The organism is Acinetobacter brisouii (assembly GCF_008993995.1).
In the GTDB taxonomy this organism is placed as follows: Bacteria; Pseudomonadota; Gammaproteobacteria; order Pseudomonadales; family Moraxellaceae; genus Acinetobacter; species Acinetobacter brisouii_A.
The window spans coordinates 1-57,671 of the sequence record NZ_BKNN01000003.1 but is presented as its reverse complement, the minus strand read 5'-3'; the positions used below and the strand labels follow the sequence as shown (position 1 = coordinate 57,671).

The window sequence follows — 57,671 nt, the reverse complement described above, 5'->3', positions numbered from 1 at the left end:
CCGAGATCGATTAAGATCCACTCAGCATCACGTTCGCCTTCGATACCGATTGGGCGAAAGCCTGCTTTACGCGCTTCTTCTGCGACGTTATCTGCAAGGGCTTTTACGTGGCGAGTTGATGTGCCGCTAGCAATCACGATCGCATCTGCGACGTTGCTGATGCTGCTGACATCAAGTTCAATAATATCTTTGGCTTTTACATCTTGAAGGGCATTACGGATGGCATTCAAGCAAGCGCTCACATCTTGAGTTTGTGTATCTACCACTGCGTGGTTGTGAGAATTAGAAGCGCCGGGCGATGGTTCTAAATTCATAAGAGGTATGTTTGTCCTGACAATTACTCACTGTGAACTATAGCCTTTTTGCGCCAAAAATTCAAATTTTGCTACGAAATGATCAGGATATATTTGCAAAAAATTGTGTTTTCCACGCAAAACTCTGTTCTGAGTGATTGCTTGGTTTATATTCAGCAGCGATGTAACCCTGATAGTGGCTGTGTTTGAGCCAATAGAAAATTTTATTGAATGCAATTTCACCTGTATTTGGTTCGTGGCGGTTCGGGCAATCTGCAAATTGAATATGTCCAATTTGAGCAATATTCTCTTGCAAGCCTTCAAGGACATCTTCACCCATCATTGCCATGTGGTAGCAGTCATATTGCATTTTCAGTGCAGGGTTATTCACCACGTCCATCATGTCTTGAGCTTGGGCAATATTTTGAATCAGAAAGCGTGGCATATCTGTACCATTGACCATCTCAAAGACAGGTTGAATGTGATAATCCGTCAAGATATGAGCAGCAAGTTTTAGATTTTTCGATAGAATTTCTAAACAGGGTAATAAGTCGGCATCAAGCGGCTGTTTACCTGCCAAAAGGTTCACACTCGGAACATTCAGCAATCTTGCATAGCGAACTGCATGCTGCACAGCATGGTAAAATTCGCGTTCACGCCCGGGAATGCCCGCCAAGCCGTTGCCACCTTGCATGAGGTCACCGACAGGTGCATTAATTAGACAGAGTGAAAGTTGATGCTGTTCAAGTTGTTGTCGAATTTGGTCTATACTGAGTTCATAAGGAAACTGAATTTCTACATGTTCAAAGCCGTGTTTTCGAGCCAGTGCAAAACGCTCAATCAGTGGGACTTCAGTGAAAATCATGGACAAGTTGACGGCAAGTTTATTCATGTTTTATTCCTCCGCCGTAGCAGGTTGCTTGACCTGCTCAATTATTGTGGATAAATCCTGTTCAGCATAACCGTGTTGCTGATGGTTTTTCAGTTGTTGTAATGCACGCACTGCAACAGGAATATCCAGTTGATATTGCTGTGCTAAAAACACGGCATTTTGTAGGTCTTTACTGAGGGTTTGTACTTTCCATTGTACAGGTTGATACTGGGCAGTTGCCATGCGTGGCGCTAAAATTTGAAAGGGTTTGGAGTCGGCAAAACCATTGGCTAAAGCAGGCGCGAGAAGTCGAGTATCCACGCCCGCTTGTTCTGCCAGTGCAACAGCCTCGGCAATCAGTGTGCTATTTGCTGCGACAATCAGTTGGTTACAGATTTTGGTGGCCTGACCTGTTCCGACATCGCCCATGCGTGTGACCCGTTGTGAAAGTGCAGCATAAAGTGGTTGTAGTTGCGTAATGACTTCTGCGTCGCCACCTGCAAAAATCACCAAGCTGCCTTGTTCTGCGCCTGCTGTTCCGCCTGAAACAGGTGAGTCAATCCAAATGATCTGCTGTTCGGCTGCAAGTTGTGCCAGTTCAAGGGTTTTATTGACTGATAGGCTAGAGAAATCCACCATGATTTGACCCGCTTGCAAATACGGTTGAATCTGTTCAAAGACATGTTCAACCGCAGTATCATCGGCAAGGCAAACCAAAATCACAGGATAATCTGCAATGTGCTGCACGTTAAGTTGGCTTGCACCTTGTTCGATTAAAGGTAGGCAGGCGGCAGGACTTCGATTCCAAACAGCAACCTCAAAATCTGCTGCCAATAAGCGGCTTGCCATGCGGCTACCCATTAAGCCCATTCCCAGAAATGCGATTTTTTGTGGACATCCAGTCATTGTTTATTCTCTATATTGAATCTTGAAATTGCCGTTTTAGATAAGTGGTTTCGGGTGCTTTATCTTTGAGTCGTGCAAGTCGACTATTTTTACCAAGAATTAGCTTGAGTTGCCAAATCTTTTCACTGCGTAAAGCCGTTTTTAGTGGTTGATGCAGCATGCTGTTGAGTACAGATTTGGCTGCCATGACAGCATCGGGTGAGCGCGTGGCAATTTCTTCTGCTAAAGCTTGTGCGCGTTGCAATGGTGATTCATCAAGATGACTGACTAAGCCAATTTGTTTGGCGTAGGGCGCATCAAAAATTCGAGCGCTAAAGGTCAGCTCTTTGGCGAGGTCAATGCTGACTAAGCCTTTCAGGGACTGGGTGAGTCCCATGTCTGGCACTAAGCCCCAACGGCTTTCCATAATTGAAAACTGGGTATTTGGATGGCTAATGCGGATATCTGCGGCCAAAGCCAGTTGCATGCCTGCACCAAAGCAATAGCCTTCCAGTGCGGCAATCACAGGAACGGGAAGTTGTTGCCAGACCAAAAATGCTTTTTGAAATAAACTTTGCTGAGGTTTAATCAGTTCCCATAAAGCAAATGCCCGTTGTTTGGGAGAGTTTAAATCACTCAGGTCAATGCCTGCACTAAATACCTGTGCTTCACCTGTCAAAATTACCGCACGAACATGGCGATCACGACCTAAGCGCTGTGCTGTCTGGTAAAGTTCTTTGAGTAAGGCAAAGCTCATGGCATTGCGTTTATCTGGGCGGTTGAGATAGACGGTGACGATATTATTGTTGTTTTCAATGCGTAGTAAAGACATGTTGAGCTTCATCCTGAGGTCAATATCTACCGAGTGTAACAGAGCTAGTCACTCGGCAGATTGACAGCTCAGTCACTTATGTAAAATGCTTTGTGCGGCATGCTCAGTTTGGCTAATCACCAAGGTGAGTTCATCGAAGTGTTTAAGCACATCTTGAATGAAAGCATCATCTGCAATGCGGCGCTCTTTACGCAAGATAGAGACAAATTGCTCAAATTCACCCGAAACTTTCTGAAGTTTAGGCACACCTACATAACGCGTCGCACCATAGAGTCGATGCAGCACATGTTCGAGTTGAGGGAAATCTTCCAACTCAATCAATTGTTGCATTTCATTTAGCTCAGTCTTAAAGCTATCCACCAACATTTGCAACAGATCAAGTGCCAAATCTTCTTTGTTGGCTGCAAGTTGCAAACTTTGTTGCCAGTCTAATATTTCAGGATCAAGGTTCTCAATCGCTGAATTTTGTGCAGGCTTGTTAGTATTTTCAGTAAATTGCTGTTTAGTGTACAGCGTTAAAATCTGGATAAGCTGTTCAATCTGAATCGGTTTTGAAACATAATCATCCATGCCCACCGCAAGCAGTTTTTGCTTTTCATCTGCAAGTGCATGCGCGGTCAAAGCAATAATCGGGAAGCGTACATTTTCAAGTGTGGATTCTAAAGAGCGAATCGCACGCGTGGTATCGATCCCTGACATCACAGGCATTTGAATATCCATAAAGATTAGATCAAATGGCTTTTGCTTTTTGTCTAAACGTTGCTGAATCAGGTTGAGTGCATCTTGTCCGCTCAGTGCTTTGGTGGTGGTGACATTGAGTTCACCGAGTAGGGCTTCAAGCACAATCAGGTTTGGTAAATGATCATCGACTGCCAAGACATGCAAGCCTTGACCATCGAAGGATTCTTTATCTTCTTCTTCAAAATTGATTTGATTGCTCAATAGTTGAATCAGGGCACTACGACTGAGGGGTTGATAGAGCGGGGTTGCACGAGATTCACTTAAAATATTCGGCTCAAGCGACATTTGGTAGCCATAAACCGCCAAATGCCCCTGATAACGGGTGCGAATTTCCTTGAGTAGGGCATGCGTGTCGCCACCATGATCGACTACCACCCATGTATATTCGTCTGTCGGTAAGTGGTGCAAGCGACTAAACAAATCTAGCAATGAGAACGCTTCGGTATGGTTGGCGTGATAATTTTCCAAATAATGACGGAAAATATTAGCAGTTGCAGGGTGTGATAAAAACGACACTACATGCACATGGCTAAAGTCGATGGTCGGCGAATCTTGCTCATCATCCACTTTAAATTTCGCGGTAAACCAGAAAGTCGAGCCTTTTTCAGTTGGCGCTCGTTCTTGGTTATCTTCAAAACCAATTTGACCATGCATCAAATGCACAAGTTGTTTGGAAATTGCGAGACCTAAACCTGTACCGCCAAATTGACGGGTCACTGAGGCATCGCCTTGTGAGAAGGATTCAAACAGTTTTTTACGGTCATTGCCACTGACGCCAATCCCGCTGTCTTGCACACTAAAGTGAATGGTGCATTCACCGAAGTCATCATGCTCCATGCGTGCGCGCACAATAATCTCACCTTCTGGGGTGAACTTAATCGCGTTGGAAATCAGGTTGGTTAGAATCTGTTTGAAACGCAATACATCACCAATCACTTCACGAGGTAAGTCGTTGGCAAAGTAAAACGCAATGTTGATATTTTTTTGCGATGCCAAAGGCGAGAGCATGTCCATCACATCGAACATGGCATCTTCAATCTCAAAAGGTGCAGTTTCGAGTTCGAGTTTGCCTGCATCAATTTTAGAAAAATCGAGGACGTCATTAATCAGTGCGAGCAGATGCGCAGAAGATTTACGAATAGTTTGTAAATACAGATTCTGATCATTACTCAGATTGTTTTGACGCAGCATTAAATGAATAAAACCATCAATACTGTTCAGCGGTGTACGCAGTTCATGGCTGATATTGGCCAAAAAGACCGATTTCGACTGGTTGGCTGAAACTGCTTGGTCACGTGCCTGACGATAGGTAATGTTCTGCACTTCAAGGGTGTCAAGAGTACGACGCAAGTCATCTTCGGTTTGTTCGGTATGGTCGCGCAGCTCTAAAAAACTGTAATGCAGACGCTTGAGCATATTGGCAAGATCTTTTTGCAATGAACGAAGCTCGCCACTACTGTTGACTGCAACCAACTGATCAAGATTGTCGGCATTTAAACGCTGTAGCAGCATGCGCATTTCGTACAGCGGTGCAATCCAGCGCCGTGAATAGAAGTTTAGACACATCATCAGCAATAATAATGTGATAAATACCGTAATTAACAGGACGGTAATCACCCGATAATGGGCAATTTCTAAAGGCTTATTATCGAGTTCAATAATCAGCCAAGCAGGTTGCTGACCTGCGGGTGAAACACGTGTAGCATAAATGCTGTTGTGATGAAGCCGAATCGGACCAATAAAACCACTATTACTCGAAATCTTTGGCCAAGAAAGCTGTGCCTGATACCCGATACTTACCAGTACTTGGTGATCGGTTTTTAATAATGCTGCACGTTGCAAATAAGGCTCATTCAACATCCGCATGAGGATGTTGCGCACCTTTGGTTGTAGCTTGGGTTCTTTTTCAACAGCATAGGCAAGGAGTTCTGCTGTTTTTTGATAGCGGGATAAAATTGCAATCGCAACATGGCGTTGCTGGCTACGAGCAGAGGCAGAGGTTTCTTGAATAACGAGAATACTGCCAACCGCAGCAATAATGGCAATTGGAATAAAAATAAGTGCAACCAACTGCCCATAAGCATGATTGAGTTGTAACCGTTGTAATAAAGATTTTTTCAGTTTTGCCATAACCAATGCAATTTATTCCCCAACCATCGCATATTAGCATGCTTTCACTTGGCTGTTTGTGCTTTCATGATTTTCAGAAAAAATAGCGAAATGAGTGCAGTAAGCAGGATTTTTTCATACAATATGCCCACCTCGATCAAGGTACATATCATGAGTAATTACAATCCAGACTTTTTCGCAGATGAATTCTTGTTAGATCATTATGTTGGCAAAACCCCATTGGTTCGTTTACAGCGTTTAGCCTGTCAGACCAACGCCACGGTACTTGCGAAATTGGAAGGTAATAACCCAGCGGGTTCGGTTAAAGATCGTCCTGCGTACAATATGATTATGCAGGCTGAAAAACGTGGTCAAATCAAGCCAGGCGATACCCTGATTGAAGCGACCAGTGGTAACACAGGGATTGCCTTGGCAATGGTGGCTGCGATGCGTGGCTACAAAATGAAGCTGATCATGCCAAATAACATGAGCCAAGAACGTAAAGATGCAATGTCAGCTTATGGTGCTGAACTCATCGAAGTGACTCAGCAGCAAGGCATGGAAGGCGCACGCGATTTGGCAATGAAGATGCAGCAAGAGGGGAAAGGTCTTGTACTGAACCAGTTTGGAAACCTTGATAATCCTGAAGCGCATTACCTCACCACTGGCCCAGAAATCTGGCAACAAACTGCTGGAAAAATCACGCATTTTGTCAGTGCAATGGGCACGACAGGCACGATTATGGGTGTGTCTAAATATTTAAAAGAACAAAATCCTGAGATTCAAATTGTCGGTTTGCAACCTGAAGAAGGTTCGAGCATTGCAGGGATTCGTCGCTGGCCGAAAGAATACTTACCAACGATTTTTGATGAATCCCGTATTGACCGCATTATTGATATTCCACAGATTGAAGCGGAAAAAACCATGCGTAAATTGGCGCGTGTTGAAGGCATTAGTGCAGGAACTTCATCGGGTGGCGCAGTATGGGCATCGTTGAAGATTGCCGAAGAACAACCTGATGCGGTGATTGTCTGTATTATCTGTGACCGTGGCGACCGTTACCTGTCTACAGGCTTATTTTCCGTAGAAGATCAAGAATAGAGAGATTGCATGCGCTTACCCGTTTTAGTATTCGATATTGAAACCATTACCGATTTAAATGCGGGAGCGCATTTGTATCAGTTGCAGGATTTGTCACAAGATGACTTGCAACAGGCTTTAAATAAATTGCGTCGTCAGGAACATGGCACGGATTTTCAGCGGATTCCATTGCATGAAATCGTATGTATTTCAGGTTTGTGGATGGATGAAAAAGGCTTGAAACTGTTTTCATTTAGCCGTGAGCATGATTCTGAAGCGACCATGTTGCAAAAGTTTCTCTCGATTTTTGAAAAGCGCCATCCTGTTTTGGTGAGTTGGAATGGTTCGCAGTTTGATTTACCTGTGATTTTATTCCGTGCCATGTATCACGGTCTGTCTGCGCCTGCCTTGTTTGATCAGGGCGAAATCGACAGTCAAAAGCGCTTTAACAACTATCAAAACCGTTACCATCATCAACATGTCGATCTGATGGATGTGATGGCGATGTTTAATGGACGTAATTTCCAGAAACTCGATGATATTGCCCAGTTGCTTGGTTTTCCAGGTAAACGTCAAGGTGCGGGTTATTTGGTTCCTGAACAGATTCGTCAGCAGGCATGGGCTGAATTGACCCAGTATTGCGAAGGCGATGTATTAAATACATGGTTGATTTACTTGCGCTGGATGCTGCTCAAAGGGCAGCTTTTGGCAGAAGATCACCGCCAGTTGATTGATAATACCATTCAGTATTTGACGACCCAACCTCAGCAGCAAGACTTTTTGGCACAGTGGCAGAAAACTGCTCAATACACGCCATTTAGTTCTCATTTTTTCCCAGTTCAAGATTAGGTTTTTGTTTTTGAAACAGCACGCCCAAACTCGCAGCGCTTCTTCGGAAGTTTACACTTTTTATGTGGAATCGTTATCGCACGAGGGACGAGGGATTGCCCATTATGATGTGCAACGAGGACATCCCTCACACAAGCATGGCAAGAAGGTCTTTATTCAGTTTGCTTTGCCGAATGAACAGGTCAAGGCAAAAATCACCCATCAAGTGAAACGCTTAGAAGAAGCCGATACGCTTGAGTTGCTATCAGAACCGTCTGAACATCGTATTCAGCCAATGTGTCCGCATTTTCAGCACTGTGGTGGCTGTAATTTGCAGCACATGCATCCCGATGAGCAGATTCGTTTCAAGCAACAAGTCTTAGCCTCACATTTACAACACTTTGCGGGGATTGAACCCGAAGTTTGGCTTGAACCAATTCGTTCACAGCGCAGTGACTATCGTCGCCGTGCGCGGATCGGGGTGCGTTATATTCCAAAAAAACAGCAATTGGTGATGGGATTTCGAGAGCGTCAAAGCAATCGCTTAATTGATATTCAGCACTGTCCTGTGCTTGATCAAAAACTCGACCAATCTTTACCTGAATTGAAAAAATTACTCCAAAGTCTAAAAGGCAAAGCAGATATTGGTCATATAGAATTGGCAATGGGAGATGATGAAGTTGCTTTGTTACTTCGTCATACCAAAGCTTTAATTCAACCAGATGTTCAAAAACTTTTAGATTTTGCGCAAAAAAATCATTGGCAGTTGTATCTGCAACCCGAAGGAACGGACAGTATCCATCGGGTCGATGCAGCACAGCCAATGCGTTTGCACTATCGTTTAGAGGCTTTTGATGTCGATTTTGCGTTTGCCCCGTCAGATTTTACACAAGTAAATGCCACGGTAAACGCACAAATGGTAGAATTGGCATGTGAATTGCTTGAGTTGCAGCAAGGTGAGCGCGTGCTGGATTTATTTTGTGGTCTAGGAAACTTTTCTTTACCACTGGCGCGTTGTGTCGGTCAGAGTGGACACGTGGTCGCTGTGGAAGGCAGTGATGACATGGTTCAGCGTGGTACAGAAAACGCATTGCATAATGGGCTTATGCAATTAAGTTTTTATTCACATGATTTAACAAAAGATTTTTCACAACAAACTTGGGCAAAACAGGGATTTGATGCATTATTGATTGATCCTCCGCGTTCGGGGGCAGAGCAAGTTATGCATTATATTTCTAACTTTAATGCGAAACGCATTGTTTATGTCTCTTGTAATCCTGCCACGCTTGCCCGCGATGCTGCTATTCTTGTCCAACAGGGATACCAGCTGAAAAAAGCAGGCGTCATGGATATGTTTACTCATACAGGTCATGTCGAGTCGATTACCTTGTTTGAGAAAATAGAATTGATGAACGACGAAAATGAATGACACGATAATAGGAGATAGGTATGGTCACAGTACGTGAGCAGTTACCTGAACGACTCACTCAGTTGTCAGAAGAAACGACTGTCGAACATGCCCTACAAGCGCAAAACGATTTAGCAGATTGGCTTGAGCGCGTACGTCACCATTTGGATGGGGCGAAATTGACCACATTGGAAGAGGTCGCAAAGCTAACGCTACAAAAAGAATTAGAAACTACGGTTAATCACCGCAGTAATACCTTTGCCACTGGTATTGGTATGGCAAACATTTTGGCGCATTTGCATGTCGATGAAAATACACTCATTGCCGCGTTGCTCTATCGAAGTGTGCGTGAAGGTATCACCACACTGGACGAAGTACAGCAGCGTTATGGTGAAGGTGTCCTCAGTCTGGTCAAGGGCACGTTGTCGATGGGTAAGTTATCTGAGCTGATTGAAAAGAACAAACGCTTAGAAGACCACTTTAATAATAACCAGCGCGAGCATCTGACAGGCATTTATAAAATGCTGATTTCGGTCACCGAAGATGTTCGTGTTGTACTGATTAAACTTGCAGAACGTACATACGAGCTGCGTGAACTGGCGAAATCTCCAAAAGAGCGTCAGGAGCGCGTTGCCCGTGAGATTTTAACCATTTACTCACCGCTGGCGCATCGTTTAGGCATTGCCCAGCTCAAGTGGGAACTGGAAGATTTGGCATTTCGCTTTTTAGCGCCAGATCGTTATAAAGAAATTGCGACATTACTCAATGAAAAGCGCTTGGAGCGTGAGCAGTATATTCAGTCGGTCATCAATCAGCTCAAGACTGAATTGGCGAATGACGGGATTGATGCGGAAATTACGGGTCGGGTCAAACATATTTATTCGATCTATCGTAAAATGAAGAGCAAGAACCTGAGCTTTGACCAGTTATATGATATTCGTGCCTTACGGGTATTGGTGAAAGATGTGCCTGAGTGTTATCACGTACTCGGGATTGTTCATCAGATTTGGCGGCATATTCCGCATCAGTTCGATGACTATATTACCAATCCGAAAGCCAATGGTTATCGCTCTTTGCATACCGCAGTGATTGCAGAAAATAAATCACTCGAAGTGCAAATTCGTACCCATGAAATGCACAACGAAGCTGAGTTAGGGGTTTGTTCGCATTTTAACTATAAAGAAGGGTCGAAAAATACCGACTTTTCGTTCAATCATCGGTTGCATTCGTTACGTGCGGTACTTGAGCATTATCAGGAACGTAACGAAACCAGTGCGCATCCTAAAGATGAAGATGATTTTGACAAGTTACAAGACTTTGATGACTTTGAAAAAATCTATGTCTTTAGCCGAGATGGCGACATTAAAGAGTTACCACGGGGTTCTACGGTTTTAGACTTTGCTTACCATGTACATACCCAAGTGGGCAACCACTGTTATGCCTCACGGGTTAATCAGCGTTATGTCCCTTTAACTTATGCCTTAAAAACAGGTGAACAGGTTGAGATTTTAACCAAGAAAGACCGTGAGCCAAACCGTGACTGGTTGGTAAGTTCTCTAGGTTATATTAAAACTGCCCGTGCACGTGATAAGTTGCGTCACTGGTTTAGACAGCAAGATCGCAGTAAAAACTTGGAAGTTGGGCGTGAGTTACTCACCAAAGAGCTGCAACGTCTGGCAATTCATCCAAAAAGTATTGATTTAAATGACTATTGTGGTCATTTTAATGTCAAGTCGGGTGATGACATTCTGATTGGTCTGGTGAGTGGTGATATTAGCTTGCATGCCTTGATGAATCAGGTCAATCGTCACATGAAACTGGATCAGGATGAGCCTGAACTGGTTTTAAAACCTGCGCTGAATCCCCGTGCGAGTCATACCTTATCGGCACATGGAATTCTGATTGATGGTCTAGACAATGTCGAACTGCATATTGCCCAGTGCTGTCAGCCTGTACATGGTGAACCAATTGGTGGCTATATCACGCTGAATCGTGGCGTGAGTATTCATAAGGTGAAATGTCCAGATTACGTGCGTATGATTACTCAAGAACCTGAACGTGCTGTCGATGCAGATTGGGAGTTGCAACCTACTCGTGGTCAAAGCGTGCAAATTGTTGTTGAAGCTTATGACCGTCGTGGTTTGTTGCGTGACCTCACTCAAGTGATTTTTGCAGATCAAATCAATATTCGCCAAGTGAATACCATTTCAGAAGCCGATGGTATTGCAAATATGAAATTATTGATTGAAGTCAAAGGTTTAGCTCAACTTTCACGCTTGCTTGCCCGTTTGGAGCAGCAACCCGGCATTATTAGCGCCCGTCGTTTGGTACAAGGTAGCTAAAATTAATCTTGTCTAAAAAAGCCAACTTCGATGTTGGCTTTTTTCTTGCTAAATTTTTTATTTTTGGAAAAATCATGCCTATTCAACAACTTCTAGAAGTGATGCAACAACTGCGTGAACAATGTCCGTGGGATAAGGCGCAAACCCCTCAAAGCTTAACCCGCTATGCAATTGAAGAAGTCTATGAGGTTGAAGATGCAATCCGTCAGGGGAATCTTGCTGAAATTCGCAATGAGCTTGGAGATTTGCTTTTACAAGTGGTGTTTCAGTCGCAAATGTATGCTGAGCAGCAAGCATTTAATTTTGATGATGTGGTGCAGGCGATTACCGAAAAATTGATTCGCCGTCATCCACATGTGTTTCAGGCTGAGCAGTATGCCAACTTAAGCCCTGAGCAGGTATCGGAACTTTGGCAACAGATTAAGCAACAAGAAAAACAGGGACAGCCCAAATCTTATTTAGATCAGATCAAGCATGGGCCAGCGATTATGCAAGCTGAACAAATTCAAAAACAGGCTGCCAAGATCGGTTTTGATTTTGCCAATGTTCAAGATGCCATGGCAAAGGTTCATGAAGAAATTGCTGAACTAGAACAGGCAATACAACAACAAAATCCCGATGAAATACAGGCCGAATTTGGTGATTGTTTATTCTCTTTAATTAATGTTGGTCGTAAACTAGAGCTCTCAGGAGAAGAGGCTTTACTTTCCACAATTCATAAATTTAGAACACGGTTTGCTTTTATTGAAGATCAGGCTCGGCAACAAGGTCGCTCAGTTGATGATATGAACCTGACCGAAATGGATCAACTTTGGGAGCAAGCAAAACAACAATTATAGGTTTAAACATGATAAAAAAACTCAGCAAACTATTGATTGGACTGGTTATTGCGACACCTGTGTGGGCAAATAATGCACAGGATTATGACCAACGCTATATGCAGTGGAAAAATAAACAACATGCTGTTTTTCAAAATCAGGCACAGAGTTCAAGCTCGACATCAAAAACCAATAAAGTCAGCTTAAACCAAGCCAGTGCTACAGAATTGCAAGATAAACTCAATGGCATTGGAGAAAAGAAGGCACAGGCGATTGTTGAGTATCGTGAGAAAAATGGAAAATTCAAAAGCATTGATGAATTAAAAAATGTCAAAGGAATTGGCGATAAACTGTTAGAGAAAAATCGGTCAAATTTAGCTTTGTAGGGTTTGAAAAATAGACATATCTGGCGTGAAATAGATTACGGCAACGATGCAGAATCAAATTGCCCTTTGTAGGTTGATGCACTATGATTAGCAACGATTGAAAATATTAACTCCAGACGTAGGAGAAAGCGTCTTTTGCATACCTTACGCGCGTCAAAATATGGTTTATCCATCAAACAATTACCTTCTTCCATTGTAGAAGTTATTGATGCTCTCACCAAAGCAGGTTATCAGGCATATATCGTTGGTGGTGGGGTTCGAGATCTTATGCTCGGACTACAGCCAAAAGATTTCGATGCGGTAACTAACGCTACACCAGCGCAGGTTAAAGAAGTGTTTGGGCGTCGTTGCCGCATTATTGGGCGTCGTTTTGAATTGGCTCATGTGTATATTGGACGTGATCTGATTGAAGTTGCCACTTTCCGTGCACCTCCGAAAAAAGCAGTGACTAGTGCACAGGGCATGATTTTACGTGACAACAATTGGGGAACGATTGAGCAGGACTTTGTCCGCCGCGATTTCTCAATTAATGCGATGTACTATCAACCACGCCAAGGGGTGATTTTAGATTTTTGCAATGCAATTGATGATGTAAAAAGCAGAACCTTGCGTTTACTTGGTGATCCAAAAACCCGTTTTGAAGAAGACCCTGTGCGCATGCTGCGGACATTGCGCTTTGCTGCTAAGCTGAATTTCAGTATTGCACCCGAAATTTTAGACGTGTTTACGCCTGAAATGACACAGCTGTTACGCGATATCTCTCCGCATCGCCTTTATGATGAGTCTCAGAAACTCTTTACCATGGGGCATTTGCAACATGTATTGTCGTTACTGATTGATTTTGGTGTGTGGAAACAATTGTTTGCTGAAGTTCGTCCAGAAGTCAGCAAATTTATTGCGCTAGCTGCCCGAAATACCGATCAACGTATTCAAATTGGTAAAACCATCAACCCTGCATTTTTCTATGCAGTGTTGTTGTGGAATAACTTTTTAGAACGTACAGATTTTTATGCTGCAAAAGGTGTGGTGGCAGCTGAAGCACGTGCTCAAGCAGGCTTGGATGTGCTGAAACGTCAGTCAACACGGACGATTATTCCGCGTTTTGCTGAGACTTTTATTCGTGAAGTCTGGGAAATGCAAACCCGTTTGTTGAACCCTAAACCTCAGCAAATTGAAGTATTGGCAGGGCATGCACGTTTCCGTGCGGGCTTTGACTTCTTGCTGTTGCGTGAAAAGTCTGGTGATGAAAATACGCAAGGCATGGGGCAGTGGTGGGAAGCTTATCAGGACATGACCACTGACGAAAAAGAAGCGGCGATCGCGCAATATAATCGTCAACGCGCCAAAACTCGCCGTAGTCAAAGTAAAGTCCGCATTGAAGAGCCAGAAGTAGACTCAAGTAGCATTGCGCCACTGGTCACAGAAGCGCCAACTCGTAGTCGTCGTTCACGTCAAAAATCGTCTGCACCTGTGACTTCGCCTGCTGTTGCATTCAGTGCACAGAGTGGTGACAGTATTGATGCCAATCACCCGATTTTAAAACGTAAACGTGTACAGCGGGATTTAAGCCAAGTGATTTTCGGGCCAACACAATGACAGTCAAAAGTTATATTGGCTTAGGGAGTAACTTGGGTGATTCGCTGCACATTCTGCGAGAAGCTGTGACTAAGCTTGCAAGATTGGGCGAGGTACGAGTATCTCAGCTCTACAGTACGCCCCCGATGGGTCCACAAGACCAACCCGATTATTTAAATGCCGTTGCTGAATTAAACACTGATTTAGCGCCTTTAGCATTGCTTGATCAATTACAACAGTTTGAACAAGAAGCAGGTCGAGTCCGTTTACGCCGTTGGGGTGAACGGACTCTAGATTTGGACTTGCTGTTATATGGTCAAGAAAAAATTCAACATGAACGCCTCACTGTACCGCATGTAGGGGTGTTATTGCGTGATTTTGTGGTGATCCCACTATTAGACTTAGATGTAGAGTTAACAGTTGATTCTCAGCCACTCAAACAACTCGAACTTGTTCATTCATCAGGACTAACCCCGATGCTTGGCAAGGATTGGGTGAATGTGGCTTTGCAGAATCAACGTCAGGATGAACAAGAGGACGCTGATGATTAGTCTCCATGATTTACGACAACGAAAAGCACAGGGAAAACGATTTTCTTGTCTGACTTGCTATGATGCAAGTATGGCAAAAGCGATGGAAGTCGCTCAAATCGATAGCATTTTGATTGGTGACTCTTTGGGGATGACCATTCAAGGTCATGATTCAACTTTACCTGTGACAGTTGCGGATATGGCATATCATACAGCGGCAGTACGCCGTGCCAATCAGCATGCGTTTATTATGACTGATTTGCCATTTATGAGTTACGCAACCTTAAATGATGCTTTGCAAAATGCCCGTACCGTGATGCAGGCAGGTGCGCAAATGGTTAAAATTGAAGGCGGTGCTTGGCTTGCGGACACCGTTAAAAATTTAACCCGCAATGGTATTCCTGTGTGTATGCATTTGGGTCTAACACCTCAATCTGTACATGTCTTTGGTGGCTATAAATTACAAGCCAGAACTCGTGATGCTGCCGATCAGTTGATTGAAGATTGCCAAGCTTTGGTCGATGCAGGTGCTGCAATATTGCTACTTGAATGTGTTCCTGCACAGTTGGGTCAAGAAGTTGCTGAAATGTTCCCGCATATTCCTGTGATTGGGATTGGGGCAGGAAAAGACACAGATGGTCAAGTCCTTGTAGTGCAAGATATGTTAGGACTAACCTTTGGCAAAGTTGCCAAATTTGTCCGTAACTTTATGGTGGAACAAGCAGGCGAACATGCCATTGTTGATGCCTTAAAAGCATATCATGATGCTGTACTCGATCAGAGTTTTCCAAGCATTGAACATACTTTCCAAGTTGAGTTGTAATCATGAAAACTGAAACGACAATTCAGGGGCTAAATGCCGCACTTAGTCCAGCACGTACAGCCAAAAAACGCGTTGGTTTTGTCCCGACCATGGGGAATCTGCACGAAGGTCACCTTAATTTGGTTCGTGAAGCCAAGAAACTTTGTGACGTGGTTGTAGTGAGTATTTTTGTGAATCCAATTCAGTTTGGACCGAATGAAGATTATGCCAATTATCCAAGAACGCTAGATAAAGACAGTCAGTTACTGGCTGATGTCGGTTGTGACATTATTTTCGCACCAAGTGTTGAGCAAATGTATGGCAAACAGCCGCGTTTGACCAATATCAGTGTCTCAGGCATTACAGAAGATTTATGCGGTGCATCACGCCCTGGGCATTTCGATGGTGTTGCAGTTGTGGTGAGCAAATTATTTAATATTGTTCAGCCAAATTTGGCATTTTTTGGTCAAAAAGATTTTCAGCAACTCGCAGTGATTCGTCAGTTCGTACAAGACTTAAGTTTCCCAATCGAAGTGATTGGCGTACCGATTACCCGCGCAGCCGATGGTTTGGCGCTGAGTTCACGTAATGGTTATTTGACACCTGAACAACGTGCTGTTGCTCCAACCATTTACCAAAGTTTAAAGACCGCAGAGCAGGCTTTATTGAATGGTGTGGATTTACAGATAGTTTTGGCTGAAATCAAAACTCAACTGACAAGCGCAGGTTTTGTTGTGGATTATGTAGAAGCACGTAGCCCAAGTTTGCAAGCAGTTCAGGGTTTTCAGCAAGACACTGTCATTTTTATTGCAGCAAAACTGGGTACAACACGCTTAATTGATAATTTAGTTGTCAAATTTGTTGGATAACATTGTTTAAACGCAATGAGGAAAGCAGTGTCATGAAACGTATTTTAATTGTCACAGGTCAGTCAGGTTCAGGAAAATCATCAGCGCTACAGGTGCTAGAAGATCTGGGTTATTACTGTATTGATAATTTGCCGTTGGCGCTGCTTCCCGAAATTGTGGCAAAACTGGATCATGAAAATAACCTAGAGCAGTTGGCACTTGGTGTCGATGTGCGTAGTACTCAGGCAGATTTCCAAGAATTTGATCATGTTTTTGAACAGTTGCAAAAACATGGTGTGGTCGATGTCATTTATTTAACCACACAAGATCAAGGCTTGATTTCTCGTTTTAGTGCTTCACGTCGTCCGCATCCTCTTGCATCGCGCTATAAAACTCTGCTTGAATGTATTGAAGCAGAAAAAAGTCTGTTGTTGCCTATACAGTTTCGGGCAACGGTAAATATTGATACCACAGACAAAAGTGTGCATGATTTAAAGCATACCTTGTTGTCCAAACTTGGACAGTCAGAAGATATGATTGTGATTTTGCAATCATTTGGTTATAAACATGGCATTCCACTTGATGCGGACTATGTTTTCGACGTACGGCACTTGCCAAACCCGCATTGGGATTTAGAATTGCGTAAATTCTCTGGTCTTGATGCACCGATTCAAAGATTTTTAGGCGCAAGTGATCAAACCAATGCCATGTTTGATGATATTCATCAATTTTTAGAGAAATGGCTTCCTGCCTTTGCAGAAGGGCATAGACATTATATTACCGTCTCCATTGGATGTACGGGTGGGCAGCACCGCTCAGTTTATATGGTGGATAGACTTAGAAAAGCATTGAAGGCGAACTGGTCTATTCAGGTCTTACATAGAGAAATGAAGCATTGGTCATGATTGACACGACAGTAGATGTAATTAACAAACTTGGTTTACATGCACGTGCCTCTGGCAAATTAATTGAAGTGACCACCAAATTTCGCTCTTCGATTCAAATTGGTAAGGGTGATAAGCTGATCGATGCAAAGAACATCATGGCATTGCTGATGCTTGGTGCTGGGAAAGGGACAACATTACGACTTGTGGTAGACGGACCAGATGAAGAGAAAGCCTTGGACGAAGTTCTGGCTCTTTTCGCAGCAAAATTTTATGAGGCAGATTAAACGTGGCACGACGACCGCAACAACGCTATACCGAAGAAGATTTTGAATCTTTAGAAGGTCGTGCGAGTAAAACTGAACAAAAGAAAGCCGTACAACGTATGGCAGCTTTGGGTGAACAATTGGCAGCGCTTTCAACTAAGCAAATTCAACAACTTCCAGTTGAAGAGCGTTTAATTGAAGCGTTGCTTGATGTACAGGCGATTAGCTCATTTGAAGCGCGCCGCCGTCAATTTCAACGTATTGGTAAACTACTTCGTAATGAAGATGAGAGTTTGATTTTATCGTATCTGACCCCGCAGCAAGGTGCAAAAAAACAGGCACAATTGCAGCGCTGGGTGGATCGTATGATTGAGCAGGGTGATAGTGCCATTCACGAATTTAGCAAACAGTTTAACGCAACCGATAAACATACGTTGCGTCAACATATTTTGCGCATTCATCGTGATAAAAAACTTGAAGCAACCGAAGAGGAGCTTGAAGTTTCTCGTCAAAAATTGTTGAACTATGTCCAACAAATTGGTTTGTTATCTGATCAAGGCAAATCAAGATAAAAGTAAGCGACCATCAAGGTCGCTTATTTTTTGAGTGAAACTTAGTCTGTTTGCTGTTCAGCACGCTGTTTTGCCCATTCTCTTAAAATAAATTTCTGCAATTTTCCTGTTGAAGTTTTTGGAATTTCGGTCATCACAATATCTTTGGGTAACTTATAACGTGCCAGATGCTGTTTGCAGTACTCAATCAGTTGCTCGGCACTGAGTTCATGACCTGTTTTGAGTTCAATAAAAGCACAAGGAACTTCTTGCCAGTAAGGGTCAGGTTTAGCCACGACTGCTGCTGTTAAAACAGCAGGGTGCCGATACAGCACTTCTTCAATCTCAAGCGATGAAATATTTTCCCCACCAGAAATAATCAGGTCTTTAGAGCGATCCATGATTTTGGCATAGCCATCGGGCTGACAGACGGCCAGATCACCCGTGTGAAACCATCCACCTGCAAAGGCTTCTTCTGTGGCTTTTGGATTTTTAAGGTAGCCTTTCATCACAATATTGCCACGGAACATAATTTCACCCATGGTCTGACCATCGTGCGGGACAGGTTGCATGCTTTCAGGGTCAATCACTTTCATGCCGTCTTGCAGTGGATAGGGAACACCTTGACGAGAGTGAAGCTGAGCTTGTTCTTGAATGGAGAGTTCACTCCAGCCTGCCTGTGATGCACAGAGCGCAGAAGGGCCATAGGTTTCGGTCAAGCCATAGACATGGGTGACATTAATCCCAAGATGACGCATGCCTTCAATAATCGCAGCAGGCGGTGCAGCGCCAGCGACCATCACTTCAACACGATGGTCAAAATGAGCCTGTTTGTCTTTTGGTGTGTTGATGAGTAGAGATAGCACAATCGGCGCGCCACAGAAATAATCGACTTTATGCTCGGCAATCAGGTTAAAGACCAGTTCTGGATCGACTTTGCGTAAACAAATGTTGGTTCCGCCATTGGCTGCCATCGTCCATGCAAAACACCAACCATTGCAGTGAAAGAGTGGCAGTGTCCATAAATATTTGGCACGTGGAATCATGCCGCTGGCAATGATATTACTGGCGGCATTAATGTAAGCCCCACGATGATGATAAACCACGCCTTTCGGGTTGCCTGTCGTGCCTGAGGTGTAATTTAAGCTAATTGCATCCCATTCATCGTTAGGTAAATGCCATTCAAAATCGGCATCTCCCTGTGCGAGCCAAGTTTCATATTCAATAAAACCAATATCTTTTACAGCACCATCATATTCAGCATCATGTACATCAATCACTTGAATTTGATGCTGAACCAAAGCCAAAGCGTCCTGTGCGAGAGCCGAAAATTCACTATCGACCAGTAACAGCTTGGTTTCAGCATGATCCAACATAAAAGCCAGTGTTTTGGCATCAAGACGAGTATTTAAGGTATTCAGCACAGCGCCTGCCATGGGAACGGCAAAATGCGCTTCAATCATGGCGGGAATATTGGGCAACAGCACGGAAACCGTATCATTTTTGCCAATACCCAGTTGATTAAGCTGATGCGCAAACTGACGACAGCGGGTATATTTTTCACGCCAAGTAATCTGCCGTGATCCATGAATCATTGCGGCCTGATGTGGGTAGATATGGGCTGCCCGCTCCAAATAGCGTAATGGCGATAATGCAACAAAGTTGGCTGCATTTTTGGGTAATTCATCATATGCACTGACTGCCATGTCAATTGCTCCTGTCGTGTTGTTGTTCTATCGTTTTGACTATTTTGCATACACATTAGATGAAATCTGCCCTAAAAATTAGCCCTGCTTTAGTCTTAATTGTGCTTGTTGGAAGGTTTTGTTTTATGCCTGAAGATTGATATGGTTTAAAAAAATTATAGATTGAAATACAAAGGTTTCTTAAATAGCACAAGACGTGTAGAATCATAGTGGACTTTTTTAGCCACCGTTTTTATTTTGAGGTTTTCCTCGATTTTAATCTCGCGGTGACATGCTCTATTGTGCGGGGCATCACTCCTTAAGGATTTATCTATGCCAATTATCACATTGCCAAATGGCGATCAAAAAACTTTTGATCAAGCTGTATCCGTTATGGATGTCGCTCTAAGTATCGGACCTGGACTTGCAAAAAACACTGTTGCAGGCCGTGTAAATGGTCGCTTGGTCGATGCGTGTGACCTAATTACCGAAGATGCAACGCTGCAAATTATCACGCCTAAAGATGACGAAGGTGTTGAAATCATTCGTCACTCATGTGCGCACTTGGTTGGTCATGCAGTGAAGCAGCTTTTCCCAGAAGCAAAAATGGTGATTGGTCCTGTCATTGAAGAAGGTTTCTACTATGACATCTGGATGCCACGTCCATTTACCTTAGATGATATGGCTGCCATCGAAGAGCGTATGAAAAAGCTCATCGATCAAGACTATGATGTCATTAAAAAAATGACCCCACGTGATGAAGTGATCGCAGAATTTACTGCACGTGGTGAAGAATACAAATTACGCTTGATTGCGGACATGCCTGAAGAAACCCAAATGGGCTTGTACTATCATCAAGACTATTTGGACATGTGCCGTGGCCCACACGTACCAAACACAAAATTCTTAAAATCATTCAAGCTGACTAAAATCTCTGGTGCTTACTGGCGCGGTGATGCGAAGAATGAACAGTTACAACGTATCTACGGTACGGCTTGGGCGGACAAGAAACAGCTTGCTGCTTATATCAAGCGTATTGAAGAAGCTGAAAAGCGTGACCACCGTAAAATTGGTAAAGCGTTAGACTTGTTCCATATGCAGGAAGAAGCACCGGGTATGGTGTTCTGGCATCCAAATGGCTGGACCATTTACCAAATGCTTGAACAATACATGCGTAAAGTTCAGCAGGACAATGGCTACCTTGAGATTAAAACACCACAAATCGTTGATTTTACTTTGTGGGAAAAATCAGGTCACGCCGCAAACTATGCGGACAACATGTTTACGACACATTCAGAAAGTCGTAACTATGCCGTAAAACCAATGAACTGCCCATGTCACGTGCAAGTATTTAACCAAGGTTTAAAATCTTACCGTGATTTACCAATTCGCTTGGCCGAATTTGGTTCATGTCACCGTAACGAGCCATCGGGTTCATTGCACGGCATTATGCGTGTACGTGGCTTTACTCAAGATGACGCACATATTTTCTGTACCAAAGAACAAATTGGTCAGGAAGTTGCTGACTTCATTCAACTGACTTTAGATGTGTATAAAGACTTCGGTTTTGAAGAAGTGCAAATGAAGTTGTCTACACGTCCAGAGAAACGTGTGGGTGATGATGCACTTTGGGATATGGCTGAAAAATCTTTAGCTGATGCTTTGGATGCAGCGGGTCTGGCTTGGGAATTACAACCGGGTGAAGGCGCATTCTATGGGCCAAAAATTGAATTCTCATTGAGAGACTGCTTAGGTCGTGTATGGCAGTGCGGTACAATTCAATGTGACTTTAACTTGCCTGAACGTCTCGATGCCTCTTTTGTGACTGAAGACAATGAACGTGATCAACCTGTGATGTTGCACCGTGCAATTCTTGGCAGTTTTGAGCGTTTTATTGGTATACTTATTGAACACTACGCTGGTTTCATGCCACCTTGGTTATCTCCAGTTCAGGCATGTGTCATGAACATTACCGATTCTCAAGCAGAAGCGTGTGAACAAGTTGTGGCAAAACTCAAAGAAAATGGTTTACGTGCCATTTCAGACTTGAGAAATGAGAAAATCGGCTTTAAGATTCGTGAGCGTACACTTGAGCGTATTCCGTACCTTTTGGTACTCGGCGATCGTGAAGTTGAAGAAGGTACTGTCAATGTCCGTACCCGCTCAGGAAAAAATTTAGGTACTATGTCAATTGATGCTTTCATTGACTTGGTGAAATCTGCCGTAGCCGAACGCGGCCGGTACATTGTGGAGTAAGAAAGATTAAACAGCCTGATCGTAACCAACAACAAGGTGGTAAAAGCAATCGTCCAGCATTGAACACTGAGATTCGTGCCAAAGAGGTACGGCTCATTGATGCTGAAGGTGAACAAAAAGGGATTGTTTCATTAAATGAAGCATTGCGAGCTGCAGAAGATGCTGATCTTGACCTTGTTGAGATCGTTGCTAATGCAGAGCCACCTGTTTGTAAAATCATGGATTTCAACAAGCACTTGTTTGATCTGAAGCAAAAGCAGAAAGATGCGAAGAAAAAACAGCATCAAGTGCAAGTGAAAGAAATCAAATTACGTCCTGCAACGGATGTAGGTGATTATCAAGTTAAATTGCGTGCGATTATTCGTTTCTTGGAAGAAGGGAACAAAGTTAAAATTACTTTACGTTTCCGTGGTCGTGAAATGGCTCACCAACAATTGGGTCTAGCTCAATTGCAAAAAATTGAAGCTGACGTTGCTGAGATTGGTGTCGTTGAACAAGCGCCAAAAATGGAAGGTCGCCAAATGGGCATGTTACTTGGACCGAAAAAGAAAAAGTAATTGTCTGATTTGACGTAAAAAAGCACTGCTCATTTGAGTGGTGCTTTTTTTATGCAAAGGAACGCATGAATAGAATGACGGAATTAAGATTAAAATAAAATTTTAAGATTCTCATGATATGATTTTTTAAATTGATTTTTATCTTGAAAAATTGAAGGTTTTTATCAGTTTAAATGTTTTAGAACGCTGCTTAAAACATGCTATAACAAACGCATGAATACTGATTTACTCAAATAGGCAAAGGAATTCAAATGATTGATCTCTATTATTGGGGTACACCCAATGGGCATAAGATAACGATTGCACTAGAAGAAATGGGGCTTGAATATCAACTTTTCCCAATTAATATTTCAGAAGATGATCAGTTTCAGCCAGATTTCTTAAAAATTTCACCAAATAATAAAATTCCAGCAATTGTTGATCAAAATGGCCCACAGGGTGAGCCAATTTCTGTATTTGAGTCGGGCGCAATTCTGCAATATTTAGGTCGAAAAACAGGTTTATTTTACCCAAGCGATGAGCAGCAAAGGGTTGAAGTAGAACAATGGCTCATGTGGCAAATGGGGGGCTTAGGCCCAATGTTGGGACAAAATCATCACTTTAATCGTTTTGCAAAAGAAAAAATTCCATATGCTATCGACCGTTATGTCAATGAAAGCAAGCGTTTATATGGTGTGTTAGAGAAACAGTTGATTGGTCAGGACTATGTTGCAGGTGAATATTCAATTGCAGATATGGCAATTTTCCCATGGTTGCGTCGTTATGAATGGCAAGATATTGCATTAGATGACTTTCCAAACGTTCAAGCGTATATGCAGCGTATGAATGACCGACCTGCGGTACAGCGTGCCTTAGCCATTACACTATAAATCTAGCGGTGTAGCATCAAAAAAATGACCTCATCAGAGGTCATTTTTTATGGTTTATGCTTCATGCTTCATCTGAAAGGGCTTTTTGTTCATCATGCCCTTGATTAATATCGACACCAAAAAGCTCACTGGTCTTGATCCAGCTTAAGACCACAACACCGAGCGTCATGCAGCCGCCAAAAATGGTGGCAGTAATGGTTCCCATATATTTTGCAGTCAATCCTGATTCAAAAGCACCGAGTTCATTACTGCTCGATACAAACATACCATTCACCGCAGCAACACGACCTCGCATATTTTCAGGTGGATAGAGTTGCAAAATGGTTTGGCGAATGACCACGGAAATACTGTCACATGCACCCGTCATCATGAGTGCGAATAATGAGAGCCACATATAATTTGAGAATGCAAAGATTAAGGTGAATACCCCAAATCCTGCAACAGCCAGCAACATATTACGCCAAGCGTGTTGTGTTGGTGGAAAGCGGGTTAAAATAATCATGGTGAAGAGTGCGCCAATTGATGGCGCAGCACGTAATAAACCCAAACCTTCAGGCCCTGTTTTTAAAATATCAGATGCAAAAATGGGTAAGAGTGCCACCACGCCACCAAATAAAACGGAGACCAAATCCAGTGAAATCGCCCAAAGGACAATTTTGGTATTCCAGATAAAGCGGAAACCTTCTTGCATACTTGACCAAAGATCTGCTTTTTCCATGGCAGGAAATTCACGTTTTTGCAGAATATTAACCAAGCAGAAGCAAATAAACATCAGTAGCGCAACACTCAGTAAACTGGTTTCACGACCTAAACCTGCCAACATGAAACCGCCGAGCATTGGGCCTAAGATGACACCGCTTTGCCAACCAATGGTCGTCCAAGTTGCACCATTGGTATATAACTCACGAGGAATAAGAAACGGTTTGAGTGACGTTGCAGCAGGAGAGTAAAAACCACGAATAACCCCAAAACAGAAAATAACGCTGTAGATTCCCCATTTGAGTAGTTCAATAGAAAGTTGATTTGAATCAAAACGGTAAAATAATGTCCACAAAACCAAAGGTAATGGGAAGGAGAAAAATAAACAGATTTTCATAATGGTCTGTTTATTGAATTTGTCAGCAAAATAACCACCCCATAAAGACAGGGTAATAAATGGGATTGCTTCCGCTAGACCGATCATCCCGAGGGTCAGCGGGTCTTTGGTAATTTGGTAGAGGCTGTACCCGACAATCACTTCCTGAATGAGAATGCCAAGCGTAAGTAAGACAAAGTTGATTTATGGTAATAATAGTGAAATCACGATAGCGAAGTGCAGCAAAAGCATCCTGTTTTGTGTGCATGATCTTAGAAAGTAAGTTGAGTAAAGAATTCAAGTATAGCGAGATTTAATCAATATTACTCTCGTAATTTGAGATTTTACTTATTGAATATGGTGTAAAATCTTATAAATTTTTAAGATAAATTAATCATAAAAATAAGGTGACTGAGTGGCACAAGTTTTGAATTAGTTATTTGACGCTTGGATATTTTATAGTGAATTTTCATGAATAGAGTACACGCTGATGATCCAACCTGAAAAAGTTCATCTGTATTGCCGAGATGGTTATTGCTTGACAGGATCTTTCTATCAACATCAATCATCTGTGCCGACTTTACCCATTCTGATCTGTCCTGCAACAGGTATTCGTCAGCGATTTTATCAAGCGTTTGCAACTTGGTTATTTGAACAGGGTTATGATGTTTTATGTTTTGATTTTCGTGGGATCGGGGAATCTTTACATGGAAAACTCAAAGACTCTCAAGCCAGTATTCAAGATTGGGGCATGCTGGATATTCCTGCGGCAATTGATTACTTGCTGCAACGAACCCAGAAATCACAAGTTTTGATGATTGGGCACAGTGCAGGTGGGCAATTGCTCGGTGTTGTACCTAATTACCATCGGGTGGCAAAGCTTGTGGCTGTGGCAGGCTCAACAGGTTATGTCAAAGGCTTAAGCGGTCAAACCAAGTGGTTCGCTCCTGTGATGTTTAACGTATTGTTTCCATTTTCAAGCCAGTTATTTGGTTATGGCGCAAGCCGATGGATTGGTATGGGTGAAAATCTACCCAAAGCGGTTGCACGGCAGTGGCGAGAGTTCTGTAGCCAAGCGGGATATATTGAAAATGCGTTGGGGAAAAGTATTTTTCATGACTTTCATGACAAGATTCAAATTCCGATGACTGCAATCCATGCAATAGATGATGAAATTGCGACGAAAACCAATGTAGAAGACCTGTTGCGGTTATATCCGAATGCTCAAAAGAAGCGTATCGAATTGGCACCAAATGAATGGCAACATCAAGAAATTGGACACATGGCATGGTTTAAACGGAGCCACCAAAACCTATGGCCGCTTGTGCTGAAAGAATTGCAAGATCATTGACAAAATTAGCGAGGGAAATGCTTTTGTTTTGAGCAGAGTTGCTATAAAATACCGCCTTCCTTACCTGCAGGTCGTTATTGCAATGGTGCAAACGTGCCGAACAGGTGCTTAAAGAGGTTGTTATGGCTAAGTTAAAAACTCGCCGTGGTGCAGCTAAACGTTTCAAAGCGACTGCTAACGGTTTCAAGCGTAAACAAGCGTTCAAACGCCACATTTTGACCAAAAAATCTGCTAAGCGTATTCGTCAGTTGCGCGGCTGTGTAATGGTTCACGTGAGTGACGTTGCTTCAGTTCGTCGTATGTGCCCATACATCTAAGGAGATTTATAAATGGCTCGTGTAAAACGTGGTGTAGTGGCTCATCGTCGTCACAAAAAAATTCTCGCTCGTGCTAAAGGTTACTATGGTGCTCGTTCACGCGTTTATCGCGTAGCGTTCCAAGCGGTAATCAAAGCTGGTCAATACGCTTACCGTGACCGTCGTCAGAAAAAACGTCAATTCCGTGCTCTATGGATTGCGCGTATCAACGCTGGTGCTCGTCAAAACGGCTTGTCTTACAGCCGCATGATCGATGGCTTGAAAAAAGCTCAAGTGATCATCGACCGTCGCGTGTTAGCTGACATCGCTATGCATGATGCAGTTGCTTTCGCTGCTTTAGCTGAAAAAGCTAAAGGTGCTTTAGCTGCATAAGCTTAGAGATTCAAAAAAGACCGCATTTGCGGTCTTTTTTATTGGTTAAAATAATCAGAATATAAGTTCAACCTGAGTTTCTTTGGGTTCGTCTAAAATGAGAATAAACAAAATGAATGATCATGGTTTTTTAGAACAATTAATACAATCCCGACAACAAGGGAAAAAATTTAAATATCTCTGCTTTTGGGGACATACATCCAAAGATCCAAAGATTGTTGATAAAAGCTGTTTGAGCCAGTGGTATCCGAGTGCATTTGAGCTTGATGGTATTCATTATGCAACCGCAGAGCATTATATGATGGCGCAAAAAGCCAAATTATTTGCAGATGATGTGGTTTTTGAAAAAATTTTGGCATCGGGACACCCGAATCAGGCCAAAAAACTGGGTCGTTTGGTCAAAGACTACGATGAAACTGTTTGGTTGGCGCATCGTTTTGAGATTGTCGTGCAGGGAAGTATTGCTAAATTCTCTCAGCACGCTGCGCTAAAAGATTTCTTGTTGGCAACAGGTGAGCGGGTTTTGGTTGAAGCATCACTCGTTGACAAGATTTGGGGGATTGGCTTGGCACAAGACGATGAAAAAGCTGAATATCCAGAAAAATGGCAGGGTTTAAACCTACTTGGTTTTGCACTGATGCAGGCAAGAACACATTTACAGTCGATCTGATCAATTGAATGGCGCAGTTTGGAAACTGCGCCATTCAAATCTATTTATTAATCGCAATAATTTTAATGCTGACTTTCTTGCAACTTTTATCTAAGCAAAATCCTGAAAACCAAAGTTCTCCACTTTCACCAATCATGATGCCCTGTGTATTGGCGAACACATTTTCATATTTTTGCGCTTGAATCACGTTGACCAACATTGGGTCGAAAATGTCATCATAACGTTTCAGCAGCTCTTGAGCAGATTTAAAAGTGATCTTTTTACCTTCTAGATTAATTTTGATCGGGTAATGAATCATGCTTGCGACTTTGGTTTTTTCTCGTTCTTGCGTAGCGGCTTGAAAATCTTTTAGAAATTTTTGATAAGACGCATGTTCACCATACAGAAAATCAAGTCGTTGATTAACTTCATGGGTATTGTTGGCAGGTTCAGTTTGTGCCCAACTTACGATGGGTAAGCTTAATCCGATCACTAAGCTCAAACTGCTTAAAATACGGAGATTGATCTTCATGGTTTTATCCTTAATCGCCACTTAGAAAGCATTGAAAATATATATTTATAATTGTTTAAAATTAAAAAGAGGTTAATACATGAAAAAAGATGGGTCAATCCTGTAGATATTCCCATCGGATTGATATTTTAAAAACCAAAATAATATGCCAAAGCGCAAATCAAGACGGTGATGATCACTAAAGCGGCAACATTTTTATTGGAAATCTGATGCTTGTGAGGCTCTGTCGCTGTAGATTTATTCAAATTTAGATTGGCATAACTTTGAGCTTGAGGTATCGCTGCAGATGTTTCAAATGGTGTTTCAGGTTCGATGATTTTACGCTGTGCGGTCTGATAATGATTTGCGGTTTTAACAATAAATTTGCTGAATAAATCGTCCAGTTTTGTCGAGAAATGTTTTAATGCACGTTGTTCATCGACAGATGCAAAAGCTTGATTTTCTTCACTTTGAATTTTAGCCTGTTCAGCTAAATCAAGTTCAAGCGCTTCAAGTTTTAGTAATAATTCATTGCTTAGGGTTGCTTGATATTGTGCAGGGAGGAGCGCGGATTTTGCTTCAGCATCAAGATTAATCTTTTGTGGTTGAGTCAGGTTAAAGCCTGTGTAATGTTGTTCAATGAAGCGTTGTTGCAGTACATTTTGCGCATAAGTTGTGTTAAACAATTCCTGAGTCAGATATTGCTGAATGCGCTCCCATTCAGGGGCTTGTAAATCAGCCTGAATTTTTTTGTAGAGTTTGCTATTGAGCTCAAAATTCCATAACGTTTCTTGGCGAGTTGAGCTTTTCTGAGCATCTGGAATCACAAATTCCTGTTCGGTATTCAACCATTCAGCCAGTTCATTGCCAAAGACCCACGCGGTTTTTTTCTTGTCATGATGGCTGACAATAAAATGCGAATAGGGAAGTAATTCAATGTTTGGATTTGGATTTTTTTCATCGTTGAGCATGCTTGAAGCATGTAGGCTCAGGCGAGTTGCTCCCTGTTTTTTCAGATGTTCTAGCCAAATTTGAAAATGCTGGGCAAGCAAATGCTGTGACATCAAATCACGAAACGCAAAAACATGCTCATCAAAAATGGGAAGCTCTCGCCACTGTTGCACACTCAGACCATGAGACAAATATTCATTGCCATAAGTCACTAAAGTCAGTTGTTGTTTCCAAATTGGGTCGAGTGCCATAGTGTTTCTCAGTATTGCGATCACAATATCTTATACTTTTTACAAATCAGGATGGTATTAGAATTTTCATCGTGTGTAAGTCTCATCAACACGCACAAAAGCTGTTAGAATGACAAGTTTAATTTATTTTTTAACATCGATGCTTTGAGAGAAATTATGTCACTGGAAGCCCTGACCACTGAAGCGCTGGATGCAATTGCTGCAGCTCAAGATCTTGCTACACTTGACCAAGTACGAGTGCAGTTTACAGGTAAAAAGAGTCAGCTTGCAGAGCAGTCAAAATCCTTAGGGAAAATGGATCCTGAACAACGTAAAGTTGAAGGTGCAAAAATTCACGCAGTTCGTGAAGCAATCAACAATGCTTTGACTGAGCGCCAAACTGTATTACAACAACAAGCACTGAATGCTAAATTGGCCAGTGAAACTATCGACATTACCTTGCCGGGTCGTGGTCAAAGCATGGGAAGTCTTCATCCTGTGACTCAGGTTCAAGAACGTATTTGTCAGTTCTTTACCAAAGCTGGTTTTACAGTTGCAACTGGCCCAGAAGTTGAAGACGATTATCATAACTTTGAAGCACTGAACATTCCGGGGCATCACCCTGCACGTGCCATGCACGATACTTTCTATTTTGATGCATCGCATTTGCTACGTACCCATACTTCTGGTGTGCAAATCCGTACCATGGAAACGTCGCAGCCGCCGATTCGTATCGTGTGTCCCGGTCGTGTTTACCGCTGTGACTCTGACCAAACTCACTCGCCAATGTTCCATCAAATCGAAGGTTTATATGTGGCTGAAAACACCAGTTTTGCTGAATTGAAAGGCTTGTTGGTTAACTTGCTGAATGAATTCTTTGAAAAAGATTTGAAAGTGCGTTTCCGTCCATCTTACTTCCCATTCACTGAGCCAAGTGCCGAAGTAGACATTATGGATGAGCGTGGTCGTTGGTTAGAAGTGTTGGGTTGTGGCATGGTGCACCCAAATGTGCTGAGCGCAGCAGGGATTGATCCTGAAAAATATAAAGGTTTTGCCTTTGGTTTGGGTGTAGAGCGTTTTGCGATGTTGCGTTATGGCATCAATGACTTGCGTATGTTCTACCAAAATGATGTGCGTTTCTTACGCCAATTTGCTTAAAACAGATTTTTTTAAAATCCTCTCCTAGCCTCTCCTTTAAAAAAAGAGAGGGATTCCATACAAAAGAATGGAATGTTCTGACCTTGTGGAAGTTGGGCTAGTGAGGGTGAAAGATTGTAGATATATAGGTTTTTTACGAAATGAAAATTAGCGAAAATTGGTTGCGTACGTGGGTCAACCCAGCAATTGATAGCGATACATTGTCTGATCAGCTCACCATGCTGGGTTTGGAAGTCGATGAACTTGCACCTGTAGCCAAAGCATTTACGGGCGTTGTCGTTGGTGAAGTCCTGACTGTAGAACAACACCCAGATGCGGATCGTTTACGTGTGACTACTGTGAACATCGGTTCGGGCGAGCCATTGCAAATCGTATGTGGTGCGCCAAACGTGCGTGTAGGTATGAAAGCCCCTGTTGCAACTGTAGGTGCTGTCTTGCCAGGTGATTTTAAAATCAAAAAAGGCAAGCTTCGTGGCATTGAATCACATGGCATGTTGTGTGGTGCTTCAGAAATTGACCTTGAAGATAAAATTGATGGTTTGCTAGAGCTTCCTGAAGATGCCCCGATTGGTGTCAACATTCGTGAATATTTGAAACTTGATGACAATGTTATTGATATTTCAATCACGCCAAACCGTGGTGACTGTTTCAGTATTCGTGGCATTGCCCGTGAAATTGCGGTGATTAACCAGTTGGCAGTGACTCAACCTGAGATCAAGCCTGTTGCAGCAACCATTGCAGATGAAAAAGCGGTTGTTGTCACCACTCAGGGTGCACCACGTTATTTGGGTCGTGTGATTAAAAATGTTAACGTGAAAGCGGCAACTCCAGAATGGATGGAACAGGCTTTAACACGTTCAGGTGTGCGTACGCATAGCATCTTGGTCGACATCACTAATTATGTCTTGCTTGAATTGGGTCAGCCAATGCATGCGTTTGACTTGGCTAAACTTGAAGGTGCGGTACAGGTTCGTCAAGCCACAGCTCAAGAAAAACTTCAATTGTTGAATGAACAAGAAGTTGAGTTGAATGAAGATGTCATGGTCATTGCAGATGATGCAAAAACTTTGGCAATTGCAGGCATCATGGGTGGTTTGGCGTCAAGCGTGACCGATGACACTCAAGATATTTTCCTTGAAAGTGCTTTCTTTAGCCCACTTGCCATTGCAGGACGTGCGCGCCGTTTTGGTTTACATACCGATTCATCTCAGCGTTTTGAACGTGGCGTAGACTTTGAATTACCAATCTTGGCGATGAATCGTGCTTCACAATTGATTCAACAGCTTGCAGGTGGTGAATTTGGCCCTGTCACTGTGGCTGAGCAAGTAGCACTATTGCCAAAACGTGAAGCGATTGAATTGAACCAAGCTCAGGTTGATCAATTGTTGGGTTATTCTGTAGCAAGTGACTTTATTACCGATGCTTTAACGCGTCTAGGCTGTGCAGTTACAGTGAAAGCACAGGGTGAATGGTCAGTTGTACCACCATCGCATCGTTATGACATGGCGATTTACCAAGATTTGATTGAAGAAGTGGCACGTATTCACGGCTATGACAACATTCAAATCAGCTTGCCTAAAATTGATGTACAACTTGCGAAATACCAAGATCGTTTTGAATTGGCTCAATTGCGTCAAACTGTGGCGACTTTGGGTTATCAAGAAGCGATTAGTTTTAGTTTTGCTGACTTGAAACTGGAAAAACAGCTTAATCCAAATGTTCAACCGCTGGCATTGGCAAACCCAATTTCAAGCGACTTGGCTGTGATGCGTAGCACATTGTTGTCGAGCTTGATTCCTTGTGTTCAGTACAACTTGAACCGTCAGCAAAACCGTGTGCGTTTCTTCGAGCTTGGCTTGCGTTTTGATTATCAAAATGCATCTAATATTGATGAATTAAAACAAATTCCAACATTAGCGTTAATTGCGGTGGGTTCACGTACGCCAGAACAGTGGCATGTGAAAACTCAGCCAATGGATTTCTTCGACCTGAAAGGTGAGGTTGAGCAAATTCTTGCGGCTGGACGTATTAGGGTTGAATACCAACGTTCGTCTCGTGAGTGGTTACACCCAGGACAATCTGCTGAAATCGTGGTCGATGGTCAGTCAATTGGTTACTTGGGTCGTTTGCATCCATCATTGGAAAATGAGTTGGATTTAGGCACAACTTGGGTGGCTGAACTCGATCAAACGGCTATTTTGCAATCTTATGTATCTAATTTTACAGAATTATCACGTTTTCCGTCGGTTAGACGTGATATTGCGCTTTTAATTGATGATAAGATTGAGGTAAAAGAGATTCAGCAGTTAATTCAACAAACTGGTGGAGAGCTGCTTGATTCAACATGGTTGTTCGATGTCTACACTGGACAAGGTGTTGAAGATGGTAAGCGTTCGTTGGCATTTGCTCTGTTGTGGCAACATCCATCGAGAACACTAGAAGATGCTGAAATTAAGTCAGGTATGGATCACATCATTGAAGTGTTGCAAAACACTTATCAAGCAACATTGAGGGCGTCATGACAGCATTAACAAAAGCAGAAATGGCAGATCATTTGAGTGAGCTTACGAATCTAAACCGTCGTGAAGCAAAACAAATGGTTGAGCTATTCTTTGATGAAATTAGCCAAGCATTAATTGCAGGCGAACAAGTAAAACTTTCGGGGTTTGGAAACTTTGAACTACGTGACAAGCGTCAACGCCCTGGTCGTAATCCGAAAACTGGCGAAGAAATTCCGATTTCTGCACGCCGTGTAGTGACTTTCCGTGCGGGTCAAAAGTTCCGTCAACGTGTTGGAAATGAATCTGATCAAGATTAATTGAATTAATCTTGAATGAGTAAAGGGATGATTTAATCATCCCTTTATTTTTTTATAAATAATGCTGCTGTACCCAAGTCGTGCTTAGTTTCAGTTGTTCTTCTAATGATGTTTGTGTTGTATGGCAAGGATAGGATTGATCCAGTGCTTCGGTACGTAAAATCGAGCATTTCCCGAGATAGATTCAAGCGTTGAGCGAGAGCTTGCCATTTGAGTAATGTGGCGAGAATCGGCAATGGTATGCAAAAGCGAGGCGGTTGGATCTTAAGCTGCTGAGCAATTAATCTAACGGCATTGTGAAATGATAAATGCTGTGGATGTGCAAGTAAAAACTCTTGCCGATAACTGGATGGGTCTTTTAGGCATTGTGCAATACAGGCAACCACATCATCTACACTGACCCACGGTAAAATATGTTGGGCTGACCCAGGCAGTGCAAGCATTTTGCCTTGTGCAATCTGTTGAACAATCTGGGTGAATACTTGCTGCTCTGCTATTTCCCCTGTGCCAAACGCACCAATTAGCGTTGCTGGATGAATTACTGTCCAATCAAGTTGAAGTTGCTGAGCAAGGGCTAGGCTACGAAAATGCGCCTCAATTTTTGAAGCTTCATAGCTTCCTCGTTTTTTGTATATCTGTTGCCAGTTGGTTTGTAATGGGTTTATCAAGTTGACGCCACATTTTTGTAAGTGGGTTTTCAATGTCAGCATATAACCAGAAATGAGAATGATGCGTTGTAGCTGTGTGTGTTCTTTTAGCAATTGGATAAGGGCTAAACTGCCATCAACATTGGTCTTTTGAGCTTGTGTTGTAGTTAAATTCCATCCAAATAGAACACCCGTATGAATTAAGGTATCCACTTGAGCTAAATGCTGCCAATCTAAGCTAGATATTGCCAAATCTGTTTGTGATAAGTCACCCTGAATACAGCTTAAATGTGCAGTTTCACAGCCTTTCTCTTGTAGCCATCCACATAGAGCTGGCATTTGCTGTTCTGGATTGCGTAGTAGGGTAACGATATCTTGTTTTTGTTGTAGCAGCTTTAAAACGACGAATCGTCCTAAAAAGCCTGTTGCGCCTGTAACTAAAATCGCCATAATTTTTCCTGTAGGGTTGTTTTGCGATTTAACCTAAACTGTGGAGTACACTCTAAGGTCAAGAAGAATAATCATGCTGATTCATGCATTAAGTAAACGTGTTGGTCTAAGTCGAGATACACTGCGCTTTTATGAAAAATTGGGGTTAATCGAGTCCCAAAGAGCCGAGAATGGCTATCGACATTACACTGAACAAATGGTTTTTCGTTTGGAATTGATTCAGTTGGCGAAATCACTGGGATTTCAACTCAATGAAATTGCAGAACTGATTGGAATATTGTCACTACAACAACAGCTTTCGGTTGAGCAGTTACAGGAATCTTTGCAAGGCAAGTTAAAAGAGATTGATGATAAGTTGCAGCAATTACAGCGCTTAAAAGGATTGCTACAAGGTGTCTTGAGTCAACAGCTTTGTCCAATTGAATTAAACAGCTAGCAAAATTGAGCAAAAAAAAGAGAGTCGTTAGACTCTCTCTTTTTTCACTAAATTCAGAAGAATTAGTGAGCAGCTTCAGATGCAGCAGCTTCAGATGCAACTGGAGCAGCATCAGATGCAGCAGCAGTAGCTTCAGATGCAGCAGCAGTAGCTTCAGATGCAGCAGTAGTAGCTTCAGAAGCAGCAGCAGTAGCTTCAGATGCAGCAGCAGAAGCAGGAGCAGCTTCTTGAGTTTTCTTAGCACAACCAACGAAAGCTAAAGTTGTAACAACAGCAGCTGCGATAGCAATTTTTTTGAATAACATGGCATCACTCTCATAAATTAGAGACAAAAAAAACCTAAGCAAACTTGTTTGTGCTTTAATTATCCCTATACGTTCGATAGGTAACAACGCATGGAGCAAGTTTGCTGGCATGACAATATGCTATCACTGCACATATTGAATTACTACTACTGAATGAAAAAAAAACGCAAAAAAACGAGATTTTTAACCAGTTTCTTAACAGAAAATAACAATAAAAAATCAAATTACATTTAGATAAATGATGGAGTAACTATTGAAAAAAGCACAGACTTTTTTTTGATACGAAATGAATGAAAAAATGAGAAAAAATATATGCTAACAAATAAGTGAAAAGATTGTGAAGATATGTAAAGGTTGTCAACTTCAAGCCACTAAAAGCGTTAGTGGCTTGAAAATAACCGATTGAATTATTGTTTGCGCTTCATTTGCTCAAAAAAGTCATCATTGGTTTTGGTTTCTTTCATACGGTCTAACAAGAATTCCATTGCTGCTAGTTCATCCATTGGATGAAGCAGTTTACGTAAGATCCAAACTTTACGTAAATTATCTTCGCTCATTAGACGTTCTTCACGACGAGTTCCTGATTTTTTCAGGTTCATGGCAGGGAAGACGCGTTTTTCGGCAATGCGGCGATCTAGAGTAATTTCTTGGTTACCTGTACCTTTGAATTCTTCATAGATCACGTCATCCATCTTACTGCCTGTTTCAATCAATGCAGTTGAGATAATAGTCAGTGAACCACCTTCTTCAATGTTACGTGCAGCACCAAAGAAACGTTTTGGACGTTCAAGTGCATGAGCATCTACACCACCTGTCAAAACTTTGCCTGAAGATGGAATAACTGTGTTATAGGCACGTGCCAAACGTGTAATCGAATCGAGCAAAATGACGACATCTTTTTTATGCTCAACTAAACGTTTCGCTTTTTCGATCACCATTTCAGCAACTTGAACGTGACGAGCTGGAGATTCGTCAAATGTTGAAGCGACAACTTCACCACGCACGGTGCGTTCCATTTCGGTTACTTCTTCAGGGCGTTCATCAATCAGAAGGACAATCAGGAAAACTTCTGGGTTGTTACGAACAATTGACTGAGCAATGTTCTGAAGCAACATGGTTTTACCCGCTTTTGGCGGCGCGACGATAATCGAACGTTGACCTTTGCCGATTGGGGCAATTAAGTCAACAACACGAGCTGTAAGGTCTTCAGTTGTACCGTTACCAAGTTCCATGATCAATTGTTCAGTTGGAAACAATGGTGTTAAGTTCTCGAATAAAATCTTGTTACGCGAGTTTTCAGGCGTATCGTAGTTAATTTGATTAACTTTTAATAATGCAAAATAGCGTTCGCCTTCTTTGGGTGGGCGAATTGTTCCCGCGATTGTGTCGCCTGTACGTAAGTTAAAGCGACGAATTTGAGATGGGCTAACATAAATATCGTCAGGACCAGCAAGATAAGAGCCTGCTGCTGAACGTAAAAAACCAAAACCATCAGACAAAATTTCTAAAACACCATCGCCAAAGATTTCTTCACCGTTCATGGCGTGACGTTTTAAAATCGCGAAAATAATGTCTTGTTTACGGTTACGTGCCATCCCCTCAAGGCCCATAAACTCAGCAATTTTAATGAGTTCGCCAATCGGTTTTTTCTTGAGTTCAGTTAAATTCATAGGTGGTCAGTGTGTGTCGATGTAAGAACATCTAGAGTAACGATTTGGAAATAAATGCAAGAGTCAGCCGCATGCAATGAAAACTGCACAATAAACGCAGAGATCTGATTAGTTCATTGTTCGAAGATCAAAGTAAACAATTGCAGTGCCGAGCGGCGATCTTTTGTGTTGTGTTGCAAGAAAGGACTTGCTTAAGGCTTTGCCTTCCTTGAGCAATAAGAATATAAGTGACATCCAAGAAATTGTCAATTTTCCCCAAACAAAATACGCCTTTTTTTGCGTATTTTGTCGGATTTTTGCGATTAGATATTTTCGTCGATAAACGCTACTAGGCGTGAACGAGGTACAGCACCGACTTGTTGAGCAACAACTTCACCATTTTTAAACAATAGTAAAGCTGGAATGTTGCGGATGTTGTAGTTCACAGCAGTTGCTTCACAGCTCGTAACGTCAACTTTAACGACTTTTACTTTACCTTCGTATTCGCGAGATAAATCTTCTAGAACAGGAGCAATCGCTTTACAAGGACCACACCAACCTGCCCAAAAATCGACAAGTACAGGGGTTTCAGAATCTAGAACGTCAGTTTTGAAATCTGCGTCTGTGGTATTAACAAGGTTAGACATAGAAATGCTCCAATATGATCAGTTGTCAATCACTGTCTTTATTTATATTGATATATAAGTATTACACAGCTATTTTCAACATCATAGTCTGATGAATGATGCTATTTTCAAGGCTTGCCGATTTTTTGTCTAATGGAACATCACGATAGATTTTATCGATGATGGCAATAATCATGAAAATCTAGAGAAAAACTGGTGGTTCAGTGGGTAAAGCGCTTTTCAATTTGCAATGAGTGAATTACTCTAGGCAACAATTAAGTTTGATTTGTAATGCACAATGTCTGATTTTCTGATTGATGAAGAATTGCTCGCTGCAATTGATATGGGGTCAAACAGCTTTCATTTAGCGATTGCCCGTGTAGACCACGGTGAGGTGAAGAAAGTTGTTTCAATGTCGGAAAAGGTACAGCTTGCTGCTGGATTGGATGAAAATAAGAATTTAACCGAAGCCGCGCAGCAGCGTGGCTTAGCATGTCTAGCACGTTTTGTTGGTCGTTTAAGTTCGGTGCAGCCAAATCGTTTGCGAATTGTCGCAACCAATGCTTTACGCCAAGCCAAAAATGGACATGACTTTATTCAGCAAGCTGCTGAAATTTTACCTAAACCGATTGAAATTATTGCGGGTCGTGAAGAAGCACGTCTAATTTATTTAGGTGTGTCACATACTATGGCGAATGGTGGGCGTCGTCTTGTGGTCGATATTGGTGGTGGTTCGACTGAATTTATTATTGGTGAAGAATTTGAGCCACTTTATACAGAGTCCTTACAAATGGGCTGTGTGGCATTTACCAAGAAATATTTTGAAGATGGCGAAATTAATTATAAAAATTTCAATAAAGCCTTTGTGGCTGCTTGCAAAGAACTCTCAGCAATTGCCAACAGCTATAAATCTGAAGGTTGGGATACGGTTGTAGGTTCAAGCGGCACGATCAAAGCCTGTCGTCAAATTATGGTGAATATGGGCTGGAGCGATGAACAAGAAAGTGTTACGCGTGAAGGCTTGGAAAAACTCAAAGATAAATTGCTTAAATATAAGCATGTTTCTGAAATGGAGTTTGAAGGTCTAAAAGAAGATCGTCGAGCAGTTTTGCCAGCTGGGGTTGCGATTTTATATGCTGTCTTTGAAGTTTTGGACATTGACCGCTTGATGTATTCAGATGGTGCATTGCGTGAAGGTGTGATGTATGACTTGTTAGGTCGTTTCAAACATGAGGACATCCGTGATCGGAGTGTACAAGCTTTAATTGGTCGTTATAATGCAGATCCAAAACAGGCAGAACGTGTGGTAAAAACAGCACAGTTCTTGTTTGATTCTGTGGCTGATAAACTAAAATTAACCAATGAAGACAGTGACTTACTTCGTCGTTCGGCGTATTTACATGAGATTGGTTTAGCCATTAGTCACGGTGGTTATCATCGTCATGGGGCATATTTACTGCAACATTCTGACATTCCGGGCTTCTCGCAAATTGATCAAAATCATCTCTCTCATCTCGTGGCACACCATCGCCGTAAGTTGCGAAATGAAACCAAAATGGATGTTTTAAAAGTCGGTGGGCAGTCATTGGTCTATCTTTGTTTAATGCTGAGACTGGCAGTTTTACTCAATCATAGTCGTAGTGATCAGATGCTTCCTGCCATTGAATTAGAGGTCGTGGATGCGCAACAATGGCAATTAACTGTTTCTGGCGATGCGAAACAATGGCCATTACTGGTTGCCGATTTGCACGATGAGCAAGAGCAATTTAAGCATTGGGACATTGATTTGATCATTCAGTCGGAAAAATTTATCGATTAACTCGATTTGGTTAATTCAAGGATAATATTCGACCTATGAAAAATAAATCTGCTCAATCTCAAGCATGGAAAACTGTACAAATTGCACGTCATCCTGAGCGTCCACAGTTTTTAGACTATGCAAGTGAATTGTTTGATGAATTTGATACGTTGCATGGTGACCGTGTTTTCGGTGACGATGGTGCAATGATTGGTGGTTTGGCGCGCTTTGAAGGTCAACCTGTAATGGTGGTTGGTCAACATCGTGGTCGTACGACTCGTGAGCGTTTACAGCATAACTTCGGGATGTGTAATCCTGAGGGTTATCGTAAATCACAGCGTTTACTTGACCTTGCTGAGCGTTTTAACTTACCTGTATTTACCTTTATCGATACCATGGGTGCATACCCAGGTGTAGGCGCTGAAGAGCGTGGTCAAGCAGAAGCGATTGCAACAAGCCTTGCACAACTTTCTCGTTTGAAAGTACCTGTGATTGCCACTGTATTGGGTGAAGGTGGTTCTGGTGGTGCGTTGGGTATTGGCGTTGCTGACCGTGTGATCATGTTGTCACATAGTATCTATTCAGTGATTTCACCTGAAGGTTGTGCATCTATTTTGTGGAAAACTGCAGAAAAAGCAGAGCAAGCAAGTGAAGCTCTAGCATTAACTGCTGAAAAACTACAAAAAATTGGTATTGTTGAACATATCGTTGATGAAGGTGAAGGTGCACACCTAAACCCTGAACAAGTCATGGATAGCTTACGTGAAGTGCTTAAAGAGGCATTAGCGGAATTACAATCGATGGATGCTGAAGCACGATGCGAAGCTCGTTATCAACGTTTAATGAAATTTGGCAGCAACAACTTAGGTCTAGCATCTTAATAGATGCTGACCAGCATTTTTCAGATCGAAATTTTCTGATCGGATGTAGCGGCGGCATGGATTCCATGCTGCTGTTATATTTACTGCACTCGCTTTTTCCTCAGCGCGTTCGCGCTATCTATATTGACCATCAATTGCAAGAACCGAGTGCAACTTGGGCTAAAGTTGTGACAGATTTTTGTCGACAGCTTGATATAACATGTGTGGTTCAGTGTGTTGATGTAGCTTCGGGTAATCTTGAGCAACAAGCGCGCAATGCGCGTTACGCAGCATTTTTACAGCATAAGCAACCCAATGAAGTTTTAGTACTGGCCCATCATCAGCAGGATCAGGCTGAAACGGTCTTATTGCGCTTGTTGTCTGGTGCAGGTGTTGGCGGTTTGGCGGCAATGCGCCGAGTTGATATTCGTGATGATTTGACCATTTGGCGTCCTTTACTTGATCTTCCTCGTGAGCAGATTGAACAGTGGACACATGATTTACAGTTGAGTTATGTGACTGATCCAACCAATGCAGACCCACATTATGATCGGGCATGGTGTCGAACAGAACTGTGGGAGGTCTTACAACAACGCTTCCCTCAGATGCAATCTGCGCTGGCACGTAATGCTCAACTCATGCAAGATGCGGATGATATTTTGCAAGACGTAGTTCAGCAGGATTGGAAAAAGTGTGGGGATGGCTCTCATTTAAGCTTGAGTGTATTAGCGCAATTAACTACGGCACGACAACGACAGTTATTGTCTGTATGGATGAAAGGTGAACTGACTTATCGTCCAAGTTTGGATGCTGTGGAGCGTTTGCAACGTGAAGTCATTCAGTCAAAAGCCGATGCTCAAGCCTGTTTGTATATCAAGCCTTATTATTATGTTCGTTTTCAGAACGTGATCTATCGCTTAACAGCACAGGAATATTTGTGTAAGCAAACTGATCATCTTCCCATGCAGCAAACAATTACGTTGCATAAACACCAACCTATAGTGCTTGTTTCGGGGCAATATCAGTATGCGGAATGTGAATATGGTTTGTCTGCTGAATTGCTGAATACGACTTGCTTGCTGCATATGCGTCAAGGTGGAGAAAAGGTACATTTGCAGGGACGAGTTGGCGCATGGCCGCTGAAAAAGGCATTACAAGATGCACAAATTTTTCCTTGGTTACGTCATCGAGTGCAAATTTTGCTAAAAGATGATGTTATTCTAGGAGTATTTACCCCTCAAGGGTTTTGGCTTGCACAGTCGCGTTATTGTCAGTATGGCGGATGGCAGCCGAAACTTATTCATGAGCACTAAAAACATTGTTGAGTATGAGCATGAACAGCGCTTTAAATTGCAATATCAGTTTTATTGGTGGCGGAAATATGGCTCAAGCCTTGATTGGCGGGCTAATTTCACGCGGACTTTCAGAAAGTCAAATTCAAGTTGCAGATCCTGTTGAGCAAATTCGCTCAATTTTACAGGAAAAAAATATCGGTGTTTTTACTGATAATGCAAAAGCGATTGAAAATGCAGATGTTGTTGTTCTGGCAGTGAAGCCTCAAGTGCTGGCAAGCGTACTGCAACCATTACAGGGTTTATTTACAGATAAGCTGATTATTTCGATTGTTGCGGGTGTTACGATTGATACGATTGCAGCTTTGACAGGCACACAGCGTATTGTGCGTGTGATGCCGAATACACCCGCATTGGTACAAACAGGAGCACATGGCATGTATGCCGATGCTTCCGTCAGTCAGGAAGACCGCAATCTAACCACAAAGATTTTAGCTGCAACAGGTTTGGGGCTTTGGGTGAATACTGAAGCACAGATTGATGCGGTTACGGCTGTATCTGGTTCTGGACCTGCATACTTTTTCTATTTGATGGAAAGTATGATTCGTGCAGGTAAAAACTTGGGTTTAGATGAAAAAGTTGCGACAGCATTGACCTTACAAACAGCGTTAGGCGCAGCACAAATGGCTATTAGTAGTGACAAAACACCTGCTGAATTGCGTAAAAATGTGACTTCACCTAATGGTACAACGCAGGCAGCACTAGAAGTCTTTGATCGTGCGCAGATTTCACAAAATGTGCAGGCAGCTTTAGCTGCTGCTCAGAAACGCAGTCAAGAACTCGCTCAAGAACTCAGTGACAGTATTAAGAAATAAAGGTAGGAAAAGTAGCCGATGGGAATGACTTCGACGCTATTTGGTATTTTGATGAATGTCGCAATCTTGCTGGTATTCTTGAGATTCTTAATGCAATTAGCGATGGTAACGCCATATAACCCTGTAGTGTTATCTACGTTTAAAGCCACTAAAGCTGTAGATATATTCAGTCGTATTTTCCCCAATTTAGCAAAAGGGCGAGTAAATTCGGCTGCGTTGGTTTTATTGGTTATTTTATATTTGCTCAAGATTGTAGGAAGTGCATATTTGGCAGGGATATTGCCACACGGTGCATTGCATCTAGTGGTTTTGACTTTTATTACCATGATTCAAGATTTAATTACATTCTGCCGTTATTTAATTTTTGCCACGATTATTTTGGGGTGGGTGAGTTTATTTACTCAATCTAACTCACCTTATATTGAGGTGGTGAATGAGTTGGCAGAACCGTTACTTGCACCATTCCGTCGTATTTTACCCAATATGGGAATGATTGACTTATCTCCAATTTTAGCATTTTTGGCATTATATGTAGCTGAAGTGTTGATGAGTGAAGTTGCTAGAACATTATTGATTGGTCTATAAATCGAAATTTTAAAAAAACCAGCAAAGTTGCTGGTTTTTTTTATGGGTGTGAATACAGATCAGACCTGATCGTTGACATTAAGGTCTTTGGTTTCTCGAATACATAAAAATGCCAGTAAAGAGAGAATCGCAGCGGCAGATAAGTAATAACCTACTGTTGCTAAGCCATAATTTTTTGCTAGTTCCGTCGCAATCAGAGGGGCAAATGATGCACCTAAAATGCCAGCTAAATTGAACGTTAGTGCTGAGCCTGTATAGCGTACCGAAATTGGAAATTGTTCAGAAAGTACGGTTCCAATTGGACCATAGGTGAGCCCCATGATGCTTAAGCCGATACATAAAAAGATGAATACGGCAAACAAGCTTCCTGAAGCAAGTAACGGCGCAAAGAAAATACCAAACACAGCCGCAATAAGACAAACAGTAATTGATGTTGTTTTGCGTCCGAATTTTTCAGCCAAGATCGCAGAGAGTGGGATTGTCCCTGCAAAGCAAAGTGTTGCAAAAAGCTGAATCTCAAGAAATTGATTACGTGAGTAGCCAAGCTCGTTTGTTCCCCACTGTAAGGCAAAAACAGTGGTCAGATAGAACACCACAAAAGTACAAATCGCTGCAATTGTTCCTAAAATAAGGGACTTGAAATGTTTGGTAAAGACTTCTTTGACAGGAATGTTGACTTCTTTTTGCTTGTCCAAAACTTTTTGAAAAGCAGGAGTTTCATGTAATTTCAGACGGATGTATAAGCCAACGATCACTAAAATCGAGCTTGAAATAAACGGAATCCGCCAACCCCACTGCATGAAAGCTTCATTCGACATACAGGTACTCAGCAGTAAAAATGTGCCTGTCGCTAAAATAAAACCAACGGGTGCACCAAGCTGTGGGAACATGCCATACCAAGCACGTTTGCCTTCAGGGGCATTTTCTGTTGCCAGTAAAACTGCACCACTCCATTCACCGCCTAAGCCTAGTCCTTGACCTAAGCGACACAAAGCAAGCAATAAGGGGGCAATTAATCCAATTTGCGCATAGGTTGGAAGTAGCCCAATACATACGGTCGATAAACCCATAGTTAATAATGCTGCTACAAGCGTGGCTTTTCGCCCAATACGATCACCTAAATGCCCAAAGACGGCTGCACCAATTGGGCGTGCGATAAAAGCAATTGCAAAAGTCGCAAGTGATTGAATCGTCGCTACGCCTTTATCTCCTGCTGGGAAAAACAGATGAGGAAAGATAATGACCGCAGCCGTTGCGTAAATATAAAAATCAAAAAATTCAATGGTTGTACCCACTAGACTCGCAAGTAACACACGAGTTTTAGAATTGACAGGTACCGCCTGATTTTCTAATGTTGTTGAATTCGATGACGCCATAATTAAACCTTGACCTAAAAACAGAGATGTTTAACAGCGTAATCTTTTTAAAAAAAAGCATAGTTTTTTAAAAAAAATACGGAGCACACCACACTTTTAAGCAGGGTTACTACGAATAAAAGACAGGTGTTAAGAAAAAGCGTACAGATAAACAGCCAAGAAATGTGATCCTGCGCCGATCAGTACAAAAATATGCCAAATAACATGGGTATATCTTACCTTTTTTAGGGCATAAAACAATGCACCTACCGTGTAGGCGAGACCACCGATGACTAATAGTCGAAGACAGCCTTGTGGGAGATACTGTTGCATATCATCCATCATCAGCACAGCAAACCATCCCATTAATAAGTAGGCTGCCAAGGAAATTTTGGCAAAACGGTGTGCAAAACAAAGTTTAAACACAGTACCCATCGCGGCAATCACCCATAATGCGATCAGTAAATAATGTGCTTTGGCAGTCGGAATATTTAAATATAAAAAAGGTGTGTAAGTCCCTGCAATTAAATAATAAATAGCAGTGTGATCGAGCTTTTTATACCAATGACGTTTTGCTTCAGTTTTAGCCCAATGATATAGGGTCGAGCAAGCCAGCATCATCATCAGGCTAAAAGCATAAACCCATAAACTGAACCATTCACTGGCTGCTAGAAAGGAACTTTTGTAGAGCAATAACGCACTGGCAATCATTGCAATAACAGCACCGATTCCATGAGTAATAACATTGAAGCGTTCTTCTGTGGAATCATAAGTGGTGATTTGAGGCATGCTTAAAATTGAACTTTTATTAAAAATACACTTGTATATTAATTCAATTTTGCATTTAAGGTAAGAACAATTAAAATGGATTTGTAAATTTCTTTAGGTTGTGATTATGTCCACACTGACTCAGCGTTCTGAACAGGAACAACAATGGCTTGCCCAATTACAGACAGCATTTAATGATCATCAGTTTCAGCGTTTGGTATTGAGTCAGTATCAGGGTGAAATTGCCGAGTTGGATAAAATCAGTTTTCGGGTTGTCGAGATTCAGCAACAGCAAAAATTGAGTGCGGTATATCAGTATAAAACTCAAGATGTCACCAAGAATTATGATTTTGCAGAAGCATATGCCTGTGTTGAATCGCTTCTTTCAAATTGTAAACAAGCCAATTTGTTCATCGACGGTGAGGAGCTGCAACTGAAAAGAACCAAGAAGAAAGTGATTTTAACGCGCAGTCAAAATAAACAAGTTGCAGCGGCACAACACACGCATAACCGAGAAAAGCAGCGCTATATCGATCAAGATGGTGCATATTTGCAAGATTTAGGTATTACCGATCAGAAAGCTCAGCTTGTGCCAAGCATGGCAAGAAAATGGAAGCAAATTAATAAATTTATTGAAATTTTTTCGAATGCGATTGAGCAGATTACCCCTCAAGATCGTGCGCTACATGTGGTTGATTTTGGCTCTGGAAAAGGGTATCTGACCTTTGCGATGTATGATTATTTGCTCAAGCAAGGACTGCAACCCAAAATCACAGGGGTAGAGCTGCGCGATAACTTAGTCGAGTTTTGCCAGAAAGTGGCTGACAAAAATCACTTTGATCAGCTTGAATTTTTTCAGGGAGATGTCCGTAGTTATCAACCTGAACATTTAGATATGATGATCGCATTACATGCCTGTGATATTGCGACTGATTTTGCGATTCATTGTGGTATTCGCCTGAACGCCTCAGTGATTATGTGCGCGCCATGTTGTCATAAAGAGTTGCGCCCACAACTCAAAAGTCCTGAAGTATTAAAACCGATGTTGCAATATGGCATTCATCAGGCACAGCAATCTGAAATGCTGACCGATAGCATTCGCGCATTATTGCTCGAAGCCTATGGTTATGAAACCAAAGTCTTTGAGTTTGTTGCGTTAGAGCACACCAGTAAAAATAAGATGATTTTGGCGGTCAGACGTAAAGAAGTGACAGAACCTGATACGAAAATCATGGCGCAGATTGAAGCACTGAAACAGATGTATGGGATTCAGCAGCAGAGTTTACAACGCTTGCTAGAAAATGAGTTGGTCGACCAAGATCGTGCAGGCTGTCGCTGCTAATCATTCAGTAGTATTTTTGATTTTGTCAATCTCAGGTATTGCGCCTGAGATTGAGTGCTGAAATTAAAGTGAACCATGAAGCTGACGATATAAGCCAGGTGTTACGCCTGTCCACTTCTTGAAAGCACGGTGGAAAGTACTGGTTTCACTAAAGCCGACTTGCTGAGCAACATCTTCAAGCGTCAGGCTAGGTTGTAACAGCAAGTGAATTGCAGCATCGCGACGTAATGCATCTTTGACGCCCTGATAGCTTTTGCCCTCAGAAGCCAAGCGGCGACGCAAAGTTTGTGGTGAAAGATAAAGCATAGAAGCCACATCGTTGAGCGTTGGCATTTCTTCGCCAATATGACTTTTTAGCACATCACGAATACGTGTGGTCAATGAATTGATATTTTTAAATTTCACTAGAAGTTGGGCGGGTGCAACTTTTAAGAATTCTTCCAAACTTGCTTCATCTTGACGAATCGGTAAATCGAGATAATCAGCAGCAAAGGTGATTTCAGTCCGTGATGTATTAAATTGCATCAATGGCGCAAAAAATAATGCGTCATACTCTTCGGCTTGTTCAGGACGTGGATATTCAAAATTCACACGTTCCAAAGAAATACGGCGGTCAATTAGCCAAGATGCTAAACCATGCCAAATCATGAGCATGCTTTCTGTCATGAAGTGGTCAGGGTCAAGTTCACGAGGAATCAGTGGAACAAGACGGGCTTCATGTTTATCGCGTTCAATCGCAATAAACCAGTCATCACGGAATAAGCGATAGAATTGTTCTGAAAGTTCAAGTGCTTGTCCTAAAGTTTTGGCATGAATGACCAATTGGCACATCATGGCAAAAGTACCTAAACGACGCTGTTCAGTTGAGAAACCGGCATGTTCATCTTGGGTCACCATCCACAGCATTTGAATAAAACGCGTGTACTGTTCAGGTGAAACGCGCGCTTTAGGTTGTTTGAGTAATTCAGCTTCGATGCCGACATGTGAAAGGAGAGTTTCGACATCCATGCCCAGTCTTTTCACACCAGTCAAAGCTGCATTCACGAAATGGATACTAATCGTGTCGCGGCTGACATTGATTCCTTCAATCGCTTTGATATTCACAAATAATTGACCTAAAAGAAGATAAAAAATTATTAAGGCAATTTACATAGTCTGTAAAGGGGAATCTATTTTACTTGCTGCGAATTAACGCTGAAATGGCGGAATATGACATTGTTTTTGGCTTAATTTGTAGATTGGACGCGATTCATGACATCTAATTGGAAACCATATTTTGCATAAAACCTGATCAATATGTTTGGTATTTTTAAATATGATAAATACGAGCTAAAATAGTGCATTATTTTATAGTAATTATTTTTTTAGAAAATTCAAAAAATAATTATCAAAAAATAAACAATTGATTTTTATTGATGTTTAAAAATAATTAAATTTTTTAAGTATTTAAATTATGAATATTCATTGAACAATCTCATGATTAGAGAGCGATAACAAAAGCTTCAACATTTTTTACAAAAATAATAGTATCCTACCACCTTTGATTAACAACTTAGAGTTTAAGTGTTGCGTAGCTTTGCTTTTATTTCACAAGTATCCATGTGCTCTCTCATGGTTTTTCTTGCAGCTCAGTCACATGCGGCTGATGCTTTTAGCGCAGACAGTCCATATATGTTGGGGGACTGGAATGGTCAACGGACGGCTTTAAAGGAACAGGGATATGACTTCTCTTTGGATTATACAGGAGAGTTAGCCAACGTACTTGATTCAAAAAATACCTCAAGTCACGGTACAGAATATGCAGGTCAGGTGAGTTTGGGCGCTCATCTGGATTTGAACAAAATTTTAGGTTGGCAAGACACAGAAGCCCAAATTACAGTGACTGAACGTCATGGTCGTGATTTGAGCCATACCTCTGATGCTTTACGCGGACAATTAAGTTCAGTTCAAGAAGTATGGGGACGTGGACAAACTTGGCGTCTAACTGATTTTTGGATTAAGAAAAAATTCTTTGACCAAAAGCTAGACATCAAAGTGGGTCGTTTTGGTGAGGGTGAGGAATTCAATAGCTTTGCTTGTGACTTCCAAAACCTTGCGCTGTGTGGCGCTCAAATGGGTAAATGGGCTGGTGATCAGTGGTATGACTGGCCTGTAAGCCAATGGGCTGTGCGAGTGAAGTATAACTTGCAGCCTAACCTTTTTGTGCAAGTTGGTGCATTTGAGCACAACGATGAGAATCTGCATCGTAACAAAGGCTTTAACTTAGGCACTGACGGCTCTGATGGTGCTTTGATTCCTGCTGAGATCGTGTGGCAGCCAAAATTGACTGCACAAAATCTTCCTGGTGAATATCGTCTGGGTTATTTGTATAGCACAGTCAATAAATCATCAAATGGCACAGCAATTGACCACAAGCAAGGTGGTTGGATTTCAGTGAAACAACAATTAACAGCACATCAAGGTGATGTTAGTCGTGGCTTAACCGTATGGGCTAACGTGACAGAATTTGATCATGATTCAGGTAATCCCGATGACGGTCAAGTATCTAATATGCAAAACCTTGCAGTAAGCTATACAGGCTTAATGGATGCTCGTCCTAAAGATGAAATTGCACTGGGTGTTGCACGAATTCATAAGCGTGCCGAAGGCTTCAGTAATGAATACAATGCTGAATTGTACTACGGTATTCATGCAACCAATTGGCTGACTGTTCGACCAAATATTCAATATGTTCGCCATGTCGGCGCACTTAATAATGGCAATAACGCTTGGGTGGGTGGGATTAAGTTTATCACCGCATTCTAATTTTCTTTTCAATTCTTTATTGCACTGCAAGCGCTCAATTTTGTGCAAAATATGAACAAAATTGAGCTTTGCATTTACATTGCAGTGTGTTCTTGTTTAATCAAAAGATCATCGTTTCTGGGTTAAAGCAAATGCCTTGGGCTTTTGTGTTTCTAAAGCATTTGTTTTGGCGCAGACTTGAAAAACTCCGAGGTGTGTTTATGAGTCAACCCTCACAACGTTCAGGGTTTCAAATCTTTATGGCAATTGTGATTGCCCTGATTGGTTTAATTCTTCTGGCTGGCGGTGCATATGCTGCATTCTTGGGCGCTTCTATTTACTATGTGATTGCAGGTCTGGTTTTACTGGTTTCTGCAATTTTATTATTACGTAATTCTGCGGTTTCGTTACTGGTTTATGCCGCTCTTATGCTTGCCACCACGATTTGGGGGCTATGGGAAGTGGGTTCTGACTTCTGGGCATTGGTACCGCGCTATGACATCTTAGGTGTAATCGGTATTTTATTGCTGTTCCCTGCGGCAACGCGCGGCATTCAGTCCGTAAAATCGAGTCGTATTGCATTGGGTTCAACCCTTGTACTTGCCATTTTAGTGATGGCGTATTCGATCTTTAATGATCCACAAGAAATTAACGGTACGATTACCAATCAGCAACCTGCGAAAGCACAAGCGGTTTCAGGTGTTGCTGAAAGTGACTGGCCTGCATATGGTCGTACGCAGAGTGGTGTTCGTTATTCTCCATTGACGCAAATTAATGACAAAACAGTCAAAAATTTACAAGTGGCATGGACATTCCGTACAGGTGATTTGAAAACGGGTAATGACTCGGGTGAAACCACCAATCAGGTGACGCCAATCAAAATTGGCAATAACATGTACATGTGTACCACACACCAGTTCTTGATCGCACTTGATCCTGCAACAGGTAAAGAAAAATGGCGCTTCGATCCAAAATTACAAACCAATCCAAGCTTTCAGCATTTGACTTGCCGTGGCGTGTCTTATTTTGATGCCAACAATACTCAAGGTTTTTCAGCAAGTTTGCAGCATAAAACTTCAAGTTCAGCGCAATGCCCGCGTAAAGTTTTCTTGCCAGTCAACGATGGTCGTTTAATTGCAATCAATGCAGACAACGGTCAACGCTGTACTGACTTTGGCAACAATGGTGAAGTGAATCTTCAAGCTAATATGCCATACGCTTATGCAGGCGGTTATAACCCAACTTCACCTCCAGTTGTGACAGGAACTACGGTTATCATTGCGGGTTCTGTGACGGATAACTACTCAAACAAAGAGCCGTCAGGTGTGATTCGTGGTTACGATGTCAATACAGGTAAATTGTTGTGGGCATTTGATACGGGTGCACAAGATCCAAATGCATTACCAGGTCAAAATACAAACTTTGTGAATAACTCACCAAATGCGTGGGCACCACTGGCTTATGATGCGAAACTGGATATTGTCTATATTCCAACAGGTGTAGGTACGCCAGATATTTGGGGTGGTGACCGTAATGAGTTGAAAGAGCGTTATGCAAACTCAATGTTGGCGGTGAATGCAACCACAGGTAAATTGATTTGGCACTTCCAGACCACACATCACGATTTGTGGGATATGGACGTACCATCTCAGCCATCACTTGCGGATGTGAAAACCAAAGATGGTCAAATAGTTCCAGCGATTTATGTGTTAACCAAAACAGGTAATGTATTCGTCTTGGATCGCCGTACAGGTAAAGCGATTGTACCGATTCATGAACGTGCTGTACCTCAGTCAGTTGAACATGGTCCACAAACTCAAGGCGAACGTTATTCTGCTACCCAACCATTCTCTGATCTCGATTTAGCACCACAAGCGAAATTGACAGATAAAGACATGTGGGGTGCAACCATGTTTGACCAGTTGATGTGTCGTATCGAATTCAAGAAATTGAATTACAATGGTATTTATACACCACCATCTGTGAATGGCACATTGGTATTCCCTGGTAACTTGGGTGTGTTCGAATGGGGTGGTATGTCTGTCAACCAAGATCGTCAGGTTGCAGTCATGAACCCGATTGGTCTACCGTTTATCAGCCGTTTGATTCCTGAAAATCCAAACCGTAAAGAAACAGCTAAAGGTGCAGGGACTGAACAAGGTGTTCAACCAATGTATGGTGTGCCTTATGGTGTTGAAATCAAAGCCTTCTTGTCACCAATTGGTTTACCTTGTAAGCAGCCTTCATGGGGTTATGTTGCAGGTGTGGACTTAAATACCCATCAAGTGGTTTGGAAAAAACGGATTGGTACGATTCGTGACAGCTTGCCAAAATTGTTCCAGTTACCAGCACTGAAAATTGGTGTACCTGGTTTGGGTGGTTCAATTTCAACTGCAGGTAACGTGATGTTTGTTGCTGCAACTCAAGACAACTATATCCGTGCTTACAATGTGAGTAACGGGGATAAGCTGTGGGAAGCACGTTTACCTGCAGGTGGACAGGCAACACCGATGACCTATGAAATCAATGGTAAACAATACCTTGTGATTATGGCAGGCGGTCATGGCTCATTTGGTACCAAGATGGGCGACTACCTTGTGGCTTATGCCTTACCTGATACAAAATAATCAGTATTACTGATTCATGATGATTTTAAAATGCTCACTTCGGTGGGCATTTTTTGTATTTGCAGCGATTCCTTTGTAAAAAAGTAGGGAAAAAGTAGGCGAAGTTGATCCGTTAAATTTGTTAAAAAATAGAAGAACTTGCTTTAAGTATATTTTTATATTTATCAATGTTTTACTAAAATTTGATCTTTAAGGTCAGATAACTGCACTGAATTACCCACGTAATATAAGTGCTGGGTCATAATAGAAGGACGTAACAAATGGCTTATGCTACAGTCAATCCATATACTGGTGAAACCTTAAAAACTTTTGCAACTGCAAGCAAGGAAGAAGTGCTTGGCGCGATTGATCAAGCGTATACAACCTTTTTGGCTTGGAAAGAAACCAGTTTTGAACAACGTGCTGCAATTTTAAATAAAGCAGCCAGTATTTTGCGCAACGAAACCGATAAATATGCAAAATACTTAACTCTTGAAATGGGTAAGCTATTTACTGAAGCGAAGCTTGAAACCATCTTGTCGGCTGAAATTTTAGAATATTATGCAAAGCATGCCGAAAAATTATTAGCACCAGAACAACTCCCAACGGATGCACAAGGCGTTGAAGCAACCCTATACCATGAGCCGCAAGGTGTATTGCTTGCGGTTGAGCCGTGGAATTTCCCGTTCTATCAAATCGCACGGATCATTGCGCCACAACTGTCAGCAGGTAACACGATTCTGTTAAAACACGCGTCAAATGTGCCACAAAGTGCCAACGTGTTTGAAGAATTGATGCTTGAAGCAGGTTTGCCTCAAGGTGCATTTAAAAACTTATATTTGGCGCATGAACATACTGCGGTGATTCTCAACGATCGCCGTGTTTGTGGCGTGGCGTTAACTGGTTCTGAAGCTGCGGGTGCAATCGTAGCAGCAGAAGCAGGTAAAGCGCTGAAAAAATCTACTTTAGAGTTGGGTGGTGCAGATGCCTTTGTGGTACTTGAAGATGCTGACCTACAAAAAACTGTAGATTGGGCGGTGATGGGTCGTCACTGGAACGCAGGTCAGGTCTGTGTATCGTCTAAACGTTTGATTGTGGTTGATGCGATTTATGACCAGTTCTTGGTGTTGTATAAAGAAGGTGTAGCAAAACTCAAAGCAGGCGATCCAATGGATCCTGAAACTACACTTGCGCCATTGTCTTCACAAAAAGCAGCGGATGACTTGAAAAAACAAGTTGAGCAAGCGATTGCGGCAGGTGCTGAAGTTGAACTGATTGGTGCGCCAGTTCCAGAACAGGGTGCATTCTTCCAGCCGCTTCTGATGACTAACTTACATGAAAACAATGAAGCACGTCATTGGGAATTTTTTGGCCCAGTAACACAGTTGTACCGTGCTAAAGATGAAGCAGATGCAATCCGTATTGCCAACGACACGCCATTCGGTTTAGGTGGTTCGGTATTTACTCAAGACCATGCGCGTGGTGTTGAAGTTGCAAAACAAATCTATACGGGCATGGTATTCATTAACCACCCAACTATGGTGAAAGCAGACTTACCATTTGGTGGTGTTGCACACTCTGGCTATGGTCGTGAGTTGATTGGTCTAGGCATTAAAGAATTTGTAAATCATAAACTTGTGGGCGTTGCAGACATTGATGCACCATTCTAAATAGCCTTGAAATACACGCTGTAAAAAGAGCTGATCTCGTCTGAGGTCAGCTTTTTTATTGCTGAAAACGCTTTATCAGTAAAACCGCTATTAAATATGTAAAAAAAACATTTTGTTGATGAATTAAAGCCCTTTATGCTATGGCAGTTAAATTGAACTTACTAGCTGAACGCCATGTATTTATACACTGATTTCGATCAGCAACTGGTGAATGAACGAGTTGCACAATTCCGTGATCAAACAGAACGTTACCTTGCGGGAAAACTGACCGAAGACGAATATCGTCCACTACGTCTGCAAAATGGTTTATACGTACAGCGTTATGCGCCAATGTTACGTATTGCCGTGCCTTATGGTCTGATGAACTCGAAGCAACTGCGCAAAATCGCAGAGATTGCCAAAGAATACGACCGTGGTTATGCACACGTATCGACTCGTCAAAATATCCAGTTAAACTGGCCTGCACTGGTTGATGTACCAGATATCTTGACTGAGTTGGCAACTGTTCAAATGCATGCCATCCAGACTTCAGGTAACTGTATTCGTAACACCACAACCGACCAATATGCGGGTGTTGTGGCAGGGGAAATTGCAGACCCACGCCCAACCTGTGAATTGATTCGTCAGTGGAGTACATTCCACCCTGAATTTGCATTCTTGCCACGTAAGTTCAAAATTGCAGTGTCTGCACTTGAAGAAAAAGACCGTGCTGCAACGTCATTCCATGATATTGGTGTTTATATCGTGAAAAATGAAGCAGGCGAAATCGGCTATAAAATCAAAGTTGGTGGTGGCTTAGGTCGTACACCTGTGATTGGTAGTGTGATTCGTGAATTCTTGCCACGTGAAGATTTGATTGCATATTTAGATGCGGTACTTCGTGTTTATAACTTGCATGGTCGCCGTGACAACAAATATAAAGCACGTATCAAAATCTTGGTTAAAGCGATGACGCCTGAAGTCTTTGCTGAAAAAGTTGAAGCTGAGTTTGCGCATACGCGTGAGCCACTGAAAATTCAACCTGAATTCTTGGCAAAAATGGATGCTGTGTTTACACCATTTGACTACCAAGATTTGCCTGACGAAGATTTCACTGAAATTTTTGCACAATATCCAAAATTCAAACAATGGTTCAACGTCAATACCAATGCACATAAAGTGCAAGGTTATCGTATTGTGACCATTAACTTGAAACGTGCAGGCGTTGCACCTGGTGATATGACTACAGAAGAAATGCATTTTATTGCAGATCTAGCTGATCAATATACCTTTGGTGAATTACGTACGACGCATGAGCAAAATATTTCTCTCGCTGACGTGCCACAAAAAGATTTGTTTGTATTGTGGCAAGCTTTGGAAAATGCTGACATGGCACGCGCACATATTGGTTATATTACCGATATTATTTGCTGTCCAGGTGGTGATTTCTGTTCATTGGCAAATGCAAAATCAATTCCAATTTCAGAAGCGATTACCCGCCGTTTTGAAGACTTAGATACAGTCTATAACTTGGGTCATTTAGACTTAAATATTTCAGGTTGTATGAATGCGTGTGGTCACCACCACGTGGGCAATATCGGGATTTTGGGTGTTGATAAAAAAGGTGCAGAGTTCTACCAAATTACTTTGGGCGGTAACTCAGACCATGATGCTTCAATTGGTGACATCTTAGGGCCATCATTTGCAGCCGATGTTGTCCCTGATATTGTGGAAGAAATTTTGAATACTTATCTTGACCTACGTCAAGAAGGCGAAGAGTTTATTGAAACTTACCGCCGTGTGGGAATTCAACCATTTAAGGAGCGTGCATATGCTTAATTTAGCCTTACCTGTGCTATTTAAAGATGGCACGATTCAGGACAACAGTTATCAAGCGATTGCTGAAGATGGTTCAGTGCCACAAGGTGATGTGGTTTTGACCACAGCGCAGTTAGATCAACTTAGCCAAGTACAAGGCAAAAAAGCGTTGTATATTACGGTCGATGATTCTCCTGAAACGCATAGCTATCCATTAGATCAGCTCGACACAATTTTTGTTGAATTTGCTGGTTTTAATGATGGTCGTGGTTATTCATTTGCTGCATTGTTACGTCGCCAAGGTTATCAAGGTGAATTGCGTGCAGTCGGTGATATTTTTAAAGATGTCTTGAACTACTTAAAACGTTCAGGATTCGATAGTTTTGTCGTGAAAGAAGGGAAGGATATTCAAGAAGCTGCGGCTGGCTTGAAAGACTTTACCAACCCATACCAAATTTCAACAGCAGTTCCGCAATCGGGTTATCAAACTGGGGCTTAATTGCTGAAATCAAAAAGCTGGATTCGTTCCAGCTTTTTTTATTCTTAGATTTTTAAGTTGATGATGGTGCATGAGTTTAGAGTAGATGTAGAAAAATACCCAGATGGTGATCAATATGAATGGACTGCTCGTTTTGTTGTGGTCTTTTCTCATCAGTTTATGGTTTTTTATTGTTTGTATATTATTTGGTGCATAGCCAAATGAGGACACGTCTTAACAACTGGTCATGATTTCATTTCGTGGGATGCCTGTTGAACCTAAAATGATTTTATTATGCTGTGCATCGTGAGTACTGCAATAATAAAAACTTCCCATAGAGCCTCGTGGTAAACCAGTGTCACCGCGAAATATAATACGAGGTATATTTAGGCTGCCTTGCCAACGTAAATTCCCATAACGTAGCTGAGTAGAATAGCGACTTAGGATACGTTCATCTTGTTCTAAATTACGATTTTGATTGATATCCAAAAATGAGATGAAGCCTGTTTCCCAAGCAGAATCGCTACAGCTATTTAGATCTTCGCTTGAGCAAATCACAACATTACTACGATATAAAACTGCATTATTTTTTGCTTGTTGTAGATGCATGCGTAATTTAACCGCGATCAATTGAGATTCTTGTCGTGCTTGGAATGTATTATAGAAAGGAAGTGCAGAAATCAAGATGATGCTAATAATTAAGATGACAATAATTAACTCAATTAATGTTAGTCCTTTGTGGTGTTGAGTCACAACAAGTTCCTTTTTTAAAGCATTGTTATTTAATAAATAATTTGTATTTTTATATATTTTGTAAAAATATAGTAGTTTATATACTTGATTTGTTAATAAAAGTTGAGCGAAATTTTACTGAAATGCAACGGAAATTGTAAACAAATTTATCAATAATGCCGAGCATGAATTTAGTAACTGATTCTCTTCAATTTCTACATCGGTTTAAACCTAAATTGTAAGATATACGGTTGATCAGGTGTATGAACGTTTTAGGTTGAAATTAAAGTCATTATTCCTTTGGAGGATATCCATGAAATTAAATCGTATTGCACTCGCTACATTGCTTGCTGCTTCTCCATTTGTTGCAGCAAATGCTGGTGTAACCGTTACGCCATTGTTACTTGGTTATACATTCCAAGATACTCAACATAATAATGGAAATGATCATTTACTTAACTCAAAAGCTGGCCAAGGCGAAATGCAAGACGATTTAGCTGTCGGCGCAGCATTGGGTGTTGAATTAACACCATGGTTAAGCTTTGAAGCTGAATACCTTCAAGTGAAAGGTGATGTTGACGGTGTTACAGGCGCTCCGGGTGCTGAATACAAACAAAAACAAATCAATGGTAACTTTATTGCGACCTCTGATTTGATCACTAAAAACTATGACAGCAAAATCAAACCTTATGTATTGGTTGGTGCTGGTCATTATAAATATGACTTTACAGATGTTCCTCGTGGTACACGTGGTAATTCAGAAGCAGGTACGCTTGCAAACGCAGGTGTAGGTGCATTTTGGCGTTTAAATGATGCATTGTCACTTCGTACTGAAGCACGTGCAACTTATAACATCGATGAAGACTTCTGGAACTATACTGCACTTGCTGGTTTGAACGTTGTGATTGGTGGTCACTTGAAACCTGCTGCTCCAGTTGTTGATGTACAGCCTGTAACACCACCACCTGTTGTTGAGCCTCAACCACAACCTCAACAGTTGACTGAAGACTTGAACATGGAACTTCGCGTGTTCTTTGATACCAACAAGTCAAACATCAAACCACAATACAAACCTGAAATTGCAAAAGTTGCAGAGAAACTTTCTGAGTATCCAAATGCAACAGCGCGTATTGAAGGTCACACAGACAACACTGGTCCACGTAAGTTAAATGAACGTTTATCTTTAGCACGTGCAAACTCTGTTAAATCTGCACTTGTAAATGAATACAACGTAGATGCATCACGTTTGAGTACTCAAGGTTTTGCATGGGATCAACCGATCGCTGACAACAATACAAAAGAAGGTCGTGCAATGAACCGTCGTGTATTTGCAGCGATCACTGGTAGTCGTACTGTAATTGCTCAGCCTACAGCTCCAGCAGCTCAATAATTTGAGTTGATGTGAAAAAAGCGGCTCATCAGAGCTAATGCCAGTCAGTTAAGCAAAAAAATGCAAATTGCTGTAAAAATGAGTGTATGCAAATACACTCATTTTTTTTATGAATTTATCACATCATTTAGATTTAACACTCCAACAAACATTACCCTCACTCTCACATTTCAATGAACTCATTGATTTAAATTGGATCGAAGCTTGTTTAAAAGAAACAGGCAAGGCATCTATCCGAAAGAGAAAACTCCCTGCTGAACATGTGGTATGGCTGGTGATTGGTCTTGCCCTATTTCGAGATCAACCCATTTGGTATGTTGTTCAACAGTTGCAACTTGTCTTTGGTACAACGCAATATTGTGTTCCCAGTGCATCTGT

The 57,671-nt window shown here is 41.9% G+C and carries 53 protein-coding genes and 1 pseudogene (1 of these 54 running past the window's edge); 37 read left to right on the top strand and 17 right to left on the bottom strand.

Going from position 1 to position 57,671, the window contains the following annotated elements:
• The 5 genes from rsfS to GBN19_RS01765 form a co-directional block, all read right to left on the bottom strand.
• Positions 1-314 carry the 5' portion of a ribosome silencing factor gene (gene rsfS / locus GBN19_RS01785; protein WP_151709354.1) on the bottom strand. The gene continues 91 nt to the left of window position 1, outside the view, so 314 of the gene's 405 nt are visible here — the first part of the coding sequence; it begins with the start codon at positions 312-314; the stop codon falls past the left edge of the window.
• A gap of 82 nt (positions 315-396) precedes the next feature.
• Complete coding sequence (locus GBN19_RS01780) at positions 397-1,185, bottom strand: hydroxypyruvate isomerase family protein (protein ID WP_151776938.1); 789 nt, start codon at positions 1,183-1,185, stop codon at positions 397-399.
• Positions 1,186-1,188: 3 nt separating this feature from the next.
• Positions 1,189-2,070, bottom strand: coding sequence for an NAD(P)-dependent oxidoreductase (locus GBN19_RS01775; RefSeq protein ID WP_151776937.1), 882 nt, complete (start codon positions 2,068-2,070; stop codon positions 1,189-1,191).
• Positions 2,071-2,080: 10 nt separating this feature from the next.
• The gene (locus GBN19_RS01770) at positions 2,081-2,881 is read right to left on the bottom strand and encodes a crotonase/enoyl-CoA hydratase family protein (protein ID WP_151776936.1); all 801 of its coding nucleotides are present in this window, start codon (positions 2,879-2,881) and stop codon (positions 2,081-2,083) included.
• Between the two features lie 72 nt (positions 2,882-2,953).
• Complete coding sequence (locus GBN19_RS01765) at positions 2,954-5,752, bottom strand: GacS-like sensor histidine kinase (RefSeq protein WP_151776935.1); 2,799 nt, start codon at positions 5,750-5,752, stop codon at positions 2,954-2,956.
• 150 nt (positions 5,753-5,902) lie between these two features.
• Between GBN19_RS01765 and cysM the strand changes: the two genes are divergently transcribed.
• The 13 genes from cysM (at position 5,903) to yjgA (ending at position 18,070) form a co-directional block, all read left to right on the top strand.
• On the top strand, positions 5,903-6,832 hold the full coding sequence (gene cysM / locus GBN19_RS01760; RefSeq protein ID WP_151776934.1) for a cysteine synthase CysM: 930 nt from the start codon (positions 5,903-5,905) through the stop codon (positions 6,830-6,832).
• A 9-nt stretch (positions 6,833-6,841) separates the two neighbouring features.
• On the top strand, positions 6,842-7,660 hold the full coding sequence (locus GBN19_RS01755; RefSeq protein ID WP_151709348.1) for a 3'-5' exonuclease: 819 nt from the start codon (positions 6,842-6,844) through the stop codon (positions 7,658-7,660).
• A 10-nt stretch (positions 7,661-7,670) separates the two neighbouring features.
• A complete protein-coding gene (gene rlmD, locus GBN19_RS01750; protein ID WP_151776933.1) occupies positions 7,671-9,068 on the top strand; it encodes a 23S rRNA (uracil(1939)-C(5))-methyltransferase RlmD in 1,398 nt (465 codons plus the stop codon).
• Positions 9,069-9,088: 20 nt separating this feature from the next.
• Complete coding sequence (locus tag GBN19_RS01745) at positions 9,089-11,389, top strand: RelA/SpoT family protein (RefSeq protein WP_151776932.1); 2,301 nt, start codon at positions 9,089-9,091, stop codon at positions 11,387-11,389.
• 74 nt (positions 11,390-11,463) lie between these two features.
• Positions 11,464-12,228, top strand: a complete 765-nt coding sequence (gene mazG / locus GBN19_RS01740; RefSeq protein ID WP_151776931.1) for a nucleoside triphosphate pyrophosphohydrolase — start codon at positions 11,464-11,466, stop codon at positions 12,226-12,228.
• Between the two features lie 8 nt (positions 12,229-12,236).
• Entirely contained in the window at positions 12,237-12,593 is a 357-nt protein-coding gene (locus tag GBN19_RS01735) for a ComEA family DNA-binding protein (RefSeq protein ID WP_151776930.1), read from the top strand.
• A 135-nt stretch (positions 12,594-12,728) separates the two neighbouring features.
• Complete coding sequence (pcnB, locus tag GBN19_RS01730) at positions 12,729-14,189, top strand: polynucleotide adenylyltransferase PcnB (RefSeq protein WP_151776929.1); 1,461 nt, start codon at positions 12,729-12,731, stop codon at positions 14,187-14,189.
• Positions 14,186-14,719: a 2-amino-4-hydroxy-6-hydroxymethyldihydropteridine diphosphokinase gene (gene folK, locus GBN19_RS01725; RefSeq protein ID WP_151776928.1), complete on the top strand. Its 534-nt coding sequence runs from the start codon at positions 14,186-14,188 to the stop codon at positions 14,717-14,719. Before pcnB ends, folK begins: the two co-directional genes overlap by 4 nt.
• Positions 14,712-15,521 (top strand): 3-methyl-2-oxobutanoate hydroxymethyltransferase, encoded by an 810-nt coding sequence (gene panB, locus GBN19_RS01720; protein ID WP_151710752.1) that lies wholly within the window; start codon positions 14,712-14,714, stop codon positions 15,519-15,521. The genes folK and panB overlap by 8 nt, the downstream gene beginning before the upstream one ends.
• A 2-nt stretch (positions 15,522-15,523) precedes the next feature.
• Positions 15,524-16,369, top strand: a complete 846-nt coding sequence (gene panC / locus GBN19_RS01715; RefSeq protein ID WP_151776927.1) for a pantoate--beta-alanine ligase — start codon at positions 15,524-15,526, stop codon at positions 16,367-16,369.
• Between the two features lie 32 nt (positions 16,370-16,401).
• Positions 16,402-17,253, top strand: a complete 852-nt coding sequence (rapZ, locus tag GBN19_RS01710; RefSeq protein WP_151776926.1) for an RNase adapter RapZ — start codon at positions 16,402-16,404, stop codon at positions 17,251-17,253.
• Entirely contained in the window at positions 17,250-17,519 is a 270-nt protein-coding gene (locus GBN19_RS01705; RefSeq protein ID WP_151710749.1) for an HPr family phosphocarrier protein, read from the top strand. The genes rapZ and GBN19_RS01705 overlap by 4 nt, the downstream gene beginning before the upstream one ends.
• A gap of 2 nt (positions 17,520-17,521) precedes the next feature.
• Positions 17,522-18,070 (top strand): ribosome biogenesis factor YjgA, encoded by a 549-nt coding sequence (gene yjgA / locus GBN19_RS01700; protein WP_111893166.1) that lies wholly within the window; start codon positions 17,522-17,524, stop codon positions 18,068-18,070.
• Between the two features lie 41 nt (positions 18,071-18,111).
• Here the strand turns inward: yjgA and GBN19_RS01695 are convergent, their stop codons facing one another.
• On the bottom strand, positions 18,112-19,755 hold the full coding sequence (locus GBN19_RS01695; protein ID WP_151776925.1) for an acyl-CoA synthetase: 1,644 nt from the start codon (positions 19,753-19,755) through the stop codon (positions 18,112-18,114).
• Positions 19,756-20,067: 312 nt separating this feature from the next.
• Between GBN19_RS01695 and thrS the strand changes: the two genes are divergently transcribed.
• The 3 genes from thrS to GBN19_RS01680 all read left to right on the top strand — a co-directional run bounded on the left by thrS (position 20,068) and on the right by GBN19_RS01680 (position 23,416).
• A complete protein-coding gene (gene thrS, locus GBN19_RS01690) occupies positions 20,068-21,990 on the top strand; it encodes a threonine--tRNA ligase (protein ID WP_151776924.1) in 1,923 nt (640 codons plus the stop codon).
• A 5-nt stretch (positions 21,991-21,995) separates the two neighbouring features.
• Positions 21,996-22,547 (top strand): translation initiation factor IF-3, encoded by a 552-nt coding sequence (gene infC / locus GBN19_RS01685; protein WP_111893163.1) that lies wholly within the window; start codon positions 21,996-21,998, stop codon positions 22,545-22,547.
• Between the two features lie 251 nt (positions 22,548-22,798).
• Positions 22,799-23,416 (top strand): glutathione S-transferase family protein, encoded by a 618-nt coding sequence (locus GBN19_RS01680; RefSeq protein WP_151710746.1) that lies wholly within the window; start codon positions 22,799-22,801, stop codon positions 23,414-23,416.
• A gap of 61 nt (positions 23,417-23,477) precedes the next feature.
• On the opposite strand, the pseudogene GBN19_RS01675 reads toward GBN19_RS01680, so the two are convergent.
• Positions 23,478-24,759, bottom strand: a pseudogene (locus GBN19_RS01675) (MFS transporter).
• Between the two features lie 222 nt (positions 24,760-24,981).
• On the opposite strand from GBN19_RS01675, the gene GBN19_RS01670 reads away from it, so the two are divergent.
• The 4 genes from GBN19_RS01670 to GBN19_RS01655 all read left to right on the top strand — a co-directional run bounded on the left by GBN19_RS01670 (position 24,982) and on the right by GBN19_RS01655 (position 27,201).
• Positions 24,982-25,842 carry an alpha/beta hydrolase family protein gene (locus GBN19_RS01670; RefSeq protein WP_151776923.1) on the top strand — a complete coding sequence of 287 codons (861 nt, stop codon included), beginning with the start codon at positions 24,982-24,984 and terminating at the stop codon, positions 25,840-25,842.
• Positions 25,843-25,964: 122 nt separating this feature from the next.
• A complete protein-coding gene (rpmI, locus tag GBN19_RS01665; RefSeq protein ID WP_001096359.1) occupies positions 25,965-26,159 on the top strand; it encodes a 50S ribosomal protein L35 in 195 nt (64 codons plus the stop codon).
• A 12-nt stretch (positions 26,160-26,171) separates the two neighbouring features.
• Positions 26,172-26,531, top strand: coding sequence for a 50S ribosomal protein L20 (gene rplT, locus GBN19_RS01660; protein ID WP_000124858.1), 360 nt, complete (start codon positions 26,172-26,174; stop codon positions 26,529-26,531).
• A 112-nt stretch (positions 26,532-26,643) separates the two neighbouring features.
• Positions 26,644-27,201, top strand: coding sequence for an NADAR family protein (locus tag GBN19_RS01655; RefSeq protein WP_151776922.1), 558 nt, complete (start codon positions 26,644-26,646; stop codon positions 27,199-27,201).
• Between the two features lie 40 nt (positions 27,202-27,241).
• Here the strand turns inward: GBN19_RS01655 and GBN19_RS01650 are convergent, their stop codons facing one another.
• On the bottom strand, positions 27,242-27,712 hold the full coding sequence (locus GBN19_RS01650) for a hypothetical protein (RefSeq protein ID WP_151710904.1): 471 nt from the start codon (positions 27,710-27,712) through the stop codon (positions 27,242-27,244).
• Positions 27,713-27,840: 128 nt separating this feature from the next.
• On the bottom strand, positions 27,841-28,893 hold the full coding sequence (locus GBN19_RS01645; RefSeq protein ID WP_151776921.1) for a hypothetical protein: 1,053 nt from the start codon (positions 28,891-28,893) through the stop codon (positions 27,841-27,843).
• Positions 28,894-29,049: 156 nt separating this feature from the next.
• Here GBN19_RS01645 and pheS point away from each other — a divergent pair, with 156 nt between their 5' ends.
• From pheS to GBN19_RS01630, 3 genes are all read left to right on the top strand, one after another.
• Entirely contained in the window at positions 29,050-30,030 is a 981-nt protein-coding gene (gene pheS, locus GBN19_RS01640; RefSeq protein WP_111893152.1) for a phenylalanine--tRNA ligase subunit alpha, read from the top strand.
• Positions 30,031-30,170: 140 nt separating this feature from the next.
• Entirely contained in the window at positions 30,171-32,552 is a 2,382-nt protein-coding gene (gene pheT / locus GBN19_RS01635; RefSeq protein ID WP_151776920.1) for a phenylalanine--tRNA ligase subunit beta, read from the top strand.
• Complete coding sequence (locus GBN19_RS01630) at positions 32,549-32,848, top strand: integration host factor subunit alpha (protein WP_151710908.1); 300 nt, start codon at positions 32,549-32,551, stop codon at positions 32,846-32,848. The genes pheT and GBN19_RS01630 overlap by 4 nt, the downstream gene beginning before the upstream one ends.
• 44 nt (positions 32,849-32,892) lie before the next feature.
• On the opposite strand, the gene GBN19_RS01625 is transcribed toward GBN19_RS01630, so the two are convergent.
• Entirely contained in the window at positions 32,893-33,945 is a 1,053-nt protein-coding gene (locus tag GBN19_RS01625; RefSeq protein WP_228271187.1) for an SDR family oxidoreductase, read from the bottom strand.
• Positions 33,946-34,018: 73 nt separating this feature from the next.
• On the opposite strand from GBN19_RS01625, the gene GBN19_RS01620 reads away from it, so the two are divergent.
• On the top strand, positions 34,019-34,381 hold the full coding sequence (locus GBN19_RS01620) for a MerR family transcriptional regulator (RefSeq protein ID WP_151776919.1): 363 nt from the start codon (positions 34,019-34,021) through the stop codon (positions 34,379-34,381).
• A 62-nt stretch (positions 34,382-34,443) separates the two neighbouring features.
• On the opposite strand, the gene GBN19_RS01615 is transcribed toward GBN19_RS01620, so the two are convergent.
• The 3 genes from GBN19_RS01615 to trxA form a co-directional block, all read right to left on the bottom strand.
• A complete protein-coding gene (locus tag GBN19_RS01615; RefSeq protein ID WP_151710122.1) occupies positions 34,444-34,686 on the bottom strand; it encodes a hypothetical protein in 243 nt (80 codons plus the stop codon).
• A 407-nt stretch (positions 34,687-35,093) separates the two neighbouring features.
• The gene (gene rho, locus GBN19_RS01610; RefSeq protein WP_111893146.1) at positions 35,094-36,356 is read right to left on the bottom strand and encodes a transcription termination factor Rho; all 1,263 of its coding nucleotides are present in this window, start codon (positions 36,354-36,356) and stop codon (positions 35,094-35,096) included.
• A 302-nt stretch (positions 36,357-36,658) separates the two neighbouring features.
• Positions 36,659-36,982, bottom strand: coding sequence for a thioredoxin (gene trxA / locus GBN19_RS01605; protein ID WP_151710120.1), 324 nt, complete (start codon positions 36,980-36,982; stop codon positions 36,659-36,661).
• A 277-nt stretch (positions 36,983-37,259) separates the two neighbouring features.
• On the opposite strand from trxA, the gene ppx reads away from it, so the two are divergent.
• From ppx to GBN19_RS01580, 5 genes are read left to right on the top strand one after another with little or no spacing between them, the layout of a single operon-like run.
• Entirely contained in the window at positions 37,260-38,780 is a 1,521-nt protein-coding gene (gene ppx, locus GBN19_RS01600) for an exopolyphosphatase (RefSeq protein ID WP_151776918.1), read from the top strand.
• A gap of 35 nt (positions 38,781-38,815) precedes the next feature.
• Positions 38,816-39,640, top strand: a complete 825-nt coding sequence (locus GBN19_RS01595) for an acetyl-CoA carboxylase carboxyltransferase subunit alpha (protein ID WP_151776917.1) — start codon at positions 38,816-38,818, stop codon at positions 39,638-39,640.
• Positions 39,577-40,932 carry a tRNA lysidine(34) synthetase TilS gene (tilS, locus tag GBN19_RS01590; RefSeq protein WP_151776916.1) on the top strand — a complete coding sequence of 452 codons (1,356 nt, stop codon included), beginning with the start codon at positions 39,577-39,579 and terminating at the stop codon, positions 40,930-40,932. Before GBN19_RS01595 ends, tilS begins: the two co-directional genes overlap by 64 nt.
• A 14-nt stretch (positions 40,933-40,946) precedes the next feature.
• Positions 40,947-41,786: a pyrroline-5-carboxylate reductase gene (proC, locus tag GBN19_RS01585; protein WP_171492603.1), complete on the top strand. Its 840-nt coding sequence runs from the start codon at positions 40,947-40,949 to the stop codon at positions 41,784-41,786.
• Between the two features lie 18 nt (positions 41,787-41,804).
• On the top strand, positions 41,805-42,371 hold the full coding sequence (locus GBN19_RS01580) for a YggT family protein (RefSeq protein ID WP_151710115.1): 567 nt from the start codon (positions 41,805-41,807) through the stop codon (positions 42,369-42,371).
• A gap of 59 nt (positions 42,372-42,430) precedes the next feature.
• Here GBN19_RS01580 and GBN19_RS01575 read toward each other — a convergent pair whose 3' ends face one another.
• A complete protein-coding gene (locus tag GBN19_RS01575) occupies positions 42,431-43,747 on the bottom strand; it encodes an MFS transporter (RefSeq protein ID WP_151776915.1) in 1,317 nt (438 codons plus the stop codon).
• A 129-nt stretch (positions 43,748-43,876) separates the two neighbouring features.
• Complete coding sequence (trhA, locus tag GBN19_RS01570; RefSeq protein ID WP_151776914.1) at positions 43,877-44,515, bottom strand: PAQR family membrane homeostasis protein TrhA; 639 nt, start codon at positions 44,513-44,515, stop codon at positions 43,877-43,879.
• 106 nt (positions 44,516-44,621) lie between these two features.
• On the opposite strand from trhA, the gene GBN19_RS01565 reads away from it, so the two are divergent.
• Positions 44,622-45,836 (top strand): class I SAM-dependent methyltransferase, encoded by a 1,215-nt coding sequence (locus GBN19_RS01565; protein WP_151776913.1) that lies wholly within the window; start codon positions 44,622-44,624, stop codon positions 45,834-45,836.
• A gap of 63 nt (positions 45,837-45,899) precedes the next feature.
• Here GBN19_RS01565 and GBN19_RS01560 read toward each other — a convergent pair whose 3' ends face one another.
• Complete coding sequence (locus tag GBN19_RS01560) at positions 45,900-46,916, bottom strand: AraC family transcriptional regulator (protein ID WP_228271190.1); 1,017 nt, start codon at positions 46,914-46,916, stop codon at positions 45,900-45,902.
• A 531-nt stretch (positions 46,917-47,447) separates the two neighbouring features.
• On the opposite strand from GBN19_RS01560, the gene GBN19_RS01555 reads away from it, so the two are divergent.
• The 5 genes from GBN19_RS01555 (at position 47,448) to GBN19_RS01535 (ending at position 55,192) form a co-directional block, all read left to right on the top strand.
• Complete coding sequence (locus GBN19_RS01555; RefSeq protein ID WP_228271186.1) at positions 47,448-48,641, top strand: carbohydrate porin; 1,194 nt, start codon at positions 47,448-47,450, stop codon at positions 48,639-48,641.
• A 200-nt stretch (positions 48,642-48,841) separates the two neighbouring features.
• A complete protein-coding gene (locus GBN19_RS01550) occupies positions 48,842-51,247 on the top strand; it encodes a glucose/quinate/shikimate family membrane-bound PQQ-dependent dehydrogenase (RefSeq protein ID WP_151776911.1) in 2,406 nt (801 codons plus the stop codon).
• Between the two features lie 260 nt (positions 51,248-51,507).
• Positions 51,508-52,896: an NAD-dependent succinate-semialdehyde dehydrogenase gene (locus GBN19_RS01545; protein ID WP_151776910.1), complete on the top strand. Its 1,389-nt coding sequence runs from the start codon at positions 51,508-51,510 to the stop codon at positions 52,894-52,896.
• A gap of 174 nt (positions 52,897-53,070) precedes the next feature.
• Positions 53,071-54,714 carry a nitrite/sulfite reductase gene (locus tag GBN19_RS01540; protein WP_151710107.1) on the top strand — a complete coding sequence of 548 codons (1,644 nt, stop codon included), beginning with the start codon at positions 53,071-53,073 and terminating at the stop codon, positions 54,712-54,714.
• On the top strand, positions 54,707-55,192 hold the full coding sequence (locus tag GBN19_RS01535) for a DUF934 domain-containing protein (protein ID WP_151776909.1): 486 nt from the start codon (positions 54,707-54,709) through the stop codon (positions 55,190-55,192). The genes GBN19_RS01540 and GBN19_RS01535 overlap by 8 nt, the downstream gene beginning before the upstream one ends.
• Positions 55,193-55,405: 213 nt before the next feature.
• Here the strand turns inward: GBN19_RS01535 and GBN19_RS01530 are convergent, their stop codons facing one another.
• Positions 55,406-55,924: a GspH/FimT family protein gene (locus GBN19_RS01530; RefSeq protein ID WP_151776908.1), complete on the bottom strand. Its 519-nt coding sequence runs from the start codon at positions 55,922-55,924 to the stop codon at positions 55,406-55,408.
• Positions 55,925-56,216: 292 nt separating this feature from the next.
• Between GBN19_RS01530 and omp38 the strand changes: the two genes are divergently transcribed.
• Both omp38 and GBN19_RS01520 read left to right on the top strand, forming a co-directional pair.
• On the top strand, positions 56,217-57,293 hold the full coding sequence (omp38, locus tag GBN19_RS01525; protein WP_151776907.1) for an outer membrane protein Omp38: 1,077 nt from the start codon (positions 56,217-56,219) through the stop codon (positions 57,291-57,293).
• Between the two features lie 109 nt (positions 57,294-57,402).
• On the top strand, positions 57,403-57,671 hold a 269-nt coding region (locus GBN19_RS01520; RefSeq protein ID WP_171494412.1), incomplete at its 3' end, for a transposase domain-containing protein.

What these genes read in the sequence shown, in the direction of transcription:
- GBN19_RS01780 (WP_151776938.1), bottom strand. Translation starts at nt 1,185, where the DNA reads ATGAATAAACTTGCCGTCAACTTGTCCATGATTTTCACTGAAGTCCCA.
- GBN19_RS01775 (WP_151776937.1), bottom strand. Translation starts at nt 2,070, where the DNA reads ATGACTGGATGTCCACAAAAAATCGCATTTCTGGGAATGGGCTTAATG.
- GBN19_RS01770 (WP_151776936.1), bottom strand. Translation starts at nt 2,881, where the DNA reads ATGTCTTTACTACGCATTGAAAACAACAATAATATCGTCACCGTCTAT.
- GBN19_RS01765 (WP_151776935.1), bottom strand. Translation starts at nt 5,752, where the DNA reads ATGGCAAAACTGAAAAAATCTTTATTACAACGGTTACAACTCAATCAT.
- cysM (WP_151776934.1), top strand. Translation starts at nt 5,903, where the DNA reads ATGAGTAATTACAATCCAGACTTTTTCGCAGATGAATTCTTGTTAGAT.
- GBN19_RS01755 (WP_151709348.1), top strand. Translation starts at nt 6,842, where the DNA reads ATGCGCTTACCCGTTTTAGTATTCGATATTGAAACCATTACCGATTTA.
- GBN19_RS01745 (WP_151776932.1), top strand. Translation starts at nt 9,089, where the DNA reads ATGGTCACAGTACGTGAGCAGTTACCTGAACGACTCACTCAGTTGTCA.
- mazG (WP_151776931.1), top strand. Translation starts at nt 11,464, where the DNA reads ATGCCTATTCAACAACTTCTAGAAGTGATGCAACAACTGCGTGAACAA.
- GBN19_RS01735 (WP_151776930.1), top strand. Translation starts at nt 12,237, where the DNA reads ATGATAAAAAAACTCAGCAAACTATTGATTGGACTGGTTATTGCGACA.
- folK (WP_151776928.1), top strand. Translation starts at nt 14,186, where the DNA reads ATGACAGTCAAAAGTTATATTGGCTTAGGGAGTAACTTGGGTGATTCG.
- panB (WP_151710752.1), top strand. Translation starts at nt 14,712, where the DNA reads ATGATTAGTCTCCATGATTTACGACAACGAAAAGCACAGGGAAAACGA.
- panC (WP_151776927.1), top strand. Translation starts at nt 15,524, where the DNA reads ATGAAAACTGAAACGACAATTCAGGGGCTAAATGCCGCACTTAGTCCA.
- rapZ (WP_151776926.1), top strand. Translation starts at nt 16,402, where the DNA reads ATGAAACGTATTTTAATTGTCACAGGTCAGTCAGGTTCAGGAAAATCA.
- GBN19_RS01705 (WP_151710749.1), top strand. Translation starts at nt 17,250, where the DNA reads ATGATTGACACGACAGTAGATGTAATTAACAAACTTGGTTTACATGCA.
- GBN19_RS01695 (WP_151776925.1), bottom strand. Translation starts at nt 19,755, where the DNA reads ATGGCAGTCAGTGCATATGATGAATTACCCAAAAATGCAGCCAACTTT.
- thrS (WP_151776924.1), top strand. Translation starts at nt 20,068, where the DNA reads ATGCCAATTATCACATTGCCAAATGGCGATCAAAAAACTTTTGATCAA.
- GBN19_RS01680 (WP_151710746.1), top strand. Translation starts at nt 22,799, where the DNA reads ATGATTGATCTCTATTATTGGGGTACACCCAATGGGCATAAGATAACG.
- GBN19_RS01670 (WP_151776923.1), top strand. Translation starts at nt 24,982, where the DNA reads ATGATCCAACCTGAAAAAGTTCATCTGTATTGCCGAGATGGTTATTGC.
- rpmI (WP_001096359.1), top strand. Translation starts at nt 25,965, where the DNA reads ATGGCTAAGTTAAAAACTCGCCGTGGTGCAGCTAAACGTTTCAAAGCG.
- rplT (WP_000124858.1), top strand. Translation starts at nt 26,172, where the DNA reads ATGGCTCGTGTAAAACGTGGTGTAGTGGCTCATCGTCGTCACAAAAAA.
- GBN19_RS01655 (WP_151776922.1), top strand. Translation starts at nt 26,644, where the DNA reads ATGAATGATCATGGTTTTTTAGAACAATTAATACAATCCCGACAACAA.
- GBN19_RS01650 (WP_151710904.1), bottom strand. Translation starts at nt 27,712, where the DNA reads ATGAAGATCAATCTCCGTATTTTAAGCAGTTTGAGCTTAGTGATCGGA.
- GBN19_RS01645 (WP_151776921.1), bottom strand. Translation starts at nt 28,893, where the DNA reads ATGGCACTCGACCCAATTTGGAAACAACAACTGACTTTAGTGACTTAT.
- pheS (WP_111893152.1), top strand. Translation starts at nt 29,050, where the DNA reads ATGTCACTGGAAGCCCTGACCACTGAAGCGCTGGATGCAATTGCTGCA.
- pheT (WP_151776920.1), top strand. Translation starts at nt 30,171, where the DNA reads ATGAAAATTAGCGAAAATTGGTTGCGTACGTGGGTCAACCCAGCAATT.
- GBN19_RS01630 (WP_151710908.1), top strand. Translation starts at nt 32,549, where the DNA reads ATGACAGCATTAACAAAAGCAGAAATGGCAGATCATTTGAGTGAGCTT.
- GBN19_RS01625 (WP_228271187.1), bottom strand. Translation starts at nt 33,945, where the DNA reads ATGGCGATTTTAGTTACAGGCGCAACAGGCTTTTTAGGACGATTCGTC.
- GBN19_RS01620 (WP_151776919.1), top strand. Translation starts at nt 34,019, where the DNA reads ATGCTGATTCATGCATTAAGTAAACGTGTTGGTCTAAGTCGAGATACA.
- GBN19_RS01615 (WP_151710122.1), bottom strand. Translation starts at nt 34,686, where the DNA reads ATGTTATTCAAAAAAATTGCTATCGCAGCTGCTGTTGTTACAACTTTA.
- rho (WP_111893146.1), bottom strand. Translation starts at nt 36,356, where the DNA reads ATGAATTTAACTGAACTCAAGAAAAAACCGATTGGCGAACTCATTAAA.
- trxA (WP_151710120.1), bottom strand. Translation starts at nt 36,982, where the DNA reads ATGTCTAACCTTGTTAATACCACAGACGCAGATTTCAAAACTGACGTT.
- ppx (WP_151776918.1), top strand. Translation starts at nt 37,260, where the DNA reads ATGTCTGATTTTCTGATTGATGAAGAATTGCTCGCTGCAATTGATATG.
- GBN19_RS01595 (WP_151776917.1), top strand. Translation starts at nt 38,816, where the DNA reads ATGAAAAATAAATCTGCTCAATCTCAAGCATGGAAAACTGTACAAATT.
- tilS (WP_151776916.1), top strand. Translation starts at nt 39,577, where the DNA reads ATGCGAAGCTCGTTATCAACGTTTAATGAAATTTGGCAGCAACAACTT.
- proC (WP_171492603.1), top strand. Translation starts at nt 40,947, where the DNA reads ATGAGCATGAACAGCGCTTTAAATTGCAATATCAGTTTTATTGGTGGC.
- GBN19_RS01580 (WP_151710115.1), top strand. Translation starts at nt 41,805, where the DNA reads ATGGGAATGACTTCGACGCTATTTGGTATTTTGATGAATGTCGCAATC.
- GBN19_RS01575 (WP_151776915.1), bottom strand. Translation starts at nt 43,747, where the DNA reads ATGGCGTCATCGAATTCAACAACATTAGAAAATCAGGCGGTACCTGTC.
- trhA (WP_151776914.1), bottom strand. Translation starts at nt 44,515, where the DNA reads ATGCCTCAAATCACCACTTATGATTCCACAGAAGAACGCTTCAATGTT.
- GBN19_RS01565 (WP_151776913.1), top strand. Translation starts at nt 44,622, where the DNA reads ATGTCCACACTGACTCAGCGTTCTGAACAGGAACAACAATGGCTTGCC.
- GBN19_RS01555 (WP_228271186.1), top strand. Translation starts at nt 47,448, where the DNA reads ATGGTTTTTCTTGCAGCTCAGTCACATGCGGCTGATGCTTTTAGCGCA.
- GBN19_RS01550 (WP_151776911.1), top strand. Translation starts at nt 48,842, where the DNA reads ATGAGTCAACCCTCACAACGTTCAGGGTTTCAAATCTTTATGGCAATT.
- GBN19_RS01545 (WP_151776910.1), top strand. Translation starts at nt 51,508, where the DNA reads ATGGCTTATGCTACAGTCAATCCATATACTGGTGAAACCTTAAAAACT.
- GBN19_RS01540 (WP_151710107.1), top strand. Translation starts at nt 53,071, where the DNA reads ATGTATTTATACACTGATTTCGATCAGCAACTGGTGAATGAACGAGTT.
- GBN19_RS01535 (WP_151776909.1), top strand. Translation starts at nt 54,707, where the DNA reads ATGCTTAATTTAGCCTTACCTGTGCTATTTAAAGATGGCACGATTCAG.
- omp38 (WP_151776907.1), top strand. Translation starts at nt 56,217, where the DNA reads ATGAAATTAAATCGTATTGCACTCGCTACATTGCTTGCTGCTTCTCCA.